Annotated in this window: 40 protein-coding genes and 2 pseudogenes; 27 read left to right on the forward strand and 15 right to left on the reverse strand. The window is 73.3% G+C overall.

All coding sequences use genetic code 11. From position 1 onward, the window contains the following. Nucleotides 1-296 precede the first annotated feature (296 nt). Nucleotides 297-701, forward strand: a complete 405-nt coding sequence (locus tag ACFV04_RS24035; protein WP_360263481.1) for a RidA family protein — start codon at nucleotides 297-299, stop codon at nucleotides 699-701. A gap of 17 nt (nucleotides 702-718) precedes the next feature. Here ACFV04_RS24035 and ACFV04_RS24040 read toward each other — a convergent pair whose 3' ends face one another. The 3 genes from ACFV04_RS24040 to ACFV04_RS24050 all read right to left on the reverse strand — a co-directional run bounded on the left by ACFV04_RS24040 (nucleotide 719) and on the right by ACFV04_RS24050 (nucleotide 2,648). After that, nucleotides 719-1,207 (reverse strand): SRPBCC family protein, encoded by a 489-nt coding sequence (locus tag ACFV04_RS24040; protein WP_380335763.1) that lies wholly within the window; start codon nucleotides 1,205-1,207, stop codon nucleotides 719-721. Next, the gene (locus ACFV04_RS24045) at nucleotides 1,204-1,662 is read right to left on the reverse strand and encodes an ArsR/SmtB family transcription factor (protein ID WP_380532022.1); all 459 of its coding nucleotides are present in this window, start codon (nucleotides 1,660-1,662) and stop codon (nucleotides 1,204-1,206) included. Before ACFV04_RS24045 ends, ACFV04_RS24040 begins: the two co-directional genes overlap by 4 nt. 125 nt (nucleotides 1,663-1,787) lie before the next feature. After that, nucleotides 1,788-2,648, reverse strand: a complete 861-nt coding sequence (locus ACFV04_RS24050; RefSeq protein WP_380532024.1) for a LysR family transcriptional regulator — start codon at nucleotides 2,646-2,648, stop codon at nucleotides 1,788-1,790. Nucleotides 2,649-2,716: 68 nt separating this feature from the next. Between ACFV04_RS24050 and ACFV04_RS24055 the strand changes: the two genes are divergently transcribed. The 8 genes and pseudogenes from ACFV04_RS24055 to ACFV04_RS24090 all read left to right on the forward strand — a co-directional run bounded on the left by ACFV04_RS24055 (nucleotide 2,717) and on the right by ACFV04_RS24090 (nucleotide 10,226). Next, a complete protein-coding gene (locus ACFV04_RS24055; RefSeq protein WP_380532027.1) occupies nucleotides 2,717-3,733 on the forward strand; it encodes a DMT family transporter in 1,017 nt (338 codons plus the stop codon). Between the two features lie 51 nt (nucleotides 3,734-3,784). Beyond that, entirely contained in the window at nucleotides 3,785-4,657 is an 873-nt protein-coding gene (locus tag ACFV04_RS24060) for a hypothetical protein (protein WP_380532030.1), read from the forward strand. Nucleotides 4,658-4,902: 245 nt separating this feature from the next. Then, nucleotides 4,903-5,094: an e9imm peptide gene (locus ACFV04_RS24065; RefSeq protein WP_380532033.1), complete on the forward strand. Its 192-nt coding sequence runs from the start codon at nucleotides 4,903-4,905 to the stop codon at nucleotides 5,092-5,094. 106 nt (nucleotides 5,095-5,200) lie between these two features. After that, nucleotides 5,201-5,398 (forward strand): annotated as a pseudogene (locus ACFV04_RS24070) (transposase); the annotation flags it as partial. Between the two features lie 639 nt (nucleotides 5,399-6,037). Beyond that, a complete protein-coding gene (locus tag ACFV04_RS24075; protein ID WP_380336025.1) occupies nucleotides 6,038-6,754 on the forward strand; it encodes a ScbR family autoregulator-binding transcription factor in 717 nt (238 codons plus the stop codon). Between the two features lie 304 nt (nucleotides 6,755-7,058). Further along, on the forward strand, nucleotides 7,059-7,958 hold the full coding sequence (locus tag ACFV04_RS24080) for a BTAD domain-containing putative transcriptional regulator (RefSeq protein ID WP_380532036.1): 900 nt from the start codon (nucleotides 7,059-7,061) through the stop codon (nucleotides 7,956-7,958). 88 nt (nucleotides 7,959-8,046) lie between these two features. After that, nucleotides 8,047-8,847 (forward strand): TetR family transcriptional regulator, encoded by an 801-nt coding sequence (locus ACFV04_RS24085; RefSeq protein WP_380532039.1) that lies wholly within the window; start codon nucleotides 8,047-8,049, stop codon nucleotides 8,845-8,847. Nucleotides 8,848-9,422: 575 nt separating this feature from the next. Continuing rightward, nucleotides 9,423-10,226, forward strand: a complete 804-nt coding sequence (locus ACFV04_RS24090) for a putative protein N(5)-glutamine methyltransferase (RefSeq protein ID WP_380532042.1) — start codon at nucleotides 9,423-9,425, stop codon at nucleotides 10,224-10,226. A gap of 156 nt (nucleotides 10,227-10,382) precedes the next feature. Here the strand turns inward: ACFV04_RS24090 and ACFV04_RS24095 are convergent, their stop codons facing one another. Beyond that, nucleotides 10,383-10,811 carry a PPOX class F420-dependent oxidoreductase gene (locus ACFV04_RS24095; protein ID WP_380532045.1) on the reverse strand — a complete coding sequence of 143 codons (429 nt, stop codon included), beginning with the start codon at nucleotides 10,809-10,811 and terminating at the stop codon, nucleotides 10,383-10,385. 178 nt (nucleotides 10,812-10,989) lie between these two features. On the opposite strand from ACFV04_RS24095, the gene ACFV04_RS24100 reads away from it, so the two are divergent. Continuing rightward, a complete protein-coding gene (locus tag ACFV04_RS24100) occupies nucleotides 10,990-11,493 on the forward strand; it encodes a DinB family protein (protein WP_380335739.1) in 504 nt (167 codons plus the stop codon). 100 nt (nucleotides 11,494-11,593) lie between these two features. Here the strand turns inward: ACFV04_RS24100 and ACFV04_RS24105 are convergent, their stop codons facing one another. The 3 genes from ACFV04_RS24105 to ACFV04_RS24115 all read right to left on the reverse strand — a co-directional run bounded on the left by ACFV04_RS24105 (nucleotide 11,594) and on the right by ACFV04_RS24115 (nucleotide 15,689). Next, the gene (locus ACFV04_RS24105) at nucleotides 11,594-13,039 is read right to left on the reverse strand and encodes a pyridoxal phosphate-dependent decarboxylase family protein (protein WP_380532048.1); all 1,446 of its coding nucleotides are present in this window, start codon (nucleotides 13,037-13,039) and stop codon (nucleotides 11,594-11,596) included. Nucleotides 13,040-13,569: 530 nt separating this feature from the next. Beyond that, complete coding sequence (locus ACFV04_RS24110; protein WP_380532051.1) at nucleotides 13,570-14,874, reverse strand: MFS transporter; 1,305 nt, start codon at nucleotides 14,872-14,874, stop codon at nucleotides 13,570-13,572. 221 nt (nucleotides 14,875-15,095) lie between these two features. Continuing rightward, nucleotides 15,096-15,689 carry an ArsR/SmtB family transcription factor gene (locus ACFV04_RS24115; protein WP_380532054.1) on the reverse strand — a complete coding sequence of 198 codons (594 nt, stop codon included), beginning with the start codon at nucleotides 15,687-15,689 and terminating at the stop codon, nucleotides 15,096-15,098. A 133-nt stretch (nucleotides 15,690-15,822) separates the two neighbouring features. On the opposite strand from ACFV04_RS24115, the gene ACFV04_RS24120 reads away from it, so the two are divergent. Next, nucleotides 15,823-16,167: a hypothetical protein gene (locus ACFV04_RS24120; RefSeq protein WP_380532057.1), complete on the forward strand. Its 345-nt coding sequence runs from the start codon at nucleotides 15,823-15,825 to the stop codon at nucleotides 16,165-16,167. Nucleotides 16,168-16,330: 163 nt separating this feature from the next. On the opposite strand, the gene ACFV04_RS24125 is transcribed toward ACFV04_RS24120, so the two are convergent. Continuing rightward, nucleotides 16,331-19,177 carry an RNA repair domain-containing protein gene (locus ACFV04_RS24125; RefSeq protein ID WP_380532060.1) on the reverse strand — a complete coding sequence of 949 codons (2,847 nt, stop codon included), beginning with the start codon at nucleotides 19,175-19,177 and terminating at the stop codon, nucleotides 16,331-16,333. Beyond that, entirely contained in the window at nucleotides 19,177-20,916 is a 1,740-nt protein-coding gene (locus tag ACFV04_RS24130; protein ID WP_380532063.1) for an RNA ligase family protein, read from the reverse strand. The genes ACFV04_RS24125 and ACFV04_RS24130 overlap by 1 nt, the downstream gene beginning before the upstream one ends. Before the next feature lie 234 nt (nucleotides 20,917-21,150). Between ACFV04_RS24130 and ACFV04_RS24135 the strand changes: the two genes are divergently transcribed. Continuing rightward, on the forward strand, nucleotides 21,151-22,203 hold the full coding sequence (locus ACFV04_RS24135; RefSeq protein WP_380532066.1) for a helix-turn-helix transcriptional regulator: 1,053 nt from the start codon (nucleotides 21,151-21,153) through the stop codon (nucleotides 22,201-22,203). Here the strand turns inward: ACFV04_RS24135 and ACFV04_RS24140 are convergent. Continuing rightward, complete coding sequence (locus ACFV04_RS24140; protein ID WP_380532069.1) at nucleotides 22,181-23,710, reverse strand: MFS transporter; 1,530 nt, start codon at nucleotides 23,708-23,710, stop codon at nucleotides 22,181-22,183. The two genes, ACFV04_RS24135 and ACFV04_RS24140, sit on opposite strands and share 23 nt — an antisense overlap. Nucleotides 23,711-23,891: 181 nt before the next feature. Between ACFV04_RS24140 and ACFV04_RS24145 the strand changes: the two genes are divergently transcribed. The 5 genes and pseudogenes from ACFV04_RS24145 (at nucleotide 23,892) to ACFV04_RS24165 (ending at nucleotide 27,863) form a co-directional block, all read left to right on the forward strand. Then, nucleotides 23,892-24,689 carry a class I SAM-dependent methyltransferase gene (locus tag ACFV04_RS24145; RefSeq protein ID WP_380532072.1) on the forward strand — a complete coding sequence of 266 codons (798 nt, stop codon included), beginning with the start codon at nucleotides 23,892-23,894 and terminating at the stop codon, nucleotides 24,687-24,689. A 147-nt stretch (nucleotides 24,690-24,836) separates the two neighbouring features. Further along, nucleotides 24,837-25,550, forward strand: coding sequence for a molybdopterin-dependent oxidoreductase (locus ACFV04_RS24150; protein WP_380532075.1), 714 nt, complete (start codon nucleotides 24,837-24,839; stop codon nucleotides 25,548-25,550). After that, nucleotides 25,534-26,127: pseudogene (locus tag ACFV04_RS24155) on the forward strand (cytochrome b/b6 domain-containing protein); the annotation flags it as partial. The gene ACFV04_RS24150 and the pseudogene ACFV04_RS24155, both read left to right, overlap by 17 nt. A gap of 272 nt (nucleotides 26,128-26,399) precedes the next feature. Beyond that, entirely contained in the window at nucleotides 26,400-27,116 is a 717-nt protein-coding gene (locus tag ACFV04_RS24160; RefSeq protein WP_380335709.1) for a flavodoxin family protein, read from the forward strand. A 309-nt stretch (nucleotides 27,117-27,425) separates the two neighbouring features. Beyond that, nucleotides 27,426-27,863, forward strand: coding sequence for a MurR/RpiR family transcriptional regulator (locus tag ACFV04_RS24165; protein WP_380532079.1), 438 nt, complete (start codon nucleotides 27,426-27,428; stop codon nucleotides 27,861-27,863). Here the strand turns inward: ACFV04_RS24165 and ACFV04_RS24170 are convergent. The 4 genes from ACFV04_RS24170 to ACFV04_RS24185 all read right to left on the reverse strand — a co-directional run bounded on the left by ACFV04_RS24170 (nucleotide 27,860) and on the right by ACFV04_RS24185 (nucleotide 31,768). After that, nucleotides 27,860-28,726 (reverse strand): NAD-dependent epimerase/dehydratase family protein, encoded by an 867-nt coding sequence (locus ACFV04_RS24170; protein WP_380532082.1) that lies wholly within the window; start codon nucleotides 28,724-28,726, stop codon nucleotides 27,860-27,862. The two genes, ACFV04_RS24165 and ACFV04_RS24170, sit on opposite strands and share 4 nt — an antisense overlap. A gap of 475 nt (nucleotides 28,727-29,201) precedes the next feature. Then, on the reverse strand, nucleotides 29,202-29,612 hold the full coding sequence (locus ACFV04_RS24175) for a nuclear transport factor 2 family protein (protein ID WP_380335699.1): 411 nt from the start codon (nucleotides 29,610-29,612) through the stop codon (nucleotides 29,202-29,204). Between the two features lie 44 nt (nucleotides 29,613-29,656). After that, complete coding sequence (locus tag ACFV04_RS24180) at nucleotides 29,657-30,511, reverse strand: SDR family NAD(P)-dependent oxidoreductase (protein WP_380532086.1); 855 nt, start codon at nucleotides 30,509-30,511, stop codon at nucleotides 29,657-29,659. Nucleotides 30,512-30,574: 63 nt separating this feature from the next. Beyond that, entirely contained in the window at nucleotides 30,575-31,768 is a 1,194-nt protein-coding gene (locus tag ACFV04_RS24185) for an MFS transporter (protein ID WP_380532090.1), read from the reverse strand. A 121-nt stretch (nucleotides 31,769-31,889) separates the two neighbouring features. Here ACFV04_RS24185 and ACFV04_RS24190 point away from each other — a divergent pair, with 121 nt between their 5' ends. The 9 genes from ACFV04_RS24190 to ACFV04_RS24230 all read left to right on the forward strand — a co-directional run bounded on the left by ACFV04_RS24190 (nucleotide 31,890) and on the right by ACFV04_RS24230 (nucleotide 40,521). Next, nucleotides 31,890-32,780 (forward strand): LysR family transcriptional regulator, encoded by an 891-nt coding sequence (locus ACFV04_RS24190; RefSeq protein ID WP_380335691.1) that lies wholly within the window; start codon nucleotides 31,890-31,892, stop codon nucleotides 32,778-32,780. Between the two features lie 533 nt (nucleotides 32,781-33,313). Continuing rightward, entirely contained in the window at nucleotides 33,314-34,012 is a 699-nt protein-coding gene (locus tag ACFV04_RS24195; RefSeq protein WP_380532093.1) for a TetR/AcrR family transcriptional regulator, read from the forward strand. Nucleotides 34,013-34,066: 54 nt separating this feature from the next. Continuing rightward, on the forward strand, nucleotides 34,067-35,587 hold the full coding sequence (locus tag ACFV04_RS24200) for an FAD-dependent monooxygenase (protein ID WP_380532096.1): 1,521 nt from the start codon (nucleotides 34,067-34,069) through the stop codon (nucleotides 35,585-35,587). 292 nt (nucleotides 35,588-35,879) lie between these two features. Beyond that, nucleotides 35,880-36,500: a TetR family transcriptional regulator gene (locus tag ACFV04_RS24205; protein WP_380532099.1), complete on the forward strand. Its 621-nt coding sequence runs from the start codon at nucleotides 35,880-35,882 to the stop codon at nucleotides 36,498-36,500. Nucleotides 36,501-36,598: 98 nt separating this feature from the next. Next, nucleotides 36,599-37,270, forward strand: coding sequence for a cysteine hydrolase family protein (locus tag ACFV04_RS24210; protein ID WP_380532102.1), 672 nt, complete (start codon nucleotides 36,599-36,601; stop codon nucleotides 37,268-37,270). 389 nt (nucleotides 37,271-37,659) lie between these two features. Further along, nucleotides 37,660-38,052 (forward strand): tyrosinase cofactor, encoded by a 393-nt coding sequence (locus ACFV04_RS24215; protein WP_380335679.1) that lies wholly within the window; start codon nucleotides 37,660-37,662, stop codon nucleotides 38,050-38,052. Between the two features lie 50 nt (nucleotides 38,053-38,102). Beyond that, the gene (locus ACFV04_RS24220) at nucleotides 38,103-38,930 is read left to right on the forward strand and encodes a tyrosinase family protein (RefSeq protein ID WP_380335676.1); all 828 of its coding nucleotides are present in this window, start codon (nucleotides 38,103-38,105) and stop codon (nucleotides 38,928-38,930) included. 183 nt (nucleotides 38,931-39,113) lie between these two features. Beyond that, on the forward strand, nucleotides 39,114-39,977 hold the full coding sequence (locus ACFV04_RS24225) for a Crystal protein ET79 (RefSeq protein ID WP_380532106.1): 864 nt from the start codon (nucleotides 39,114-39,116) through the stop codon (nucleotides 39,975-39,977). A 4-nt stretch (nucleotides 39,978-39,981) separates the two neighbouring features. Continuing rightward, nucleotides 39,982-40,521: a hypothetical protein gene (locus tag ACFV04_RS24230; protein WP_380532109.1), complete on the forward strand. Its 540-nt coding sequence runs from the start codon at nucleotides 39,982-39,984 to the stop codon at nucleotides 40,519-40,521. 142 nt (nucleotides 40,522-40,663) lie between these two features. Here ACFV04_RS24230 and dnaE read toward each other — a convergent pair whose 3' ends face one another. Further along, nucleotides 40,664-44,227: a DNA polymerase III subunit alpha gene (dnaE, locus tag ACFV04_RS24235; RefSeq protein ID WP_380532112.1), complete on the reverse strand. Its 3,564-nt coding sequence runs from the start codon at nucleotides 44,225-44,227 to the stop codon at nucleotides 40,664-40,666. Nucleotides 44,228-44,646: 419 nt separating this feature from the next. Here dnaE and ACFV04_RS24240 point away from each other — a divergent pair, with 419 nt between their 5' ends. Continuing rightward, nucleotides 44,647-45,279 (forward strand): DUF4360 domain-containing protein, encoded by a 633-nt coding sequence (locus ACFV04_RS24240; protein ID WP_380532115.1) that lies wholly within the window; start codon nucleotides 44,647-44,649, stop codon nucleotides 45,277-45,279. Nucleotides 45,280-45,331 lie beyond the last annotated feature (52 nt).

Here is a 45,331-nt window from a genome sequence, read left to right on the forward strand (position 1 = left end):
GGCCAGGCCCGCCCCGAGCGCGAGGCCGAGCATGCGGCGCCGCCCGACGCCGGGGTCCTGGTCGCGGTCGGACGGCTGGGCTTCCATGGGGCGGCTCCCGGGCGGCGGTTGCGGTGGGGGTGTGGGTACGGTCACCAGCATTTCGCGCCGGTGGGGCGGTGCGCCATCACCCGCAACGGTGAATCGTGGGCGAGCGGCCCGGTGGCGGTGGGGAGTTCGCCGGTAAATGGTTTGACGGTCGTTCGGGCGGGGCCAACGATGGGCTCGAACGTTCGGTCGGCCGGTCGGAGGAACTCGTGAGCAGCGCCGTCAAGTTGATCCGTAGCACGCGGCTGACGCCCGCCGTCGACTATGCCTACGGCGCGGTGGTCGACGCCCCGGCGCGCTCGCTGTGGCTGGCCGGGGCCTGCCCGCTCGACGAGGAGGGTCGGACGGTCGCCGTCGGCGACTACGAGGGGCAGGCCCACCAGGTGATGCGCAATCTGGTGACGGCGCTGGAGGACGCGGGTGCCGGTCTCACCGACGTCGCCCGGACCACCGTGTACGTCGCCTCCGCCGACCAGGCGGACCTGGTGAAGGTGTGGAACGTGTACCGCGCGTACATGGGGGAGCACGACGCGCCCAGCACCCTGCTCGGTGTCTCGGTGCTGGGCTACGACGACCAGCTGGTCGAGGTGGAAGCGGTGGCCGTGCTGCCCTGACCGTCCGGGTTCCCGGATCAGCCCGCGGCGAGCAGGGCGTCCAGCTGCTGGTAGCCCTCGACCACGCCGTGCTCCATGCCGCTGGCCAGGATGGCGTCCCGGGCCTCCAGGCTGTCGACCACCGACAGCACGGTGACGCGGGTGCGGCCCTCTCCGGCGGGCTCGAAGGTCGCGGTGTCCAGCGAGACGCCGTCGGGCACGCCCTCGAACGTGAAGGTCTGGACGAGCCGGGTGGCCGGCCGGACCTCGTGGAAGGAGCCGTAGAAGGCCGCGATCTCCTGGCCCTCGCGATGCATCGAGTAGCGGTACCGCCCGCCCGTGCGCCCCTCCCAGGTGTCGATCTTCATGTCGAGGTCCTTCGGGCCGAGCCACTGGGCGACCAGCTCGGGCTCGATCCAGGCCCGGAACACCCGCTCCTGCGGGGCGTCGAACTCGCGGACGATCCGGATGGTGGGCAGCTTCGGGTCCGCCTCGATACGGGTCTCGGGGCCGGTGGTGGAGGTCATGACGGGACTCCTTCGCTCTGCTGGGGTGGGTCGGTGTCGTCGGTGTCGTCGGTGTGATCGGTGTGGTGGTCGTTCCGGGCGCCGTGGGTGGCGCCGCGGGTCGGGGTGTGCGAGGCGGCGTGGGCGGTGGTGTCGTCGGACATGCCCGCGAGGAGGGCGTCCAGGCGGCTGAACCGCTCCTCGGCCTGGCGCCGGTACCGCTCGATCCAGCTCGTCATCAAGTCGAACACCTGCGGCTCCAGGTGGCACGGTCGGCGCTGCCCGTCCCGGCTGCGGCTCACCAGCCCGGCCTCCTCCAGCACCTTCAGGTGTTTGGAGACGGCCTGCATGGACATTGCGTAGGACTCGGCCAACTCGCCGACGGTCGCGTCCCGGGTCGACAGTCGGGCCACGATGTCCCGCCGGGTCGGATCCGCCAGGGCGACGAACGCCCGGGAGAGCTGGTCGACAGCCACCACGTACCCCTGTTCATTCTCAACCGATTGGTTGAGGACAACGCTACGCCGCCCGGCCTTCGTATTCAACCGTTTGGTTGTGGATCCCCGGAGCGGTCGGCGGGGGAGGTGCCGGCCGGTCGGGGTCAGTGCCCCGCCACCAGTTCCCGGGTCAGCCGGACCAGGGCCGGGACCGCCGGGTGGGTCGGGGTGCCGCGGCGCCAGGCCAGGAGCAGGGGCACCGGTGGGGCGTCGGTCAGCGGGAGGTAGGCGATCATGGGGTGCCGGTGCAGGCGCGGCGTCGCCGAGGTCGAGATGCCCACCGCCCGGCCCACCGCGATGGCGGTCAGCCATTCGTCCGTGTTGGTGACCTCGATCGTCGTCCCGGGACGGGCGCAGGCGGGCCAGAGGTCCAGGGTGGTGGTGCCGGCCACCGTGTTCAGGGCGATCGGCCAGGCCGCGAGGTCCGCCAGCGTGAGGCTCGACCGGTCGGCCAGGTCGCTGTCCGCGGGCACGACCGCGACCCGCTCCTCCTCCAGCAGCAGCTGCGTGACCAGGTCGGAGTCCGTCACGTCGCCGCGCAGCAGCGCGACGTCGACCTTGCCCCGGGTGAGCCCCGCCGTTCGGTCGTCGATCCGGCGCAGCTCCAGCGGCACGTCCGGGTGCTCGTGGTCCCAGCGCCGCAGCAGGGGGACGGTGTGCTCCCCGAGCGCGGCCCAGGGGTGACCGAGGCGCAGTGGCAGGGCGGGCAGGGCGCGCGGGTCGAGCGCCGTGTCCACGGCGGCCAGCGCGGCGGCGGCCCGGTCGCGGAAGGTCCGGCCCGCTGCGGTGAGCTCCAGGTGGTGCGTGGAGCGGTCGACCAGGCGGACGCCGAGGTGGCTTTCGAGCTGGCGCAGCGTCCGGGACAGCGCGGGCTGGCCGATGTGCAGCCGGGCGGCGGCGCGGGTGATGGTTCCCTCCTCGGCGATGGCGAGGAAGGCCCGCAGGTGGCGCAGCTCGATGGTCATGCCTGGGAAGCATAATCGCTGCACGATCGGCATTTCACGCGAACCGGGCGGCTCCCTAGCGTGGGGACATGACGAACACGGGTTCACCGTCGGCGACCGCCACGGCCGTGCCCACCTCGACGGGCAGGGCGACCGCCACGGGCACGGCCACCAACACGGCAGCGGGTGCAGCGGGTGCGGCGGGCATGCCGGGCGGTACGCCGCTCCTCGGCCGCGTCCGCACGGCAATCGCGCCCGGCGGCGTCGGCAGCCTGGGCGGCGTCGGGATGGTGCTGGCCGGCACCCTCTCGGTGCAGTTCGGCTCCGCCGTCGCCGCCCTGCTGTTCCCGCGGGTCGGGGCGCTGGGGACGGTGATGCTGCGGGTGACGATCACGGCCGTCCTGCTGCTCGCCGTCTGCCGCCCCCGGCTGCGCGGGTACAGCCGTACGGACTGGGCCGTCGCCGGCGGCTTCGGACTCGCCCTCGGCGGCATGAACATCCTCTTCTACCAGGCGATCGACCGGATCCCGCTCGGCCCGGCGGTGACGCTGGAGGTGCTCGGCCCGCTGCTGCTGTCGGTCGTCACCGCACGGCGCGCGATAAGCCTGGTGTGGGCCGGCCTGGCGTTCACGGGGGTCTTCCTGCTCGGCCGCGACGGTTTCGGCCGGCTCGACCCGGCGGGCGCGGCCTTCGCGCTCGGTGCGGGTGCCATGCTCGCCGCGTACATCCTGCTCAACTCCCGGGCCGGGGCGCGCTTTCCGCGGCTCGACGGACTCGCGGTCGCGATGGCCGTGGCCGCACTGGTGAGCCTGCCCCTCGGCATCGGCTCGGCGGGCGGCGCGCTGCTGGATCCGGGGGTGCTGGGGCTCGGCCTCGCCGTGGCGCTGCTGTCCTCGGGGCTGCCCTACACGCTGGAACTGCTGGCGCTGCGCCGTCTGCCCGCCCCGACCTTCGCCGTCCTGACGAGCCTGGCCCCGGCGGTCGGGGCACTGGCCGGATTCCTGGTCCTGGGGCAGGCGCTGTCGGCGCCGCAGTGCCTGGCGATCCTCATCGTGGTGGGAGCCGGCGCCGGGGCGGTGTGGACCGGCGGAGCGGGGCGGCGATGACGGCGCCGCCCGCCCGGAGGCGCTGGTCAGCCGGTGTGGGAGCATGATCGAATGCCCGAGGAACCCGCCCCGCCGACCGCGCCGTCACCCACGTCGTCGTCCGCGTCGCCGCCCGCGTCGCCGCCCGCGTCGTCGGCTGATCCGCTGTCGGGCCTGTGGCCGCTCGCGCCGTCCGGCACGACCGACTGGCTGGCGGAGCTGTGCGGCGACGGCACGACCGGCTTCATGCCGCCCCTGATGCCCGACGCCGCCTGGGTGCTCAACGCCATGTACGAGCACGAGCACGGGCCGAGCGAACTCTCGTACGACGACCGGCACCACGCCAGGCTGGCGGACGGCACCGCGCAGCGCCGCGTGATCGCGGGCGTGGACCTCGACGCCGTCGGCGTCGTCACGGGCGGCGACCTGGGCCGGGCCGAGCACCCGGGCCCGGGCTGGCGCCGACTGCGCTGGGTGGAACTGGCCGCGCGGATCGGCGACCCGGTGGTGCCCGAGGGAATGCTCCCCTGCTACCGCTGCTTCCCGTCGGTGAAGAAGGACGGCAGCTGGCCGGTCGGCATCGTCCCGCCCACCGAAGGGAGCCTGGACCGGGAGACCTGGAACCGCCTGGTCGCCGTCCTCACCGAGCACAGCCCGGCCGGCCCGGACACCCCCTGCCTCGCCTACTACAACCCGCTGATGACCGGGGACTACGACTTCGACAACCTCCACGTGCGCGCGGGCCGCCTCGGGGACGCCGAACTCCTCTACGACACCGACGACGCCGACTTCAGCCCGTCCAACTTCTGGGCCGCCGACCACTCCTGGCTGCTCTGCACCGACTACGACCTCTGGGCCACCAAGGTCGCCGGACCCCCGGCCCTCATCGAGGCCCTGCTGACCGACCCGGAGATCGAGGCCCTGCGGCTGCCCTGGGCGGCCTGACGCCCGGCGGGTCCGAAATCCGCCCGGTTCCTGAACCCGCCCGGTTCCTGAACCCGATCGGGTCCGAAAGCCGCCCGGAACGGTGCGCCCCCGGGTGCTCCAGGGCCGGGCGGTGGTTCCGAATCCGTCCCCCGACGCCCTGAACCGGGACGGGGCCTGTCCGGTCGATCAGGTGACTCACTAGGCTCACCTTGTCCGGGAAGGCGGTGACCGAAGCAGTGATGACTCGTGAGTCGGCTGTTGCGATGGTGCAGAAGATCATGGACGGGGACTGCGTCGACGACGCCGAGGTCGACCGCGCGCTGGACGCGCTGGACAGGGGCCTCGGCTGTCCGAGTGGCCATGTCAGCGACTTGATCTACTGGCCCGACGGGCCGGAGCGGACAGCGGTCGAGGTGGTCGAACTGGCCCTGACTCACCGACCGTTCGGGCTGTGAGAGTGACAACCGCTCGGGCGTTCTTCAGCCAGGACCCGTCCGGTTGATCATGTGACTGTCGCCCGCCTGGTCGTTGGATCGGACCTGGGGCGGGGAGGTCTCACGGGTGCCGGGCGGGGCACGGCTGCGGCCGTTCCTGCCGGTCAGCGGCGGGCGTTGTGCCCGGTGGCGGGACCACCGGCAGGTGATCGACGGGATTCGGTACCGGCTGCGGGCCGGAGCGCACCGGTGTGACCTGCCCGAGCGGTTCGGTCCGTGGAAGGCGGTCTACGGACGCCATCGGCCGTGGTCGGCCGACGGGACCCGGGAGCGTCTGGTCCAGCGGGTCCGGGCGGAAGCGGCGCGGCCGGGGACATCGACGGGGGCATCCCCGTCGACTCCACCATCGTCCGGGCTCATCAGCGCACGGCCCGCGCTCGTACCGATCCGCCACCAGCCCGTGATTCGAAGGGGGCCGGGCCGGGAGGGCACCAGGCCCGCGCGGCGGCTTCACCACCAAGGTCCGTCTGATGAGTACGGACGGCCGCTGCCGCCGCTTTCCCCCGTCATCACGCGGGCGGTGCCGGCGAAGCTCCGTGTCCCGATCCCTGTTCCGATCCGTGGCGCGGAGGCGCGCCGTCGCGCGGCGTACCCACCGGCCGTCGCCGTGTGCGTCGGCCGGGCCGGTGGGCACTCAAAGAAACCAATCGTTCGGTTTTTCGGACGGCGCGACGTTTCCGACAGCTTCGCCGACGAAGGTCGGCAAGGCCCTCAAGGCCGTCGCGGGCTGCCGGGTTGGGTGGGGCGTGTGGTGACGGCCCGTCGGACGGGGCTCGTCGGGTTGTGGAGAAAGGGGAACGGTTGGGGGATTGACCGACATCGTCTTGTCGGTTGCGGGTGGGGCGTAGCTAAGATACGGGGTGTTTGGTTTTGTTTTCCGGGCTCTCAGGGCGGGGTGGTTGCGGTGGTACGGCAGGAGCGGGCGCTCCGGACGCGTCGGCTGATCCTGGAGGCGGCGGCGTCGGTCTTCGACGAGTTCGGGTACGAGGGCGCGACCATCGGCGAGGTGGTCTCCCGGGCCGGTGTGACGCGTGGTGCGGTGTATTTCCATTTCGCGTCGAAGCGGGATCTCGCGCAGGGTGTGGTCGAGGAGCAGTTCTCCCAGGACGGAGTTCCCGAACGGAGCTGCAAGCTGCAGGAGTTCGTGGACACCGGGATGGTGGTGGCGCACCTGATGCCGCGTGATCCGCTGCTGAGCGCGGGTGCTCGGCTGTCGCTCGGGCAGGACGTGTTCGACGACCTCGGTGGGGGTGCCATCCCCGGGTGGATCGGCCGGATGGAGACGATCCTGCTCGCGGCCGGCGAGCGCGGCGAGCTGCTGCCGCACGTCGTCCCGGCGGACACCGCGTGGCTGATCATCGCGGCGTGGACGGGTGTGCAGATCCAGTCCCAGAAGCTCTCCGGGCGCGCTGACCTGGAACTTCGGGTGTCCGCGCTGTTCCAGCACCTGATGCCGAGCATTGCCGTGCCGGGCGTCCTCGGTTCCCTGCGGCTGGGGCCGGACCGGGGTGCCCAGGTGGTTGCCGAGATCGCGGCGGCCCGTGCGGGGGAGGACGACGGGGAAGAGGATGAGGGCGACGGCGTGCCGGTCGAGGTGCGGGCGGGCGCCGGCACGGGCTGACGGGAACTCAACCGGCCTCCCCTCCGCGGGAGGTGGGGCGACGGCGGGCGCGCACGGGCGGCGACGGGACCACGGAGGTCCTGCGCCGCCTTCGGTTTGCCCTGCGATCGACACCGGGGGTAGTCGAGTGACTCCGCGCGGTGGTGGGATCGTTCGACCTCAGAAACAAACAGCACGTTCGGTTTTGTATTGACAAACCGCTCGTCCTGTTTTTCACTGGTGACAGTTGCCCCCAGGGGTGTCGACCCGGGTGCCGGCCGCGGCGCAAGAGCCTGCGGCGTTCCGTGTGATTGGGGTGGTCATCGTGGAAATTCGGGTGCTCGGGGCGTTGGACGTCCGGGTGTGCGGGGTGTCGGTGGTGCCGTCGGCACCGAAGCCGCGCCAGGTGCTGGGACTGCTGGCGCTCCGTGCGGACCAGGTCGTACCGGCGGGGGTGCTGGCCGACGAACTGTGGTCCGGCCGTCCCCCGCGCAGTGCGCGCACCACCGTGCAGACGTACGTCCTCCAGCTGCGCGACCTGATAGACCGGGCGCTCGCCCGGATCGGCGCGGAGGCCGGGGTGTCCTGCGCCAAGGACGTCCTGGTCACCTCGCCCGGCGGATACATGCTGAACAGCGGCGGCGGGCTGGCGGACGTCCGGGAGTTCGAGCGGCTGGCCGGCATGGGCTACCGGGCGATCGACGCCGACGACCATCCGCTGGCCGCCCGGATGCTCGGCGAGGCGCTCGCGCTGTGGCGCGGTCCGGCCTTCGCCGACGTGCCGGTCGGCGGCCAACTCGCCGTCGAGGCGCGGAGGCTGGAGGAGACCAGGCTCTGCGCGCTGGACCAGCGGATCGACGCCGACCTGCGCCTGGGCCGGCACCGCGTCCTGCTCGCCGAACTCACCGTCCTGGTCGACCGCTACCGCACCCACGAGAGCCTGCACGGCCAGTACATGGTCGCCCTGCACCGCTCCGGACGGCGCGGCGAGGCCCTGGAGGCCTACCAGCGCCTGCGGAACACCCTGGTACGGGAGTTGGGCATGGAGCCGTCCGCCGGACTGCGCCGCCTGCAACGCTCCATCCTGCTCGCCGGGCCGGAGCGCCTTGCCGGGCCGGAGCGCCTTGCCGGGCCCGAGCGCCTTGCCGGGCCGGAGCGGGAGCCCGCTGTCGCTGCCGCGCTGCCGGAGGGTGCGGGGGCGGCCCGGCTCAGCCGGGTCGGCTGAGGAGGTCGGATCGGAGGGCCGGCTCCCGCCCGGGAGCTGCCGGGGTCTGGTCGGAACGTGCTTGTCGTCGTGAGGGGTTGTGGGACGGGTGGTCCAGGAGAGGTCGGAACGGACGCGCGGGCGACTGGTGGAGGCGGGGGCGGGGCTGTTCGACCGTCGTGGTTACGCCGGTGCCACCCTCGGCGAGATCGCCGCGGCCGCGGGGGTGACGAAGGGGGCGCTCTACTTCCACTTCGCCTCCAAGGAGGAGCTGGCCAGAGCGGTGTTCGAGCAGGCCGAGTGTTCGCTGCGGTCGGCCTGCGGCGACCGGGGCGCCTCCTCCTCACCGCTCCAGGGGCTGATCGACGCCGGGTACTGGCTGGTCGACGCCCTGGGGGCGGACCCGGTGGTCCGGGCGGCGTTCCGGCTCGGCCGTGAGGACGGCGGCTGGCAGGTCCAGCCGCGGTCGGGAGGGGGTGCGCCGGGTGACCTCCGGCCGACAAGGGCCACCGCGGGCCGGCCGGCGTCGGGCGGGTACGCGTCGGGCGGGTACGCGTCGGGCGGGTTCGTCCGGGGCGGGCCCGGGTCGGACGGCTCCGGAGCGGCGGACCCACGGTCGGCCTTCGCGGGCCTGCGCGGCTTCCACAGCGTCTGGGCCGGGGTCGTCCGGGGCCTGTTGGCCGAGGCCGGTCGCGCGGGCGAGCTGCGGGACCGCTCGGGAGCGCTCGGTCCGGAGACCCTGGTGGTGACGGCCGCCTGCGGCCTGGAGGTCGTGTTCGCGGAGGGATTCCCGGCCGAGGAGCGTGCGCGGCGGGTCGGCGCGCTGTGGGACTGGCTGCTGCCCTGTCTGGTTCCCCCGGGGGCGGCCGGTGAGTACCGCACCAGGCCGCCGGCGCCGCAGCCCGCCTGACCGGCGGGCGTCCCGATCGGGTCCTTGTACGAGTGCGCGTCCGAAGGTCGCACCGTAGGCGAGCAAGGCCGCGGGGGGCGATGGGGAGGCGTCGAGCGGCCGACCGCCACCCGAAGGGGAACTCCGACGAGCCTCACCGACCTGCTGCCCGGCCCGCTCGGTCGGGCCGACCCTCGCCCCCCTCGCCCTGGACGGACCGCGCCCGACGCGTTCCTGCCGGCCGGCCCTCCCGCATCGCCGAGGACCTCGGCGCCCTGCGCGAGGAGGCCCCGGCAGCCTTCCGGCACGACCTGCGGGCGAGCGGCCCGGTCGGCCCGGCCGCGCCGCTCCCGGCCGGCGACTGATCATCCACGGCGGGTGGTGCGGTAGGGTGTTCGGCGCCGAGTATGACCGCGACTCAGGGAGGTGAGACCCATTACCGGAACGTCCGAGCGGGTGCTCCCGGAGCGCGGCCGTGCGGGCGCCGCACGCGTCTAGCGCGGGTGGCGCACCGGCGCGGTGTCGGCCCTTGCGGGAGCCCTGACGGAGTCCTTTCCCTCCGTTCGCCTTCCTCCCGTCTTCCCCAAGGGGTTGTCTTGCCGGTCTTCTCCTCCGCCTCCCTCCGTTCCTCGGTGGTCTCCCGGCTGCGCGCCGCCGGTTGCGTGTTCGCCGAGGACGAGGCGCGGATCCTGCTCACCGCCGCCGCCTCGCCCGCCGAACTCGCCGTGATGGTCCGGGCCCGCGCCGAGGGGCGGCCGCTCGAACACGTCGTCGGCTGGGCCGAGTTCGCCGGTCTGCGGATCGCCGTCGACCCGGGCGTCTTCGTCCCGCGCCGCCGCAGCGAGTTCCTGGCCGCCGCCGCCACCGCGCTGACCGGCCCGCCCCGGGGCCCCGGGGCGGTGGTGCTCGACCTGTGCTGCGGCAGCGGTGCGCTCGGCGCCGCCGTGGCGGCCGGGGCCGCGCACCCGGTCGAGCTGTACGCCGCCGACATCGCCCCGGACGCGGTCCGTTGCGCCCGCCGCAACCTGGCCGGGACGGAGGCGCGGATCCACGAGGGCGACCTGTTCGCTGCCCTGCCCGACGAGTTGCGCGGCCGGGTGGACGTGCTGATCGCCAACGTCCCCTACGTTCCGACCGGTGACCTCGGGCTGCTGCCGCCCGAGGCGCGGCTGCACGAGGCCAGGCCGGCGCTCGACGGCGGTGCGGACGGCCTGGACGTGCTGCGCAGGGTGGTCGCGGAGGCGCCCCGGTGGCTGGCGGCGGGCGGCGCGCTGCTGTTCGAGACCAGTGAGCGGCAGGTCGCGGCGGCCCTCGCGGTGACCAGGGCGGCCGGACTGGCGGCGGTGGAGAGCCGGCACGAGGACCTGGACGCCACGGTGGTCACCGCCACGTCGGCCTGACCTCCGGGTGTCCCGGCCACCGTACCCCTGTGACGGTGGCCGGGACTGCTCGGAGGTGCCGCACCGGACGCGCTCGGAGGTGCCGTACGTGCCGTGCCGGGCACGTCCGGAGGTGCCGTACCGGGCACGCTCGGAGGAGGGTGCCGTGGGGCACGCTCAGAGGTGGGTGCCGTACACGTGGTCGACGGGAATGGTGAGGAGCACCCGGCGGTCGGACACCATCACCCGGCGGTACTCCGCCCAGTCGGGGTGCTCGCCGGCGGCGCGGCGGTAGTAGTCGACCAGCGCCTCGACCTCCGGCCCGTCGGGATCGGTGCCCGGACCGGTGAGGGCGGCGACGCCCTCGGCGGTGACCCAGGAGCGCCCGTCCGGCCCGGTCACCTCCAGGCTCACCCGGGGGTCCCGGCGCAGGTTGGCGGTCTTGGCCAGGCCGTCCCGGGTGGAGACCAGGATGCTGTTCGCCTCCCGGTCGTAGAACGGCAGGACCGGGGAGAGCTGTGGCCGGCCGTCCGCCTTGATGGTGGCGAGGACGCCGAGGCGGCTCTGCGCGAGGAGCGCGTACGGGTCGAAGGGTGTGGCGGTCATGGGAGCATCATCGACCCTGACACCGGTGTGAAGGTCAAGGCGGGCCAGGCGTGTTGCGCGGTCGGCGGGCCGGGCCCGGGCCGGGCCCGGGGCGTGCGCCGGGGTCGCGCGTCCGGGCTGCGTGCCCGGACCGTGGCGTGCGCGGCCGGGTGTCGGAGGCGGCTGGTACGGTCCGGGCATGAGCATACGAGTGCCCTTCACGGGTGGGGAGAAGGAAAGCCTTCACGCGGCGCTGGACCGGCACCGCGACGCGGTGCTGTGGAAGACGGAGGGCCTGGACGACGAGCAGCTGCGCCGTCCGATGACGCCGTCCGGCACGAACCTCCTGGGCCTGGTGAAGCACCTCGGCGGTGCCGAACTCGGCTGGTTCCGCGAGACGTTCGGACGGGACACCGGGCCGCTGCCGTTCGACATCGACGCCGACGAGACCTCCGACATGCGGGTGGAGCCGCACGAGTCGACGGCCGACATCCTTGAGTTCTACGCACGGGCCCGGGCCGATGCGGACGAGGTGATCCGGGAACTCGCCCTGGAAGAGCTCGGGACGTCCTGGTCGGGGAACAGCGTCACGCTGCGCTGGGTGCTGATCCACATGACGACGGAGACCGCGCGGCACGCCGGACACCTCGACATCCTGCGGGAGTTGATCGACGGCGGGACCGGGGACCACAACCGGAGCTGAGCTCGTCACCGGTGCCGTCACCGGTGCCGTCACCGGGGCCGCGCCCGGTGCCGTCCCGCGCGTGAGGGGCGTCACCGGGGCCGCCCGGGTTCGTCCCCGGTCAGTCCCCGTCCCGGTCGGCGGCCTGCGTCCGGACAGCCCGTGCCAGCGCCTCCGCCGTCCGCCGGACGTCCGCCTCCGTGGTGCGCCAGTTGCTGAAGGCCGCGCGCAGGGCGGGCCGGTCGGCGTAGTGGGTGGGGGTCAGGAAGGCCTCCCCGGCCAGAGCGGCCGCGAGGGCGGCGAGGCGCTCGGGGGTGGGGTCCGTCGTCAGGGTGAAGCAGACGACGTTCAGCCGGACCGGGGCGAGCAGTTCCAGCCCGTCGATCCGCTCGACCGCCTCGCCGAGCACCCGGGCGCCCGCGATGTTGCGCTCCACGATCTCCCGGTGGCCCGAACGCCCGTATGCGCGCAGCGTGAACCAGGCCGCGAGGGCGCGCAGCCGGTGCGAGTTCTCCGGGGTGAGGTGGACCAGATCGGGGCGCTCGCCGTGGCCGCCCGCCCGGCCGGAGACCGGGGCGGGGCCGAGGTAGGCGGCGGCGTTGCGGAAGACCCGGGTCTGCAGGTCCGGGTGGCGGGTGAACTGCACGGCGCTGTCGTACGGCACGTTCAGCCACTTGTGCAGGTCGACACAGACCGAGTCGGCGAGGTCCAGGCCAGCCACCAGCTCCGCGTGCTCCGGCGACAGTGCGGCGAAGGCGCCGAACGCGGCGTCCACGTGCAGCCAGAAGCGGTGGCGCTCGCGGAGGCCCGCGATCGCCCGCAGGTCGTCGAAGTCGACGGTGTTGACCGTGCCCGCGTTGGCCACCACGACGCACGGCCCGTCCGTCCCGGCCAGCGCCCGTTCCAGCGCGGCCACGTCCACCGCCTCCCGGCCCGGCAGCAGGGGCACGCGCCGCAGCGCCGACCGGCCCAGGCCCAGCACCGACAGCGCCTTGGACACGGAGGAGTGCGCGCCGCCGGACAGCACCCGGACCGGGCCGAGCGCACCGACCCCGTCCTCGGCGACGTCCACCCCGAGCCGCTCGCCCAGCCACTCGCGGGCGATCGCCAGCCCGACCGTGTTGGACATGGTCGCGCCGCTGACGAACGTTCCGTGGTGCGCCTCCGACAGCCCGAACAGCGCGCGCAGCCAGCCGACCGTCTCCCGCTCCAGGTGCTGACCGGCCGGGTCCAGCGAGGAGTTGGAGTTCTGGTCGACGGTGGAGGTCAGCCAGTCGCCGGCCAGCGCCGCCGGGGTCGCTCCGCCGGTCACGAAGCCGAAGTACCGCGGCCCGGCACTCGCCGACAGCCGGGGCTCCCACCGCTGCGCGAACTCCGCCAGCGCCGCGGGCAGCCCGCCGCCCGCCTCGGAGAGCTCCACCGGGGCGCCGGATCCGGCGCCGGGCGGGGCTGCCCGGGGGACGACGGGCCGCTCGTCGAGACCGTCGAGGAAGGCCAGGGCCCGCCGCCGGGTCTCCTCCAGGAGGTCGGGCAACCGGGCCAGGTCGGCGGCGAGTTCGGGGTGCATGACGGTTCTCCGTTGATCGACTGCGCCCGAGCGTAACGAGCGGCGCGGGGCGTCGTCCCGGGCCAATCCGGTGCGGGTGGCCCGGTCAGGGCCCGCCCGACGGTCGAGCGCGCGGGCGGGTGCGCCGGCGGGGTCGGCGGAGATCGGTGGCGAGGCGGTGATCCCGGCCCGGAACATGGCGGCGTCGGAGCGCCTCGGGCGGGTGAAGGAGCCCGACGACCGGCGCGTGCGGCCGGCCTGCTGCTTCTTGTCCCGGATCGCGGTCGCCACCGCCGGCCAGGCCGGGGTGCCGGACCTGCTCGGTGTGTCCGCGCCGCGTCCGGTGCCCTGTGTCACGGGCGTGGACGTGGCCGACTGCGGCAGCCACCGGGGTTTCGCCGAGCGTCCGCACGGCGTTTCCGCCGGGTGTTCGTCACCCCCCGAGCCGGCCGACGGCCGCTGGTGGTCGGCGCCTGACCGGTGCGATCCGGGTGACGCCGAGCGCGCGCTCGGGCCGGGCACGTCGCTGCGCGGCGCCGGCGTGCCCGCCCTCACCGGGTACGGGCGTCGGCTGCGTCCGCCGGCCGGGGCGTTGCGGCGGTGACCACGGGCAGTTCGGCGCGCCGGACCGGCTCGGAGAGCAGGGCCAGGGCCGCGCCCAGGAAGGAGAAGGCTCCGCAGGCGACGAAGACCGGGGCCGCTCCCCAGGCGCCGACGGCCGCGCCGACCACCGGGTAGCTGAGCGGGGCGAGGCCGATCAGGGCCAGCATCATGACGGAGGTGACCCGGCCGAGGTAGGCGGGATCCGTCGCCGTCTGGACGAGGGCGTGGGTCAGGCTGCCGGAGACGCCCGCCGTCAGGCCGACGAGCGCGGCCAGCGCGGTCGCGGTCCACAGGCTCGGGACCAGGCCCATGGCCGCAGCGCCCGCACTGGCCACGAGCAGCGTGCCCACCGTGGTCAGACCTGCCCGGGGCAGCCGGCCGACGGTGAGCAGCGCGGCCCCGGCAGTGGCCCCGGCGCCGAAGCAGGCGACGATCCAGCCGTAGCCGGACGGGCCCCAGCCGCGCTCGGCGTTGAGGAGCACCATGCCGACGTTGAGGGTGCCGGCGAGGCCGAGTTCGCAGACGGTCCCGACGGCGACCAGCGGGCCGATCAGACGGTGGCGCCCGAGGTAGCGCAGACCGTCGAGCAGATCCTCTCGCGCGGTGCCGGGGCGGGGCGAACCCTCCCGGGCCGGTGCGTCGAGGCTCCGGAGGCGTACGCCCAGCAGGAGCGGCAGGGAGAGCGCGAAGAGCAGTCCGGCCACGCCGAACGCGGCGGCCGGGCCGCCCAGGCCCATGGCCAGGCCGCCGAGCGGCGGGCCCGCGATCTGGCCGAGGCGCATCGACAGCGAGCGCATGCCGGTGACCCGGGCCAGCTGGTCGGGGCCGGTGATCCGGGGCGGGAGTGCGCCGACGGCGGGGACGAACAGCGCGTCCACGGCGCCGAAGACCAGTGCCACCGCGACCAGCAGCCACAGCGCGGGCGTGGTCAGGGCGATGGCGGCGGCCACGGAGAGGATGAGCAGGCAGCGCAGGGCGTCGCTGCCGAGGATCACCCGCCGGGGGTCCAGCCGGTCGGCCAGCACGCCGCCGCCGAGCATGAGCACGGCGCGGGGCAGCGCCCCGGCGGCCATGACCAAGCCGACCTCGGTGGGGCCGGCGGCCCGTTGGGCGGACCAGGCGAGGGCGACGAAGTAGACGCCGTCGCCGATCAGGGAGGCGGTGTAGGCGGCGAGCCAGCGCAGCACGTTGGGGTCGCGGTGGGCGGGCGGCGTGGCGGCGTGCAGGTGGAGGGGCGGCTCCGCGAGGGCCATGGCGGGCTCCGTTTCGTGGGGGACGACGGCCGGCGCGGTGCCGGGAGGGACGACGGCCGGCGCGGTGCCGGGAGTGGGCGTCCGCGATGGCGGGGGCCGGTTCCGGGTGCGGCCGGGCAGGTCGTTCGGGCGGGCCCAGCGCGTCGGGCTTGGGCAGGTCAGGCCGGGCGGACCGGGCGGACCGGGCAGGTCGGGTACGGGTCGGCCGGGGCCAGGCGGCCTCAGGGGCGGAACGGGAATCCGTACAGGTGGACGGAGACGTGCTCGCGGCCCTCGACGTCACCGGCCGCCCTGGCGGCCTTGCCGCGCTCCCGCCAGCGCCGGGAGAGGTCCTGCAACTCCTCGCCCAGCTCGGCGAGTTCGGCCGCGTTCAGATCGAGCAGCCATTCGGCGCCGAACGCCGCGTCGGTCCACTCCCTGCCCCAGGCCGCTCCCTGGTCCAGGTAGGCGCGGTACTGGGTGGCGCGGGAGTCGACGAGTCCGCGGGTCACCGCGCCGACGACGGCGGCCCCCTCGGGCGTGTCGGCGAGGTCGGACTCCCGGAATCCCCAGCCCTCCTCGGAGGCGACCTGCCACCACCGCTCCCGCCCGTCGCTGCTCCGGCCGTCGGCCTCGGCCACGAAGCCGTGCTCGGCGAGCTTGCGCAGGTGGTAGCTGACCAGCGACGGGGCCTGGTCGACCTGCGCGGCGAGCTGGGAGGCGGTCGCGCTGCCCGCGGCGTAGAGCAGGCGGTAGAGCTGCATCCGGAGCGGGTTGGTGAAGGCCTTCAGGCGGGACAGGTCGGTGATCCGGTCGGGCTCGGGCTTCTGGGGCATGCGTCCACGGTAGGTCCGAAAGAAAAGTTTCGCAATAAAAATTTCGGATCCGGGCGCCGGTGATCCGAGGGCCGGCCTGCCTCCCGGGTTGCGGTCAGGCCCTGTCCGGCCCGAAGGCCGTAGGCTCCCGTCCATGCACAGCACCCTGACGGAGCACGCCCGCTGCCTGTACGGCGACGAGTACGGACCCGTGCCGGAATGCGGCCGGGAGCACGACGAGCACGACTTCGTCGAGGAGCTGACCTTCGCCGACGCGGACGCGATCCTCGCGATGCTGCGCGAGCTCTGCCCGCACGTCGTCGACGGGTACCTGCCGGTCCGGATCCGGAACCTGGCCTACCGGCTGCTGCTCCTGCAGCGGCCGGACGAGCCGGAGCTGATGCGGGAGGCGGCCCGGAGCCTGTGGTCGCACGGGCCGGACTGGGACGACATCGCGGCCGCCCTGGACGAGCGGGCCGACGCGCTGGAGGCGGGCTGACCGCGGCCCCGCCGCAAAGGGTTCCGACCCGCGAGGCCGACGGAGAGGCCGACCGAGAGGCGGGGGCGTGAGGCCGACCCGTGAGGCCGACCCGTGAGGCCGACCCACGAGGCCGACCAGCGAGGGTGGGCCGGGGGACGGTGCGCGGCTGGGCGGGTCTCGGCTAGGTGAGGGTGGGGACCGCGCCGCCCTCGACATGCCGGACGTGGACGCCGGGGAGGTGGCGGCCCCAGGAGTCGGCGACCGCCGTGAGCCGGTCGGCGGCGAGCGGCTCGGGGCCGAGGCCGACGGGGTGGTGGGTGAGGCCGTCGGCGGTCCGGTAGGGGTGCGGCCAGGCGTGCAGGTGGGTGCCGCCCGCCTCCTCCAGGGCGGTCAGCAGTGCGCGGAGGCGGCCGCGGACCAGCCCGACGGACTCCTCCGGGGCGGTGACCACCGCCCAGGCGGCGTGGCGCCGGTGGAGTGGGGGCGGGGTGAGCAGGGCGGGCCACGGGTCGGCGCTCTCCGTGCTGAGCTCCCAGGCGCGGTAGAGCTCCTCGGTGAGCAGGTCGCGGGTGTCCGCGCCGACCTGGGTGGTGCAGCTGCGCACGGGGGAGGAGGGGGTGAGGACGGTGACCGCACTGGCCTGGCGATCCGTCAGGGCGCCTGACAACGCAATGGGTTGCCGCCAGTCCCAGCCCGCCCAGGTCTCGGTGAACTGCCGGAACAGGTCGCAGTCCGGGTCCTCGTGGTCGAGGACGGTGCGTGCGGCGAGCACCGACCAGGCGAGCGAGGGAAGTTGGCCGAAGGGCGCCGAGTCCAGTCCGCGGGCCCGGGCCCAGGCCTTGACCTGACGGGCCAGCCGGACGAAGCGGTCGTGCCGGTCGCCGACCGCCGCGAGGATCGCCTCGGCGTCCGTGATCGCGCTCAGTGCGACGGCCTCCGCCTCGCCCAGTTCCGCACGGTGGGCGACGGCTTGGGCCGGGTCGAGGGAGCCGGTGAAGACCACGACGAGGTCGACGGACAGGCCGTCCGCCTCCAGCCGCAGTCCCGGCACCCGGGCGCCGACCACCTCGCGCAGCCGTCGGGCGTCCGGCAGTGCGGCCGCCACCCGGGTGCGGACGGCGGGCAGGTCGGCCGGGCCGGGCAGCGCCGCCACGAGGTCGAGGTCGGCGCCGTCCAGGTGGCAGCCCAGCCGTCGCGAGCCGACCAGACGGACCGCGCCGTCCGGTAGTGCCTCCGTGATGCGCCGGGCCAATGTCCTTGCCGCAGAGGTCCGTTGGGGAGACTCCGGCTGCAGCCGGACGGCCTGCTCCGCGGGCACCGGCCGCACCTCACCCGTCCCCAGCGTGACCACGGCGCGCGGTCGCATCGGCTCGGAGCCCCGGCGGGAGAGCACCACCAGCTCGCCGACCCGGGCCGTGACCCCGGGGAGCCGGGCCGCGCAGTCGGCGGCCACCCGCTGCGGGTCGGTGCTGCGCCCGAGGGTCAGGTGCGGGGTGTAACCCTCCGCGCGGCCGTGGCAGCGCGGGAAGCGGCGCTCCAGCGCGTGCCGCAGCGCCGCCCAGGGCTCGGCGGAGGCGGCGGCCGGGTCGAGCCAGACGGTGGCGTCCTCGCGGTGGCCGAAGGTGTGCACCCCGTCCAGCCGTGCCGTGAACGGGGCCGCTTCGGCGGCTGCGGCGCCCAGGAGTGGCAGGGCGCGGTCGAACTCGGCCTCCGGGACGAAGCCGAACAGCAGGTTGACGTGCGGTGGCCAGCGGTGCAGCTGCGGGTCGTGGGCGGCGCGCAGCCGCTGGATCGGCGGCCACAGCTCCTCGGGCGGCAGCCAGGCGACGGCGGTGCGCGCGACGGGCGCGGCGTCGAGGAAGTCCGGCGCTCCGCCGGCAGCCCCGGCCGCTCCGTCGGCTCCGCCGGCTCCGCCGAGGCCGAGGTCCACGGCCACGCCGTAGTGGTCGGACGGGTGCAGTCCGTCGCTGGTCGGGTGGTTGCCGAGCAGTGTGGCGGCGGTGGCGCGGGTGCTGTCGGCGCGGTGCAGGACGCGGTCGATGCGGCCCGGCCGGCCGGTGAGGGAGGAGACCGCGGCGAGCGGGTTGGCCGTCGGGTCGAAGGTGGGGGTGTCGTCGGACGGTCCGTGCACCTGCGTCCAGGCGTCCCGGAGGCCGAGTGCGGCGGCCGGGCCCGAGGCGCCGGAACGGGCGTCGTTGAAGTCCCCGAGCAGGAGCAGGTCACCCTCGACGCCGCCCAAGCCCTCGGCGATCCGGGCGAGTTCGGCTGCACGGCGGGCCGCGCCGTCCGGTGAGTGGTCGCTGCTCAGATGGACGGCGGCGACGGTCAGTGGGTCGCCCGCGGTCCCCACGGTGATCGCGGTGACGGCCTTGTGCGGGCCCAGGGCGTGCCGGCCGGCCTCCAGGACGGGCAGCCGGCTGAGCAGCAGCAGGCCGTGCTCGTCGACGTCCCGCCCGAGCGGGTCGGCGTTGAGCGTGTACCCGGCGCGCACCCAGGGTGCCGCCAGCAGCAGGGTGACCAGGGCCGGCTCCACCTCCTGCAGGGCGATGACGTCGGCGTCGGCGGCCTCCAGTGCGGCGAGCAGCAGCGGGCGCCGGCGGGCGGTCGCGATGCGGTCGGCGTCGTAGCGGTCCCACAGGGTGTTCCAGGTGACCACGCGCAGGCCCGTGACCGCCGGAGCCCCGGGCCGGTCGCTCTCCGCAGCGACGGCCTGCCAGTGACCGTCCGGCCGCCAGGCGTACGGGGTCGTCGCCACGAAGAACGGCGAGCGCAGGCGGCGCGGGTCGGTGCGGCGTCCGGCCTCGGTGCGGTCGAGCAGGTCCACGCCGGACGCGCGGTCCCAGACCACCACGCCGTCGGCCTCGACCCAGTGGACCCGGTGCCAGGGGATGTCGCCTGCCGCAGCGAAGGCCTCCAGCGGCACCCGCTCGGTGCGGTCGTCGCGCTGGCGCACGCCCAGGGTGAACCGGGCCGGGTCGAAGCGGGCGTCCCAGCGGATGCGCTGGCAGATCTGTTCGATGGGACGCATCAGTCCTCCTCGGCGTCGAGTGTGCCCGCCGTGTCTTCCACGGTGCCACCGGCGCCGACGTACCAGGTGCGGTGCGCCTGGCCGGGGTAGGGCGGGCTGAAGCGGTACAGCTGCGCCGTGAGGACGTCGGCCGGCACCGGGTGCGGTCGCACGGCGTTGCGGCGCAGCAGTTCGTCCTCGTCGACGACCAGCACCACCTGGGTGAGCAGGGCGTCGCGGCGCTGTGCGACGGCGTGGACGTGCGAGCGCTGCTGCCGGTTGAGGGAGGTGGCGTCCCAGACGACGGTGGGGCCCGCGCCGTCGGTGCCCGGGGCGGCGAGGGCGGCGTCCAGCCGGGCCAGGCCCTCGCGCAGCACCACGGCGTTGTCGCGCTGGTCGGAGCGCGAGCCCCGGGCGGCGCGCAGGTCGTCCAGGCTGATCCGGGCGGTGACGCCGGTGAGCCCGGCGGCGAAGCTGCTCTTGCCGCTGCCGGACGGGCCGCACAGGTGCACCAGCCGGGGGAAGCCGCCGTCCCGCCGGCGCCAGGTCGCGGCGACCGCCTCCTCGACGCCGGAGATCCGGCCGAGCGCGAACGCCTCGCGGGCCTGCGCCCAGCAGCGGTCGGCGGCGTCCCGGTCGAGGCCGGCGAGCGCCTCGCGCAGGCCGCTGCGCAGCCGGGCGAGCGGCGCGCCGTCGAGCAGCCCGGCGTCCTCGGCGTGGAGTGCGGACCAGGCGACCTGCTCGCGTTCCTCCGCCCCGGGAGCGGCGGCCGCGGCGACGGCGTGCAGTACCCCGAGGTCGGCGGCGCAGGAGAGCCGGGCCAGCCCGGCGCGGCGGTCCTCGTCCGGGTACGGCCGGTGCAGGCCGGGGTGCAGCCCGACCAGGTCGGCGACCCGCCGGGCCAGCGGCAGGCCGAGCGGCCCGGCCAGCCGCGGCGCCAGGGACTGCCGGTGCCCGGCGCGCAGTGCGGTGGCGAGCACCCCGGTCAGTCGGGCGTCCCCGCCGCGGCCGAGCTCGTCCAGCCGGGCCGACACATCCGACAACTGCTCCGGCTCGCAGGGAAGTTCGGGAAGGTTCAGGGCGGTGGCCAGGGCGGCCGGCTCGGGCAGCGCCCCGGACCGCACGGCCCACAGCGCGGCAGCCGGGCCGAGCCCGTTCTCCACCACGGCGGCGTGCATCCAGTGGGTGTCGGTGCGCACGTGGTGCGGGCGGACCCACTTGGCGACCCGCGCGCCGAACTCCGCCCGGGAGAAGCCCCGGACCGTCCGGACCACGTAGCCCTCCTGCCGGTCCAGGTCCAACTTCAGGGTGCGCAGGGCCCGTTCGTCGAAGCGGCCGCGCCACAGCACCCGGGGCGACGGCACACCGAGGCGGCGCAGGAAGCGGACTGTGTCGTCCCAGTCGAGGCAGTGGTCGCCTTCCGTCCAGACCGAGAAGCCGTAGAACCAGCTCTCCAGGTCGGTGTACGGGATCGAGTGCCGGGCGAACAGGTTCTCGCCGCAGATCCGCCAGCCGTCCGGGATCCGCCCGCCGACCCGGCCCTGCAGGCCCTTCACCCAGGCGCGGGACGGGTGGTGGGCCGAGTCCAGCGACCGGGCGTGCAGACCGTCGGCGTAGAGGGTGGTGTTCTCGCCGTCGAGCTTCTCGGTGACGACGACCTCCGCGCCGGCCAGCGCACCGAGGTCCCCGGTCCGTACGTCGTCCGCCGCTGCCCCCGGTGACCAGGGCAGGTGCGGAGTCCGGGGGTAGTGCACGCGCATGTCCGGGCTCCCGTGGAGATTGTCGATCCGGCGGACACTGTAGGAGCGACGGTCGGGTGCGGGCCAGCGAATAAGCGCCGGCGCGGCGGCATCGGAGAGGGCGGGTACGACGGCACCGGAGTGAAGGGGCGCGGCGGCCCGGCGAAGGCGGGTGCGGCGGCACCGCGAAGGTGGGTACGACGGGGCCACCCTCCGGCGCCCGCACCCCAGCGACGTGCGGCGATACTGACACCCATGGCCGACCCGATCATGACCCCGAACAGCCTCGGCGACTACCTGCGGGCCCGACGGGCGCTGGTCTCGCCCGCGGACGCGGGACTGCCCCCGACCGGACGCCGACGGGTGCCCGGGCTGCGCCGCGAGGAGGTCGCCGAACTGGTCGGGCTGAGCACCGACTACTACGTGCGCCTGGAACAGGGCCGCGCCGACCGCCCGTCCGACGAGGTCCTCGACGCCCTCGGGCGGGCACTGCTCCTCGGCCCCGCCGAACGCGCCCACCTGCGCGACCTGGCGCGACCACCCCGCCGGGCGGCGGCCCGGGCCGGGAAGGAGACGGGCGCGAAGGGCGGGGCGGAGAGGGGCGCGAGGGGCGGGGCGGAGACGCTGCGCCCGGCCCTGCGGATGGTCGTCGAAGCGATGCCGCTGACCCCGGCCGTCATCATGAACGACCGCAACGACGTCCTGGCGTGGAACGTGCTCGCCGCCGCGCTGCTCGCCGACTTCCCCCGACTCCCTCCGCGCGACCGCAACATGGCGCGGCGGATCTTCCTCGACCCGCGCGCCCGGGAGGTCCACCTCGACTGGGACGAGGCCGCGCGCACCACGGTCGGGATCCTGCGGATGGCCGCCGGACGCCGGCCGCACGACCCGGAGCTGGTCCGGCTGGTCGGCGAACTCTCCCTGGGCAGCGGCGAGTTCCGCACGCTGTGGGCGAGCCACCACGTGCACGAGAAGTCCCACGGCGCCAAGCGCTTCCACCATCCGGCGGTCGGCGAGGTGGAGTTGGCCTACGAGACCTTCCAGGCGCCCGGTGCCGACCACCATCTCCTGGTGGTCTACACGGCCGCCCCCGACAGCCCGGCGGAGCGGGCCCTGCGGCGGCTGTCCGGTGTCGCGGCCGCAGCGACTGCGGGTGTCACCGCGGGAGCCGCCGCCGGAGCCGCCGGCGGTGTCACTGCCGGTGGCACCGCCGCGGGAACGGCCACCGGTGCCGGTGCCGGTGCCAGTGCCGCCGGTGCCGGTGCCGCCGCCCGCCCGTCCGCCGTCACCGCCCCGAACCCGGCCTGAGCGCACGCCAGGTGAGCAGCGCGCCCGTGGCGGACAGCGCGGCGAGCAGCAGCCCGGCCGTGTGGAAGGCGCCGGTGAAGGCCTCGGCCACCGCGGCCCGCTGCCCCGGCGCCACCCGCCCCTGGACGACGGCCTGCCCGGCGAGGTCGGCCGCCGGGCCGCCGCCGAGACCGCCCGCCCGCAGCCGGGCGGCGGTGAGCGAGGTGAGCAGGGCCGCGGCGCCGGCGACGGCCACGGACTCCCCGGTGATCCGCAGGGTGTTGAAGATGCCCGCCGCGGCCCCGGCGCGCTCCACCGGGACGGTGCCGACGGCCGCGTCGTCCATCACCCCGAAGGCCAGTCCGACACCCGCGCCGAACGGCAGCAGCGGCACGGCGAGACCGGCCCACGAGCCGCCGCCGTCCAGGGTGGTGAGCAGCAGCGCACCGAGCGCGATGAGCGCCGACGCGGCGGTGAGGACGGCTCGCACCGAGGTGTGCTGGGCCAGCCGCCCGGCGACCAGCGGCAGCAGCAGCACGGGGGCGGTCATCGGCAGCAGGAGCAGGCCGCTGTCCAGGGTGCCGTGGCCCGCCGTGCCCTGCAGGTAGGTGGGCAGGTAGACGAGCAGGACGACGAAGCCGAGGGTGACGGTGAAGGGCTGGCAGACCACGGCGAGGAACTCCGGCCGGGCGAAGAGGCGGACGTCGAACAGGGCCCGGTCGGCCCGGCGGAGTTCCACCACGGCGAACAGCAGGACCAGCAGGACGGCGGCCGCGAACAGGCCCAGCGGGACGGGCGCCGCCCAGCCGTCGGTGGTCGCCCGGGCGAAGCCGAACGCGAGGGCGGCGAGCCCGGCGGTGAACAGGACCGGTCCGGCCAGGTCCAGCGGTGGCCGGTCGGTGCCGGGGGATCGGGGCGTACGGGACTCGGGCACGCGGCTCGTGAGGAACGCGGAGGGCAGCGACACCGCCGCGACCAGCAGGAACACCGACCGCCAGCCCGGCCCCTCCACCAGGGCCCCGGCGAGCGGCGGCCCGACCGCCAGCCCGGTGCCGAAGGAGGTGCCGAGGATCCCGAAGGCCAGTCGTCGGCGCGCTCCCGAGGTGCCGTGGGCCAGCACCGCCGCACCCGACGCCAGCACCGCCGCGGCCCCGCAGCCCTGGACGGCCCGGGCGGCGTCCACCAGCGCCATCGACGGCGCCAGCGCGACCAGCAGCGACATCGTGCCGACCAGGGTGGTCCCGGCCAGCAGCACCCGCCGCCGCCCGTACCGGTCGGCGAGACCGCCCGCCGCGAGCGGCAGCGCGGCGAAACCGATGTTGAACGCGTTGAGCATCCACTGGGCGCTGCCGACCGACGCGCCCAGCCGGGAGGCCATGCTCGGCAGGGCCACCGCGGCCCCCGTCACCGAGAACGGCAGCATCAGGGCGGCGGTGGCGACGGCGGCGACGGTGTACCGGAAGCGCTGATCGTCGGTCCGCGGTGCCGGAGGAGCGGGCGGCGCGGGGGCCGGGGAGGTGGTGGTCATGCCGTCGATCGTTCGCGAGCGCGCCGGGCCGGGGAAGGGAACGCCGTTCCCAGGGAACCGCAGACCCACCCTCCGGCCCCGGCCGCTCCGCGACACGCGGGCAGGAACGTCCCTGCATGTGGTCGGCCGCCGGACCGGGTGCAATGGGCGCGCCCAGCCCGACGCCAGAGGAGGCCGCCCGGTGGAGACGACGACGAAGGACGCCGAACCGGTCCGCGTCCTGGACGTGGCGAGCGCCGACTACCGCCGGGCGTTCGAACTGTTCCTCGCCGGCACGGACGAGAAGCCCCTCACCCACGCCCGGCTGAGCGAACTCGTCGACGCCCTGCCGCGGCGCCGGGTCCTGCTCGACCTCGGTGCCGGCGACGGCCGCACCACCGCCCACCTGGCCCGGTCCTTCGACCGTACGATCGCCGTCGAGCCCAGCGAGGCCATGCGCGAGAAGCTCCGCACCACCTGCCCCGACGCCATCGTCCTCCCGGACCGGCTCGACCGGGTGCGGCCGCCCGAGCCCGCCGACCTCGTCCACCTCTCGCACGTGCTCTACTACGTGCCCGAAGCGGACTGGCCCGCCACCGTCGACCGCGCCCTGGACTGGACGGCGCCCGGCGGCACCCTCCTGGTCGTCCTGCAGAACCCGGAGAGCCCCTGCATGCGGATGGCCGCCCACTTCACCGGCGTCCGCTACGACCTGAGCCCCCTCGCCGCCGACCTGCGCGCGCGGCGCCCGAGGGACGCCGTCGCCCTGGAGACCCTCGGCCTCCACTACCGCACGCCCCACCTCGCCGAGGCCGTCGACGTCGCCGAGTTCATGGTCAACGTCGCCGACCTCGCCACCCTCGACCCCCGCCCGTCCCGCGCCGCCCTCGCCGCCTACGTCCAGGACCACTTCGCCCGCCCCGACGGTGGCTACGCCATCGGCCACACCCAGGACATGCTGATCGTCCGCCGCGCCCCGGCTGCCGGGGCCGTCCGCTGACGGCTGCCTGCGGGTGGCGGCCGGGCCCGGTGGCGGCCGGGCCCGGTTGCGGCTGTGGTCGCCGTTCCGGGCCCCGGGGTCGCCGATACCTGACGAAAATCCCCCGGCACTGGCCACGACCCCGTCCGAGCTGGTCTCATCGGGGACGTGGACAGAACTGCGGAACCCCCAGGGGGCACCCCGGTGGGACGGCGGGTCGTGCTCGGCCTGCTCGGGCTCGGCGCCGCCGGCGTGGCCGTCGGCCCCTACCTCCAACGGGCACAGGACGCCGTCACCGCCGGTGACCCGACCGGGCTGACCGGCCTGCTGCCCGGCGGTGGCGGCTTCCGGTACTACTCCGTGGCCGCCTCGGTGCCCGACCGCACCGCGGACACCTACGCGTTGACGGTCGACGGCCTGGTGGAGCGCCCGACCACCCACCGGCTCGCCGACCTCCGGACGATGCCGCAGCGGCGGCTGGTCCGGGACGTCCAGTGCGTGACCGGCTGGCGCGTCCCGGACACGCCGTTCGAAGGCGTGCCGCTCGCGCACCTGCTGGACGAAGCCGGAGTCCGGCCCGGGGCGCGGGCGGTGCAGTTCACCTGCTTCGACGGTGCGTACACCGAGAGCCTCACCCTGGAACAGGCCCGGCGTGACGACGTCCTGATCGCACTGAAACTGCAGGACGCCCCGATCACGCACGCCCACGGCGGCCCGGTGCGGCTCTACGTCGCGCCGATGTACTTCTACAAGTCGGCGAAGTGGCTGTCCGGCATCACCGTCACCGACGCCGTCCGCCCCGGCTACTGGGAGGGGAACGGCTACGACATCGACGCGTGGGTCGGCCGCTCCAACGGGAGGGACGATGCGCCGACCGGCTGACCTCGTCCTCCGGTTCACCCGCGCCGAGCGCTGGGTCCACCGCACCACCGCCACCCTGATGCTCGTGTGCCTGGCCACCGCGGCCTGCCTCTACCTCGCGCCGCTCGCCGAACTGATCGGACGCCGACGCCTCCTGGCCACCGTCCACGTCTGGTGCGGCCTGGCGCTGCCCGTCCCGCTGCTGCTCGGCCTCACCACCCGGGCCCTCCGGGCGGACGCGTCCCGCCTGAGCCGCTTCACCCCCGCGGACCGGACCTGGCTGCGCGCCGTCCGCACCCGCCTGGCGGTCCGCCCCGCAGGCAAGTTCAACGCCGGCCAGAAGTTGTACGCGCAGTGGACGCTCGGATCGATGCTGGTCATCCTGGGCACCGGCCTGCTGATGTGGCTCACCCACCTCTCACCGCCGGCCTGGCGGACCGGAGCCACCTTCGTCCACGACTGGTTCGCGCTGGCCATCGCCACCGTGACCGCCGGGCACATCCGGATGGCGATGGGGGACCGTGAGTCACGGCTGGGCATGCGCACCGGCCTGGTCGACCGCCAGTGGGCCGAACGCGAGCACCCGCACTGGCAGCCCGAGCCCGCCCCGGCAGAACCCGCCGGGGCGCCGGCACCGCCGGAACCGCCGGGAACACCGGAACCGCCGGGAACATCGGAACCACCGACGTCACCGCAACCACCGACGTCATCGGAGCCACCCGAACGAGCCCGGCCCGTCTGATCCGCCGGCGAACGACGGCGTCCCGCCCCGACCGGCCCATCCCCACGTGCGCCCGCCACGCCGCCCTGGTGAGCTGGGCCGGGAGCCGTGACCCGCCCGGCCTCCCCGCCGAACCCCGGGAGAAATCCGTGCCGGACCCATCGACGTCGTACGCCGACCTGCGTGCCCTGGTCATCAACTGCACCCTCAAGCGCTCCCCGGAACGCAGCCACACCCAGGGCCTCATCGACGTCAGCACCGGCATCCTGAAACGCCAGGGCGTCGAGGTCGAGGTGCTGCGGGCAGTGGATCTCGACATCGCGACCGGTGTCTGGCCCGACATGACCGAACACGGATGGGAGACCGACGAGTGGCCGGTCATCTACTCCCAGGTCATGTCCGCCGACATCCTCACGCTGGCCGGACCCGTGTGGCTGGGAGACAACTCCTCCGTGATGAAGAAGGTCATCGAGCGGCTCTACGCGTGCTCCTCGATCCTCAACTCCCAAGGCCAGTACGCCTACTACGGCCGGGTCGGGGGCTGTCTCATCACCGGCAACGAGGACGGCGCCAAGCACTGCGCGATGAACGTCCTCTACAGCCTGCAGCACCTGGGCTACACCGTCCCGCCGCAGGCCGACGCAGGCTGGGTGGGGGAGGCCGGCCCCGGCCCGTCCTACCTGGACGAGGGCTCGGGCGGTCCGGGCAACGACTTCACCAACCGCAACACCACCTTCATGACCTGGAACCAGCTCCACCTCGCCCGGATGCTCAAGGACGCCGGCGGCATCCCCGCCCACGGCAACCAGCGCTCCGAGTGGGACGCCGGCTGCCGCTTCGACTCCGACAACCCCGAACACCGCTGAAGGCTGTGTGAAGCAGGCAGTGGACGGCGTTCTGGCTGCCCCTCCCATCGTCCGGTGGAGCCTCATTCGGGTGGTCAGCGGGACGGGGCGGAACAGTCGTGTGGGCGCACGCGCCCGCGAGTACGTGGTGGGCGACGCCGTCTGAGGTCCCTGGTCCGGGCCCCTGTGACCTGCGCCCCGGCTCGGGTGCCGGGGTTCAGGGCCGGGCGAGTTCCAGGACGGCGATCCCGCCGAGGACGGTGAACGCCGCCGTTAGCAGATCCGGGCCAGGCTCGGCGAGCTGGCGGCACCGAGGCGAGGGTTGCCCAAGTGGTGCTGGACCGGGGCGCCGAACTGGTGCACCTGAGCGTCAGCGACGTGGCGTCGCCGGCCGGGGCGGCGCCCTCCTCGGTGGTGCGGGCCTGCCGGCGGCTCGGTTTCCGCGGCTTCCAGGAGCTGAAGATCGCCGCCGTCCTGCACGCCCCGGCCTCTCCCCCCGAGCAGCCGGCCGCGGACCCTGACGACCCGGCTGCCGGGGCGCTCGTCGACACCCTGCGCGCCGCCCGGGCGGCCCTGGAAGGCCTCACCGCCACGCTCGGCCCCGACGACCTGCGTGCAGCCGCCGAGCTGCTGAACGACGCCTCCCGGTACTTCTGGTCGGCACTGGGCTGTCCGGCGCCGTGGCGCTGGACTTCGCCTACCGGCTGCGCGCGCTCGGCCTGCCGGTGGACTCCCCGGCCGATCAGCCGATCGCCCCCGGCCGGCTAGGCCGGCTCCGCCAGCTCGGTCAGGACGTACGGGTGGCGGGGCCGCCAGCCCAGGTCGGTGACGGCGCGGCGCCCGGACACGACCTGGTTCAGCGCCAGGGCCTCGGCGAACGGGGCGCCCACGGCCTCGGCGGCCTGCTCCAGCGGCCACGGCTCGGCCCGGCCGGTGCCACCGGCGGCGATGTCGACGGCCGCGGCGAGCGCGGCGACCGGCACCCCCTCGTGGGCCACGCCGTGCAGCACGCTTCCCTCCTCGGCCTTGGTCAGGGCCAGCACGAACAGTTCGGCGAGGTCGTCGACGTGGACCATCGGCCAGCGGGTGGCCGGCGAGCCGACGTACCGGCCGGTGCCGTGCTCCTTCGCCCAGCCGGTCATCAGGCCGGGGATGCCGCCGCCGTGGCCGTACACGATGCCGGGCCGCAGCACTACGGCGCGCACGTCCTCGGCGGCGCTCGCCAGGACGCGCTGCTCGATGCGCGGGCGGTAGCCGACGATGGCGATCGCGTCCGTGGCGGCGTCCTCGCCGACCGCGGTGTCCCCGGTGGCGCCGAGCACCCACACACCGCTGGTGTACACGAATGCCCTTCCCGTGCCGCGCAGCCGCTCGGTCAGCGCGTCCACGGCCGCCGCGTCCACCGTCTCGTCGCCGGTCGGCGTGGCGAGGTTCAGCACGGCGTCGATGTCGTCGGTGACGGCGGCTCGCAGCGAGGCCGGGTCGGCCAGGTCGCCCACGCGCGACGCCACGTCGGGCCCCAGTCGTCCGGCGTCCTTGACGAAGTGGACCACCTGGTGGCCCTCCGCCGTGAGCCGCCGCGTCACGGCGGACCCGATGTAACCGGTGGAACCCAGCACCAGTACCTTCACGTCTGTTCCTTTTCTTCGAGTCCTCGACAACGGGGACGACAACAAGGGCAACAACAGGGACAGCAACAGGGGCACCCGCAGGGGTGACCAGGCGACTTCAGCGAGCCGTACGGCCTGCCGCTTCGCCGGTGCGCAGCACGGTGACGCCGGAGGAGCCCCGGCGGGCGGCGATCGCCTGGACGGGCTGCGCGTACCTCCGGACGGGCGGGGCCCGGGTGGCGGCCGGTGTCACGGCCGGACGAGGCGTCGGTCAGCGGGGATCCGGCCGGGCGCACGGTTCACCCGGCGACGGGCGGCTCCTGCGGGCCGGCGACGTCGAGCAGCAGCTTCGCGGCCACCGTTGCCCCGTCGGTGCGGATCGTGGCGGCCAGGTCCCTCGCCCGTGACCGGGTGCCGGGGGCCAAGGGCCGTGCCGAGTCCGGGCATCGGCTCGACGTCCCCGCGCGAACCGTACGCCACCAACAACACACGCACGTCATGACTCCCGATGGTGTTCATGGATTCCGGCCTCGACCGGTCGACTGCCGTCCGAGGTCTTGCCGTAGCCGAGGGACTCGACGATCAAGCCGTCCCGGACGAGTGTGAGCGTCACGCCGCGGACCGTGTCGGCCGGGCCGTCGCCGAAGCGGCACCGCCAGCGGACCGTCGCCCGCTCACCGGTGATGACGACGGCCTCCGGCTCGTACTGCCTGGTGCGGTCCTCGGCGAGTGCCCGGCACAACTCCAGGCACGCGGCGCGGCCTTCGTAGCGGGCCCCGTCGGGGGCCGGCTGTTTCGCCTCCATCACGCAGTCGTCGGCGAGTAGGTCGGCGAGCAGCGAGGCGTCGTGATGGAGGAAGGCGCGATTGAAGCGGTGGACGACCTCGGCCGTGGTGCGGAACGACATGCTTCCTCTTCCCGGCCCGTCAGGCCGGGCCTCTGCCCGGTCCGTCAGACCGGACCGTTGATCGCGTGTTCCGCGGCGCGGCTGACGTGTTCCCAGGCCGCCCAGGTGTCCATGCGGGTGCGGGCGATGTCGAAGGCGAGGTCGTAGACCATGCTGCCGAGGAGGAGGCGCAGCGGCGGCTCGTCGCTGTCGACCAGGGTGAGAAGCGCGGTCGCGGCGAGTTGCGGGTCGCTGTCGACGGAACCTTCGGCGAACTGCTCGGCCAGCTTCTCCCGCAGCGGCGCGTACGCCTCCAGGGGGCTGGTGCTGCGCATCGCGGTGTAGAGGTCGGTCCAGTAGCCGCCGGGCTGGAGGATGCTCACCTTGGCCCCGAAGGCGGCGGCCTCCGCGGCGATGGCCTCGCTGAGGCCTTCCAGGGCGAACTTGCTGGCGCTGTAGAGGCCGGTGCTGGGGAAGCCGCCCAGGGCGGCGATGCTGGAGACCTGCACGAGGTGGCCGGATCCCTGTTCGCGCAGCACGGGCATGACGGCCTGGCTCACCCAGAGGGCGCCGAAGAAGTTGACGTCCAGCTGGGCGCGTGCCTCGGCTTCGGTGAACTCCTCGACCATTCCCATCGAGAGCATGCCGGCGTTGTTGACGACGATGTCGAGCCGCCCGAAGTGGCCGACGGCCTCGGCGACGGCGGCGAACACGGCGTCCCGGTCGGTCACGTCCAGCGTCAGGGGCAGGACCTGGCCGGGGTGGGTGCTCGCGAGCTCGTGCAGCGCGGTCGTGGTGCGGGCGGCGACCACGATGCGGTCGCCGGCCGTCAGGGCTGCCCGGGCGAAGGCGCGGCCGAGACCGCGGCTGGCGCCGGTGATGAACCAGACGCGGCTGGTGGGTTTGGCTGGGGCGGGCACGGGCGGTGCTCCTGTCCGGGAGATGGTGGGGTGTCGGGTGGCCGGGCGGCCCCGGCACGCTGGTCAGGCTCGGCGTGCGCTCCGCACGGCGAGGGTGGTGAGGAGGGTGAGGAGGGCCCCGGTCGTCAGGACACCGCTCGTGCTGAGGTCGGTGGCGACGATTCCTCCGAGCAGGGCCCCGAGGGCGATGGCCAGGTTGTAGACGGAGGTGTTCAGGGCGGTGGCCGCCTCGGCCGAGTCGGGCGCGGCCTTGAGGATCCACGTCTGGACGCCGACGGGCACGCCGCCGAAGGCCAGTCCCCATCCCATCAGCAGCAGGGTCCCGCCGACCGGGGTGCGGCCGGCGAGGGGAAAGACCGCGAGGACCGCGGTGAGCAGGACGCTGACGGTGACGATGGTCGCACGGACGTTCCGCTCCGCAGCCGCACCGGCGAGGAAGTTGCCGAGGATGCCGGCGACGCCGAAGCCGAGCAGGAGCGGGCCGATCGCGCCCTCGTCGATCCCCGAGACGGTCCGCAGGATCGGGCTGACGAAGGTGAAGGCCGCGAAGTGGCCGCCGACCAGGAGGAACGTGGCGATGACGCCGGCGCGTACCACGGGGTGGCGGAACTGCTCCGGCAGTGTGCGCAGTTGGACGACCTGTCGGGCGGGCATCGAAGGCAGCAGGAGGAGCAGGCCCACCAGCACGAGGAGGCCCAGTGCGCCCGCGGCCAGGAACGCGGTGCGCCAGTCCGCGAGACCGCCGATCAGCGTTCCGGCCGGTACGCCGAGGACGTTGGCCGCCGTCGCGCCGCCGAAGACCAGCGAGACGGCCCGGGGGACGAACCGGTCCGGGACCAGCCGTACGGCGAGCCCGGCGGCGAGCGACCAGAAGCCGCCGATGCTGATCCCGACGAGGAAGCGCGCGCCCAGCAGGACGGTGAAGTCGGGTGCCACGGCGGACAGTCCGTTGGCCAGGACCATCAGGGTGATCAGGCCGATCAGCGCGACCCGCCGGTCGAGCCGTCCGATGGCCACCGGAAGCAGCGGCGCCGTGACGGAGGCGACCAGGCCGGGGACGGTGACCATCAGGCCTGCGGTGCCCTCGGAGACGTGGAGCGATCCTCCGACGAGGGGAAGCAGTCCCACCGGCAGTGATTCGACCGTCACCAGTGCGAACGTCCCGACCGCCATGGTGGCGACGGCGAGCCAGCTCGTGAGAGGCACCCGGTCGCCGTCCGATGTGGTGGGTGACTTCTCGGTGTCGACGACGGTCATGGCACTCCGGTCCGTTGGGGGGTGGGTCTGTTGACGATCCTTCAGTCGATCGCGGAAGCCATCAACGCCCAAGATCAGTAGGATCCGATAAATCAGGCTTATGGCGGGGGTTCGGCGGCGGATGGACATACGCGACATCGAGTTGTTTCTGACCTTGGCGGAGGAGCTGCACTTCGGCCGGGCGGCCGCCCGGCTGCACCTCACCCAGGCGCGGGTCAGCCAGGTGATCGCCCGTCAGGAGCGGCAGATCGGCGGTCTGCTGTTCGACCGCTCCAACCGCCGCCAGATCCGCCTGACCCCGCTCGGCCGACAGCTGTGCGCCGATCTGCGGCCGGTCCATGCGGACCTGCGGGACAGCCTCGAACGTGCCCGGTTGGCCGCCCGCGGCAGGACCGCCCGTCTGCGGGTCGGCATGATGCCCTTCAACGTGCCCGACCTGCACCACTACTGGGAGGGGTTCCGCTCCCGCCACCCCGAGTGGGAGCTGCAGATACGCAGGGCGCCCTACGTCGAACCGTTCGAGCGGCTCCGCGACGGCGACATGGACGTCTTCGTGACCTGGCTACCGGTGGACGAGCCCGATCTCACCATCGGCCCGGTCCTCTTCCACGACCCCCGCGTGCTCGCCGTCGCCGCGGACCACGCACTCGCCGGACGATCCGAGATCCCGGTCGAGGCGCTGGGCGACTTCGGCCATGCCATGCCCCCCGCGATGCCCGACCAGTGGGAGGACAGCTACCTGTCGTTCTACACGCCCCGCGGCAAGGTGATCGAACGCGTCGAGTCGGCCACCAACGCCGATGAGCTGATCAATCTCGTCATCACCGGCGAGATCGTCCACCCCTTCCCGTCCCACGTCACCCGCTACTGGTCCATGTCCCACGTGCAGTTCGTCCCCCTTCCCGAGATGGGGACGATTCCCTACGCCCTGGTGTGGCGCCGCGACACCGAGAACGAGCTCGTCCGGGCCCTCGCCCGGACCGTCCGCGACATCGGCGCGCTGCACTTCTGAGCGCACCCGTGCGCGGATCGCCGGCGCTCCGGCAGCACTCTGAGCGAATACGGTCACGGCACCGGAGGACGGTGCACCGGGCCGTCCTTCGGGGGCTGAGGGAACCCCCGAACACCGCTGCGCCGCTGCGTGCCGGCGTCCCCGTCCGCCACCGCCCCGACATGGGGGTGAGCCCGAGCGCGCGAGCCCGGGCGGTGGCGGTGCTCGTCGCGCCCACCAGGGCGAGGAGGGTCAGGACCAGTGCGCCGAGGATCCTCCTCGGCGCAACAGGCCGCTGTACGTAGTGCTCCGGCACGGTGTCACCTCTCGTGGTCGGGAACTGTTCGCGAAGTGTCTGCGAGTTGTTGCTGCTCGCCGGTCACGTCACGGTGTCCAACACGTTCGGCCTGCCCGTCACCTGGTAACGGACCGGGTCGACGGGTGAATCCGCCTACCGTGTCCGGGACTTGGTGCGGCTCCATGATGGAGCGGCGCGCCGCATTGGTTCAACGCTCCAAGTTGGAGCATCGCTCCAACTGTGTCATATTCGGACCATGCCAACACGAGCGCGCCGGACCCAGCGGCGTAACCAGGTGCTCTCCCGGGAGCAGATCATCGACGCCGCGATCGGCCTTCTCGATGCCGGTGGCGAGGGCGCCCTGACCGTCCGGGCGATGACCGATCGCCTGGCCACCGGGTCAGGGGCGATCTACTACCACGTCGGCAACCGGGACGAACTGCTGGACGCGGCGACGGAGACCGTCATCACCGCGGCTCTGGCGACCAGGCCCGCCGGGGCACAGGCCACGCCCGCGGACGAGATCCGCGTCGTCGCCCTGGCCCTGTTCGACGCCATCGCCGAACACCACTGGCTCGCCACGCGGTTGATCCTCCAGATCGTCCGCAACCCCGTCGGCCCGGTGACGGTGGGCATCTTCGAAAGGCTCGGCCGGCAGGTGGGCGCCCTGGGCGTCCCGCAGGCCCGATGGTTCGACGCCGCCTCGACGCTCGTGCACTACATCCTCGGCGCGATCAGTCAGAACGCCCGCGTCGAGGGGGACACCTCGGGCATCGACCCCGAAGCCGACCGCGAGGAGCTCTTCGACGCGACCTCGCGGGCGTGGCAGGAACTCGACGCCGAGTCCCACCCGTTCCTGCACGCCATCGTCGGCCAGATCAGGGAGCACGACGACCGCGAGCAGTTCCTCACCGGTATCGCCGTCGTCCTCGACGGCCTCACCCGCCTGCGCTGACCCCGCTGCACCGGGCCGGGCAGCCGACTGGACTTCTGTGAAGGGAAATCTCTCATGCATGACGTGGTCATCGCGGGTGGCGGCCCGGTCGGCCTGTTCCTGGCCGGCGAACTGGCCCTGTCCGGCTGCTCGGTCCTGATCCTCGAACGGGACCGGGACCTCACCTCGCCGCTGAAGGCGCTGCCGTTCGGCATGCGGGGCCTGAACGCCGGCTCGGCCGAGACGTTCCACCGCCGCGGCCTGCTGGAAGCGATGGTGGAGGCCTCCGGCGCCGACCGGAAGGAGGTCGGTGCGGACCCCGACGCCAGTGAAGCGCCCGCTCCCCGCGACGTGTCCCACTTCGCGGGCATGGGCCTGGACGCGGGTGGCATCGACGCGTCCGCTCTGCCGTTCCGGCTGCCCGGTCCGGCGATGGCAGGGTTCATGACGAGCCTGGAGGCCGTCTCGACGGTGCTCACCCGGTGGGCCGCCTCGCTCGGCGTGGAGATCGTCCGGGGTGCTCCCGTCACCGCCGTGACGCAGGACGCCGACGGTGTCACCGCCACCGCCGGCGGACAGCAGTACCGGGGGCGCTGGCTGGTGGGCTGCGACGGCGGGCGCAGCGCGGTGCGCGAACTCGTGGGCTTCGACTTCGTCGGCACCGACCCGCTGTTCACCGGCTACGTCGCCAAGGTCACCTTCGCCGACCCCCGGCAGCTGCCGCTCGGCTTCAACCTGACGCCGACCGGCATGTACCTGCGCACGTCCTTCGAGGGCCATCTGGGCATGAACGACTTCGACGGCGGCACCTTCGACCGCTCCCAGCCGCTGACCCGCGAACACCTCCAGGCGGTCCTGCGTCGCATCTCCGGCACCGACGTGACGCTGACCGACGTCGAGCTGGCCTCCAGCTTCACCGACCGTGCCATGCAGGCCACCAGGTACCGGAAGGGCCGCGTCCTGCTCGCCGGTGACGCCGCGCACATCCACTCGCCGCTTGGCGGCCAGGGCCTCAACCTCGGCATGGGCGACGCCGTCAACCTCGGTTGGAAGCTCGCCGCCACCGTCCACGGCACCGCGCCCGAGGGCCTGCTCGACACCTACACCGACGAGCGCCATCCCATCGGCGCCGCCGTCCTCGACTGGTCCCGCGCCCAGGTCGCCACCATGAAGCCGGGCCCCAACGCCCCCGCCCTGCGCAAGCTGGTCCTCGACCTGCTGAGCACCCCCGGCGGGGTCACCCACGTGTACCGGCAGACGTCGGGACTGTTCGACCGCTACGACCTGGGCGGCGAGCAGCCGCTCGTCGGCCTGAGCGCCCCCGACTTCCGCTTCCAGGAAGGCGCCCGCCTCGGTGAACTGCTGCGCCGGGGCCGGGGCGTGCTCCTGGACTTCGGCCGCGACCGTGCGCTGCAGACCGCGGCGGAGGGCTGGGCGGGCCGGATCCACTACGCGGCCGGACCGGTGCGCAACGACCTCGGATTCACCGCCCTGCTCATCCGGCCGGACGGCATCGTGGCGTGGGCGGACGACCACGCCGACACCGAAGCGTTCCGGCGGGCCGCGACCCGCTGGCTCGGCCACCCGCATACCTAGAGGCCCTGTCCGGTCCGGCCCGGTCCGGCTTGGTCCGGTCCGGGCAGCGTCGTCGACCACCGTCCGGGCCGGGTTCCCGCGTGCCGTGTGCCGCGTGCCGCGTCCCCGATTCCCGGCCGGCCAGGGCGCTTTCGCCCGCCCCGTACGGGCGGTGCGGAGGGGGCCGCGGTGTGCGAGCCGTTACGGCGTCGTCGGTTCCGGCGGAGCCGTTCAGGATTCCTGCCGGCACCGCGCTCGTGGTCGGCGCCCCTGATGGCCAACTGGCGGGTTGGATGCTTCGTATCCTGGTCGCATGGCATGGGACACCACGAAGACCAGGAGGCTCCTGCTGGAGGCCGCCGTGGACGAGTTCGCCGCGTACGGGCCCGAGGGCGCGCGGATCGACCGGATCGCGGCCGCGGCAGGGGTCAACAAGGAACGCATCTACCCGTACTTCGGCGGCAAGCGGCAGCTCTTCGACGCCGTGGTGCAGCGCGAGCTGGAGCAGCTCGCCGCCGCCGTGCCGATGGAGGGGGCGGATGGGTGCCCGGTGCAGCTCCCGGAGTACGCGGGCCGGGTGTTCGACTACCACCTCGCCCACCCGCACCTGCTGCGCCTGCTGCAGTGGGAGGCGTTGTACGGCGACGCGAACGCTCCGGTCGCGGGCGAGGAGCGGCGTGCCGCCTACTACGCCGAGAAGGTCGCCGCCGTCGCCAGGGCGCGCCGGGAGGGGGAGGGCTCCGCGCGGGTCGGTGTGCCGCTGCCGCCCGGGGAGTTGCTGCTCGCGGTCGTGGCGCTGGCCGGCTGGCAGTTCGCCGTGCCGCAGCTCGCCCGCATGATCCTCGGTGGGACGACCGGTGAGGACCCGGCTGGTGAGGACCCGGCCGGCCGTCGGGCCGTCGTCGTGGAGCTGGTGCGCCGCCTGGAGTCCTGATCCGCCCGGACCCCATCTCCAACTCGCTGGTTGGAGATGGGGTCTCTTCGCGCTAGTCTCCAACTCGCCAGTTGGAAATTTCCGAACCGGGAGCTCCCATGACGCACGCCTCCGCACGCCCGAACGCCGCCCTGGTGCTGATCGAGTTCCAGCGCGAGTGGCTCGACCCCGAGCACGGCCGCCTCAACCACCTCGTCGAGGACCGCGACCTGCTGGACGCCGCCGTCCGCGGCGCGGCCGTCGCCCTGGCCGCCGCCCGTGCCCACGGTGTCCCCGTCGTGCACGTGCCGCTCGTCCTCACCCCTGGCGCCCCGGAACTCGCGGGCTGGACACCGGCCCGCCTGGGCCTGCGCGCGGCGATCCCGAAGGCCGGCACCTGGATCGAGGGTGACCCCGGCACCGAGTTCGCCGCGGCGTTCCGGCCCGCCCCCGGCGAGACGGTCGTGCGTGGCCGCGCCGGCGCCAGCGCCTTCGCCGGGTTCTCCGACCTCGACCTGATCCTGCGCCGCCTCGGCGTCACCGACCTGTACCTGGGCGGCTTCGCCACCCACGTGTGCGTCGAGTCCACCCTGCGCGAGGCGCACGACCGCGGCTACACCGCCCACGTCATCCACGACGCCTGCGCGGCCTTCACCCGCGCCCAGCAGGACCACGTCCGCGAACACGTGATTCACCACTTCGGAGCCGAGACCGACGCCGCCTCCTTCGCCGCCGCACTCGATGCCGCGCAGCAGTTCCTCGCGATCGACCGCCTCGAAGCAGGTGCGTGAGCGGCTGTCGGCATCGCGCCATCCTGTTCGTGTAACGACCGTCACAAGAGGGGCGTCAAGGCCGCAGGCCTTGCGGTGCGGCGGTCGTCCGGGCGAAGGATCTTCGGTTTCCGCGCGCAGGATTCACAGCGAACCGAAGCTCTGGCTTCTGTAGAAGATGCAACATCTTTCACACGACCGTCTTGAAATGATCACTTCTGGCCCTCAGGCCGATCACACATCCGAGTTGTTCGCGTACGCCTGGTAGGAATGATTTCGAGCGGGCCGATCGCCGGTAGATCGCCCTGACCAGCGCCGACGACGCGTCCGGCAGTCGCCGTTGCCGACCGGTCCGCGAAGAACGGGGGGCACTGAAAGTTCTTCACCATCTCCATCTGGGGGGCACAGTCATGTCCGAAGACACCACCACCGAAATCACCCGCCGGCGGATGCTGCAAGGCGCCGTCGTCGCGACGGCCGTCGCCACGGGCACGGTCGTCCTGGGCCTCACCGGCCCTGCCGTGGTACCTGCCAGCGGCGCCGACACGCAGAGCGGCGAAAGCTTCGACGAGGTCTTCCGCGGCCGCCGCATCCAGGGCATGCCGATGCGCGGCGAGGGCCACCACGCGATGAGCGGCTACGCGGTGCTGATCGACGGCCGCGAACTGCACGTGATGCGCAACGCGGACGGCACCTGGATCAGCGTCATCAACCACTACCAGACCTTCACCACGCCGCGCGCGCTGGTCCGGGCCGCCGTCAACTCCCTGGCCGGCGCCGACCTGGCGCCGCTCGCCGCCTGACTCCGGACCGCACTCCGGCCTCCGCACAGACCACCCTCAAAGGAATTCCCATGGCAGTCCGCAAGAGCCAGGCGACCCTGACGGCCGCCGAGAAGCGCGCCTTCGTCAACGCGGTCCTGGAACTCAAGCGCCGCGGTGCGTACGACGCGTTCGTCAGCACGCACAACGACTTCATCATGAGCGACAACGACACCACCGAGCGCACCGGCCACCGCTCGCCGTCCTTCCTGCCCTGGCACCGCAGTTTCCTGCTGCGCTTCGAGCGGGCACTGCAGGCGATCGACGCCACCGTCACGCTCCCGTACTGGGACTGGACCACCGACCGCACCCCGAACTCCTCGCTCTGGGGCCCGGACTTCCTCGGCGGTGACGGCACCGGCACCAACGGCCGGGTGACCACCGGCCCGTTCGCGCAGGGCTCCGGCAACTGGACGCTCACCGTCAGGCCCGACACCCGCAACTTCCTGGTCCGCCAACTGGGCCAGGGCGGAGAGGACCTGCCGACCAGGGCGGACGTGGACGCCGTGCTGGCGATCGACACCTACGACGCCGCGCCGTTCAACAGCTCCAGCACCGGTTTCCGCAACAACCTGGAGGGCTGGGTGGGCGTCAACGTGCACAACCGGGTGCACGTCTGGGTCGGCGGCACCATGAGCACCGGAATGTCGCCCAACGACCCGGTGTTCTGGATGCACCACTGCATGATCGACCGCCTCTGGGCCGGCTGGCAGAGCCGCCACGCGGGCCAGGGCTACCAGCCGGTCCGCCGCACCAGGAACGTGGTCGCCCTGAACGACACCATGAAGCCGTGGAACGACGTCACCCCGGCCGACCTGCTGGACCACACCAAGTTCTACACGTACGACAGCGCGTACTGATCCGGCCGGTGCGGGGCGGGGGCCGGAGCAGTGGTTGACGCTCCGGCCCCCGGTGCCGGCTCGGCCGGGAGCGGGCGGCGGTGCTCAACGGAATGCTTATGGACCGTCAATGACGGTCGGCCACCGTGGACTTCAGCGCGGACCACCCGGTCGGCGCAGCACCGATCAAGGAGGATCCGCTCCGTGAACACGATCAAGAAGGCAGTGCTCGGCTCGGTGGCCGTCGGCGCGCTGCTGCTCTCCGCCGCCCCCGCGGCCTCGGCCGCCGACGGTCGGCAAGCGGCCCAGGGACCGGCGGTGGCGCAGGCGGCGCGCAGCACCGACGTGTCGCTCTACAACGGCACCAAGGACGTGATCTATCGGAACTACACCTCGCTGTCACACGGCGTCTGGGGCAGCGTGACCCCGCCGGACGCCATCAAGGCCGCCGACACGGTCTCGTGGAGCTCGGAGTCCTCCGGCTTCATGACCGGGACCGAGGGCGAGGTGCGGTACCAGCTGCGCACCGGCGAGGCGGTGATCCACTGGGACAACCCGTTCGCCGGCAGCAACAGCTACAGCTGCACCGTTCCCGGTGGCTACACGTGCAGCTGGACCGGTGGCAAGGGCGACAACGCCTCGGTCGCCTTCACCATCGGCGGTGCCCCGGCCAGTGTGGCCGCCGACCGCCAGGCCGAGCAGGCCCCCGCCGTCGCCTCGGCGGTCAGGAGCACCTTCGTGACGCTGCAGAACCGCACGCCGAGCGTGCTGGAGCGCACCTCCGCCGTGCTGGACCACGGCACCTGGAGCGAGAACCTGTTGCCGCAGGACCGGGTGTTCCCGATGGACAACGGCCGCTGGCAGTCGGAGTCCAACGGCCTCATGACCGGGACCGAGGGCAGGGCCGTCTACAACATGTTCAACGTGGGCAACGTCGAGATCTGGTGGGACAACCCGTACGTCGGCAGCAACAAGTACAGCTGCACCGTCCCCCAGGGCTACACCTGCAGCCAGGACGGCGGGAGCGGCGACAACGCCTTCGTCACCTTCACCGTGCAGAAGGGCTGATCCGATGCGAGGTCTCCTCCGTACCCGCCCGGGCTTCAAGGCCCTGACCGCGGCCGCCGTCGCCGCCCTGACCCTGGTGCCGGTGGCCACGGCCGAGGCCGTTGCCGCCCCTGCGCCGCCCGCCGTCCGGGCCGCCGTCGCGCAGGCGAACATCGACGACGGCCAGTCCTACGTCCTCGCACCGCAGCAGGCGCCCGACCAGTGGCTGGGCGAGAACGGCTGGAACGACATCGTCGCCCAGACCAGCAGGCTCTGGTACGGGGCGCAGCAGTACAGCCACGCCCTGTGGACCGCCCGGGTCAGCGGCGGCGTCGTCGGGCTCGAGAACGCCGAGTTCCACGGCAGCCTCCAGGACGACAACGGGGCCGTGGAGGCGAACTGGGGCAACGGTGACGCGTTCGGCTGGACGGCCGTCGCCGGCCCCAGCGGCTCCGTCGCGCTCCAGAACCGGGCCACCGGCCGCTACCTCGCGCTGAACGCCGCGAACGCCGCCGTCATGGCCACCGGCATCTACTACTGGTACCTCGTCAACGCCCACGCGTAGCGGATCTCCCGCCGCCCCCGACCGCGCCACGCGGTCGGGGGCACCCGTGCGTTCCCGGGACGTCCTCCGGGAGCACGTACGCCCGTTCCCCGGCCCTCGACGCCGAACGCCGGTGGGCCGGCTACGGGCGCCGCGGCGGGGCTCAGGACCTGATGGCCGCGCCCGCCCAGGCGCGGTTGCCGAGGAGGGTCTTGATGTCCGAGGCCAGGCCGTTGTCGGGGTTCACCAGGAAGCCGAGCTCGTAGAGGGTGTTCTTGTCCCAGTTGGTGGTGAGCAGCCGGATGGGCACGTCGCCGGGGTGGGCCTGGAGGGCGAGCTTGAGTTCGGCCACGACGTCGGGGGTGATCCGGGAGGCGGGGACGGTGATGTGGACGGGTGGCTTGGTGCCGAGTTCGGCGGAGGAGACGTCGAGGGTGGTGATCTCCTGGCCGAAGACGCTCAGTGAGCCGTCGCGCTCGTTGAGGCGGCCGCGGACCGAGACCACGTTGTCCTCGATCATCTGCTCGGCCATCAGGTTGTAGGTGGCGGGGAAGAACAGCACCTCGACCGAGCCGTCGCGGTCGGCGAGGGTGATGATCGCCCAGGCGTTGCCCGCCTTGTTGATGCGCCGGTCGACGCCGGTGATCAGGCCGGAGAGGCGGACCTCGCCCTCGGAGCGGCCGGAGCCGAGGAGTTCGGCGATCGAGGTGTCGCGGTTCTGGGAGAGGATGTGCTCGGCGCCGTCGAGCGGGTGGCTGGAGACGTAGAGGCCGAGCATCTCGCGTTCCAGGGCGAGGAGTTGGCGCCGGGGCCACTCGTTCTCGCTGAGCTGGAAGTCCAGTCCGATGCCCGGTCCGTCGTCGCCGGTGTCGAGGGCGCCGAACAGGTCGTCCTGGCCGATGGCCTGTTGCTTCTTCACCCCGGTGACGGCGTCGATGGCGCTCTCGTGGACGGTGCTGAGCGAGAGCCGGGTGTGGCCGAGCGAGTCGAAGGCGCCCGCCTTGACCAGGGAGTCGACGGTGCGCTTGTTGCAGACCACCAGCTCGACCTTGTCGAGGAAGTCGGCGAAGGAGGTGTACTTGCCCTGTTCCCCGCGGGTGCGCACCAGGGACTCGATCACCGGCACGCCCACGTTGCGCACCGCCTTGAGGCCGAAGCGGACGTCACTGCCGACAGCGGTGAAGTCGACCACCGACTCGTTGACGTCGGGGGAGAGGATCTTGATGCCCATCTGCCGGCACTCGGCCAGGTAGACGGCCATCTTGTCCTTGTCGTCGGCGACGGAGGTGAGCAGCGCGGCCATGTACTCGGCCGGGTAGTTGGCCTTGAGGTAGGCGGTCTGGTACGAGACCAGGCCGTACGCGGCGGAGTGCGACTTGTTGAACGCGTAGCCGGCGAACGGGACCAGGACGTCCCACACCGCCTGGATCGCCGCGTCGGAGTAGCCGCGCTCCTTGCAGCCCGCGTGGAAGGGCACGAACTCCTTCTCCAGCACCTCCTTCTTCTTCTTGCCCATCGCGCGGCGCAGCAGGTCGGCCTGGCCGAGCGAGTAGCCGGCCAGCACCTGGGCGGCTCGCTGGACCTGCTCCTGGTAGACGATCAGGCCGTAGGTGGGGCCGAGGACGTCCTTGAGCGGTTCCTCCAGCTCGGGGTGGATCGGGACGATCTCCTGCTGGGCGTTCTTGCGCAGCGCGTAGTTGGTGTGCGAGTTCATGCCCATCGGGCCGGGCCGGTACAGCGCGGAGACGGCGGAGATGTCGGCGAACTCGGTGGGCTTCATCAGCTTGAGCAGGGCGCGCATGGGGCCGCCGTCGAGCTGGAACACGCCCAGGGTGTCGCCGCGGGCCAGCAGCTGGTAGGTGGTGGGGTCGTCGATCGGGATCTTCTCGATGTCGACGTCGATGCCCCGGTTGGCCTTCACGATCTTGATGCAGTGGTCGATGATGCCCAGGTTCCGCAGACCCAGGAAGTCCATCTTGATCAGGCCCATGGCTTCGCAGGACGGGTAGTCGAAGCCGGTGATGATCACGCCGTCCTTGTCCCGCATGTGCAGCGGGATCAGGTCGAGCAGTGGGGTGGAGGACAGGATGACGGCGGCGGCGTGCACACCGGTGCCGCGGATCAGGCCCTCGATGCCCCGCCCGGTGTCGATGATCTTCTTGACGTCGGGCTCGTTCTGGTAGAGCGCCCGGATCTCGGTGCCCTCGTTGTAGCGGGCGTGCTTCTCGTCGAAGAGGTCGGCGAGCGGGACGCCCTTGCCCATGACGTCCGGGGGCATCGCCTTGGTGATCCGGTCGCCCATCGAGAACGGGTAGCCGAGGATGCGGTTGGCGTCCTTCACGGCGGCCTTGGCCTTGATCGTGCCGAAGGTGTTCACCTGGGCCGTGTACGCGGCGCCGTACTTCTCGGTCACGTAGCGGACCATCTGGTCGCGCTGGCGGTCGTCGAAGTCGATGTCGACGTCCGGGGGGTTGATGCGCTCCGGGTTGAGGAAGCGCTCGAACAGCAGGTCGTGTTCCAGCGGGTCCAGCTGGGTGATGCCGGTCAGGTAGGCGACCATCGAGCCGGCCGCCGAACCGCGGCCCGGCCCGACCGGGATGCCGTTGTCCCGCCCGTACTGGCAGATGTCGGCGACCACGAGGAAGTAGGCGTCGAACCCCATCGGGGTGATCACGCCCATCTCCAGCTCGATCCGGTCCAGCACCTCCTGGCTCGGGCTGTCCCCGTAGCGGTGCTGCAGCCCGACCTCGATCTTCTTGCGCAGGTACGAGGCCTGGGTCTCTCCCTCGGGCACGTCGAACTGCGGCATCCGGTCGACGTAGGTGAAGACCTCCTCGTACGACTCGACCCGCTCGGCGATCGCCAGCGTGTTGTCGCAGGCCTCCGGCAGTTCGCGGAAGAGCTCGCGCATCTCCTCGGCGGTCTTCACGTAGTAACCGGAGCCGTTGAACTTGAAGCGGTTCGGGTCGTCCTTGTTCTTGCCCACGCCGACGCAGAGCAGGCTGTCGTGGGCGTCCGCCTGGTCGGCGGTCACGTAGTGCGAGTCGTTGGTGGCCAGCAGCGGGATGTTCAGCTGCTTGGCCAGCCGGAGGAGGTCCTCGCGGACGTCCCTCTCGATGGAGAGGCCGTGGTCCATCAGCTCCAGGAAGTAGTTCTCCCTGCCGAAGATGTCCTGGTAGGCGCCGGCCGCCCTGACCGCCTCGTCGTACTGCCCCAGCCGCAGCCGGGTCTGCACCTCGCCGGAGGGGCAGCCGGTGGTGGCGATGATGCCGGTCGCGTTGGCGGCGATCAGCTCGCGGTCCATCCGGGGCTTCATGTAGTAGCCCTCCATCGACGCGAGCGAGGAGAGCTTGAAGAGGTTCCGCAGACCGGTGGCGTTCTGCGCCCACATGGTCATGTGGGTGTAGCGGCCGCCGCCGGAGACGTCCTTGCCGCCCTCGCCGTCGGCGCCGCTCGGGCGCTGGCCGCCGGGCGACCAGAACACCTGCTTCTTCAGGAAGCGCGAGGCCGGTGCGACGTACGCCTCGATGCCGATGATCGGCTTCACCCCGGTCTTCGCCGCCGCGTGGAAGAACTCGTACGCGCCGAACATGTTGCCGTGGTCGCTCATCGCGATGGCGGGCATGCCCTGTCTCTCCGCCTCGGCGAACAGCTTGCCGTTCTTCGCCGCCCCGTCCAGCATCGAGTACTCGGTGTGGACGTGCAGGTGCGCGAAGCTGTCGGACACGGCGCTGTGCTCCTCGGGGGGCTCGGGCTGGCAAGCGGCCCAGGCTAGTGGGTCGGCCCGGACGACACGCCGGTGCCGGGCCTTCGGGGCCGGGACCTTGACGATTCTCTCCCACCTCCTGGACGGGGCGTTGACCGGGCGGGCCAGACCACCGGCGACCGGGAGCGCGACCCGCACCTCGCTGAACCGCCGGTGGTGACACACGTGTGCCCGCGGGTCGGCGGGCCACCGTCGGGCCGGAGCGGACGGCCGGGACGCGTGGGTACGGCCGGGCTGCAATCCCGAAGGCCGTCCGAGTGACCGGGGCGTCACCTTCTGTGTGCGGGGGCGCAACGTGTGATGCGATGCCCCCGTGAAATCCGGGGTCGGGCCCGAACGCGACGCCCGCCCCGGGTCCGTGGACGACGGAAGGGAATCCCATGGTGCTCCGCGCGCTGGCCGCGACTGGTGTCGCCGCATCGTTGTTCGGCTCATCGGGCCTCGGCAGCCATCCGGGCCCGCCGCCGACCCCGATCGTCATCGACAGCGTGGCGGTCAACGGGTCCGGCTGCCCGGCGGGGACGGCCGCCGTGTCCGTCTCCCCGGACAACACCGCCTTCACCGTCACCTACAGCAACTACACCGCCAAGGTGGGGCCCGGGACGGCGCCGACCGACTCCCGGAAGAACTGTCAGCTCGGCCTTCTCGTGCACGTCCCCGGTGGCTACACCTACGCGGTCGTGTCCGCCACCTACCGCGGCTTCGCGTCGCTGGCACCCGGTGCGTCCGGGACCCAGCGGGCGAGCTACCACTTCCAGGGCAGCGCCCGCACCACCGAATCGATCCATCACTTCGAGGGCGGGTTCACCAACGACTGGCAGGAGACGGACACGGTGGACGTCGCCGCCCGGGTCTTCGCCCCCTGCGGGCAGGCGCGCAACCTCGACATCGACACGGAACTGCGGGTCGAGGCCGGAACGTCGAGCCCGGGCGCCACCAGCTTCCTGGAGATGGACTCGACGGACGGCAGCATCAAGACCGTGTACCGCCTCGCCTGGAAGCGGTGTCACTGACCTCCCGGCGCCGCGATCGGTGGGGGTGACCGGGCGAACGGCCGCCCTGCCG

It is taken from the genome of Kitasatospora sp. NPDC059599 (genome assembly GCF_042735125.1).
In the GTDB taxonomy this organism is placed as follows: domain Bacteria; phylum Actinomycetota; class Actinomycetes; order Streptomycetales; family Streptomycetaceae; genus Kitasatospora.

Excerpts from the sequence above, each read along its gene's own strand:
- ACFV04_RS24040 (WP_380335763.1), bottom strand. The coding sequence starts at position 1,207 with ATGACCTCCACCACCGGCCCCGAGACCCGTATCGAGGCGGACCCGAAG.
- ACFV04_RS24050 (WP_380532024.1), bottom strand. The coding sequence starts at position 2,648 with ATGACCATCGAGCTGCGCCACCTGCGGGCCTTCCTCGCCATCGCCGAG.
- ACFV04_RS24055 (WP_380532027.1), top strand. The coding sequence starts at position 2,717 with ATGACGAACACGGGTTCACCGTCGGCGACCGCCACGGCCGTGCCCACC.
- ACFV04_RS24060 (WP_380532030.1), top strand. The coding sequence starts at position 3,785 with ATGCCCGAGGAACCCGCCCCGCCGACCGCGCCGTCACCCACGTCGTCG.
- ACFV04_RS24065 (WP_380532033.1), top strand. The coding sequence starts at position 4,903 with ATGGTGCAGAAGATCATGGACGGGGACTGCGTCGACGACGCCGAGGTC.
- ACFV04_RS24095 (WP_380532045.1), bottom strand. The coding sequence starts at position 10,811 with ATGACCGCCACACCCTTCGACCCGTACGCGCTCCTCGCGCAGAGCCGC.
- ACFV04_RS24100 (WP_380335739.1), top strand. The coding sequence starts at position 10,990 with ATGAGCATACGAGTGCCCTTCACGGGTGGGGAGAAGGAAAGCCTTCAC.
- ACFV04_RS24105 (WP_380532048.1), bottom strand. The coding sequence starts at position 13,039 with ATGCACCCCGAACTCGCCGCCGACCTGGCCCGGTTGCCCGACCTCCTG.
- ACFV04_RS24110 (WP_380532051.1), bottom strand. The coding sequence starts at position 14,874 with ATGGCCCTCGCGGAGCCGCCCCTCCACCTGCACGCCGCCACGCCGCCC.
- ACFV04_RS24115 (WP_380532054.1), bottom strand. The coding sequence starts at position 15,689 with ATGCCCCAGAAGCCCGAGCCCGACCGGATCACCGACCTGTCCCGCCTG.
- ACFV04_RS24120 (WP_380532057.1), top strand. The coding sequence starts at position 15,823 with ATGCACAGCACCCTGACGGAGCACGCCCGCTGCCTGTACGGCGACGAG.
- ACFV04_RS24125 (WP_380532060.1), bottom strand. The coding sequence starts at position 19,177 with ATGCGTCCCATCGAACAGATCTGCCAGCGCATCCGCTGGGACGCCCGC.
- ACFV04_RS24130 (WP_380532063.1), bottom strand. The coding sequence starts at position 20,916 with ATGCGCGTGCACTACCCCCGGACTCCGCACCTGCCCTGGTCACCGGGG.
- ACFV04_RS24135 (WP_380532066.1), top strand. The coding sequence starts at position 21,151 with ATGGCCGACCCGATCATGACCCCGAACAGCCTCGGCGACTACCTGCGG.
- ACFV04_RS24140 (WP_380532069.1), bottom strand. The coding sequence starts at position 23,710 with ATGACCACCACCTCCCCGGCCCCCGCGCCGCCCGCTCCTCCGGCACCG.
- ACFV04_RS24175 (WP_380335699.1), bottom strand. The coding sequence starts at position 29,612 with ATGTCGTTCCGCACCACGGCCGAGGTCGTCCACCGCTTCAATCGCGCC.
- ACFV04_RS24185 (WP_380532090.1), bottom strand. The coding sequence starts at position 31,768 with ATGACCGTCGTCGACACCGAGAAGTCACCCACCACATCGGACGGCGAC.
- ACFV04_RS24190 (WP_380335691.1), top strand. The coding sequence starts at position 31,890 with ATGGACATACGCGACATCGAGTTGTTTCTGACCTTGGCGGAGGAGCTG.
- ACFV04_RS24195 (WP_380532093.1), top strand. The coding sequence starts at position 33,314 with ATGCCAACACGAGCGCGCCGGACCCAGCGGCGTAACCAGGTGCTCTCC.
- ACFV04_RS24200 (WP_380532096.1), top strand. The coding sequence starts at position 34,067 with ATGCATGACGTGGTCATCGCGGGTGGCGGCCCGGTCGGCCTGTTCCTG.
- ACFV04_RS24205 (WP_380532099.1), top strand. The coding sequence starts at position 35,880 with ATGGCATGGGACACCACGAAGACCAGGAGGCTCCTGCTGGAGGCCGCC.
- ACFV04_RS24210 (WP_380532102.1), top strand. The coding sequence starts at position 36,599 with ATGACGCACGCCTCCGCACGCCCGAACGCCGCCCTGGTGCTGATCGAG.
- ACFV04_RS24215 (WP_380335679.1), top strand. The coding sequence starts at position 37,660 with ATGTCCGAAGACACCACCACCGAAATCACCCGCCGGCGGATGCTGCAA.
- ACFV04_RS24220 (WP_380335676.1), top strand. The coding sequence starts at position 38,103 with ATGGCAGTCCGCAAGAGCCAGGCGACCCTGACGGCCGCCGAGAAGCGC.
- ACFV04_RS24230 (WP_380532109.1), top strand. The coding sequence starts at position 39,982 with ATGCGAGGTCTCCTCCGTACCCGCCCGGGCTTCAAGGCCCTGACCGCG.
- ACFV04_RS24240 (WP_380532115.1), top strand. The coding sequence starts at position 44,647 with ATGGTGCTCCGCGCGCTGGCCGCGACTGGTGTCGCCGCATCGTTGTTC.